The sequence below is a fragment of the Muribaculum gordoncarteri genome, assembly GCF_004803695.1.
In the GTDB taxonomy this organism is placed as follows: domain Bacteria; phylum Bacteroidota; class Bacteroidia; order Bacteroidales; family Muribaculaceae; genus Muribaculum; species Muribaculum gordoncarteri.
Map to the genome: position 1 here is coordinate 2,191,515 of NZ_CP039393.1, position 57,671 is coordinate 2,249,185.

Below are 57,671 nucleotides of genomic sequence, written 5' to 3' on the forward strand. Positions count from 1 at the left end.
GCAGCGACAGTCTTACGATAGACCTCTAACGCGCCATCGTAGTCGATATATTTCAGTTCCTCACACATCGTCATCGGCTTGTTTTAGGCGTTTGAGGACTTCACGGTTGGCTTCAAGTATATTATCAAAGTCGATTGAAGCATCGCCTATAAACTTATCGAACTCGTCGGGAGTAACAGCGCGAAGATATTCGGCGAGATTTTCATGCCACGCATCGCGGAATGCCACATCACGGGATGCCATCTTTGATCTTGCGTCATTGATAAACGGTTCCATCATTGGAGCTGCAGCCAATTCGTCAATGATTACCTTTACCTCATCGATAGTAAGCTGCTTATTGCCGTTCTCGGAATATCGCTTCTCTATCTGATGAGCCACGCCATTCTCAAATGAGGATATGCACAACAGCACCTCGGCATATAGCGTGTGGCGCACATTCTCCTCGTTCTGCAGACGAAGGACAACTCGATATTCCTTTGCGTTCTCCCGGAATACAGCTTTATATATCAGGTCGGTTATCTGCTCGTACTTGTAGGTCGGAATTCCGTCCACATACTTGCCTACCGCCTGAGTAAAGTTCTTGCGGTAGTTCTCGCTCTTTATTGCAGTAGGAAGATTGTTGCGGTCGCGCCAATTGATATATTTGGTGCCTCCTCCAGCGCGTCCATTGATTGTGGCAATGACAATATCAAGTATGCGTGTGCGAAGCTGCTTGGCTCTCTCACTTTCCGTGAGAAGCATCCCTATGTTCAGAAATGCCCGGAATGTGAATACACCTAACTTTCGGACTTTGTTAGGGACATTAATGTCCCCATCAAAATGCAATCTTATTTCTTTCAGTGAGTTACCCTGACTTAAAAAAATAGCCGTTAGCCCGAAGTTCATCCCCATGTTCCTGAACGTAACGCTTAATGGTTCTCTCATCCACCCCATAGAAATCCGCTACCATTTTAGTGGTGAAAAGCAGTTGGTCGTGGAAGCGCAGGCCGTTGACATCCAAGTTCTCCTGAATGGCTTGAAGGGCATAATTGTTGTTCAACACGTTCTGCCGCTCGATATTTGATACAGTCAAGTCGTTCATATTACAAATATAACACTTTTATTTTGATTATCAGATATGTGCATTCCGTTTTGCCGGCAAGATTCTTCAGTTACTCGCTGCGACCGATCACTCATGCTCACGCATAACCATCGATTCACAATGTTGTTACAATTTCATTTATACCTACACGCAATTAAACAAATAGTGACTTCAAGCGTCTATATAATATAACGTAATACACTAACATTAACCCATTAAACCAAATTATTGAAATGAAAATCATCAATCGTGCTGTTCCGGCCCTGTTGATTGCGCTCGGAATCTTCTTCTTGGGAATTTTCATCAAAGCAGGTATCGATAACTTCGCCAATCGCGACAGAGTAATAGCCGTGCGCGGCCTTGCCGAAAAAGAAGTGATGGCCAACAAGGTGACCTGGCCCATCGTGTGCAAGGAAGTAGGCAACGATCTTCCCGCCATCTACGACAAAATCACCAAAACCAACGACGCTCTTACCCGCTTCCTCACATCCAACGGAATTTCCCAGGATGAAATCTCAATCAATCCGCCCGAAATCATAGACCTGCAGGCCGAACGCTATGGAAGCCGTGACTTCGCCTATCGCTACAACGTGACATCGGTAGTTGTCGTGACATCAAAGAATGTAGAGAAAGTCAATGAACTCATAAAGCGTCAAACCGAACTGCTCAAGCAAGGAATCGCCATAACCGCAGGCGACTACAACTACCAGACGCTCTACGAATACACCGACCTCAACTCGATCAAGCCCGAAATGATTGCCGAGGCCACACACAACGCACGTGAGGCCGCCAACAAATTCGCTGCCGACTCCCACAGCAACATCGGCAAAATAAAGACCGCCAACCAAGGCCAATTCTCAATCGAGAACCGCGACCCCTACACTCCCTATATAAAGAATGTACGTGTCGTTTCGACCATAGTGTTTTACATAGAAGACTAAAACGTAAAGGAAACATGCACTCCCGGCAGGATTTACTCCTCCCCGGGAGTGTTTCATTTAAGCGGAACCGCAAACTCGCCACGCCATCGGCATTTCAGCCATGCACTATAGTCACCGTCGACAATCGACATCCTCCGACACAGTTTCGTGAACGTAGATTTCCATTTTACACAGTTAATGCGTATCTTTACGGAAAATTTTAGTATCACGACTAAAAACAACATTTTCAGCAAGAACTATGTATAGGACTAACACCTGCGGAGAGCTTCGTCTTGCCGATGCCGGTAAAAAAGTGACACTGGCCGGATGGGTACAGCGTGTCCGCAAAATGGGCGGTATGACATTCGTTGATGTACGCGACCGCTACGGAATAACTCAAGTTGTGTTCAACAACGACACCGACGCATCGCTATGCGAAGCAGCCAATCATCTGGGACGAGAGTACGTTGTGCAGATAACGGGCACCGTTGCCGAACGTTCAAGCAAGAACCCCAACATTCCCACCGGCGACATCGAAATCATCGCCGAAAATCTTAACATACTCAATAAGTCGGAAGTGCCTCCGTTCACAATCGAGGACGACACCGACGGCGGCGACGACCTGCGCATGAAGTTCCGTTATCTCGACCTTCGTCGCAACTGCGTTCGCAAAAACCTCGAGCTGCGTCACAAAATGACGATGGAAGTGCGCCGTTATCTCGACGGCAAGGGATTCCTCGAAATCGAAACACCGATGCTCGTAGGCTCCACTCCCGAAGGTGCGCGTGACTTCGTAGTGCCCTCGCGCATGAATCAGGGACAGTTCTATGCCCTGCCCCAGTCGCCGCAAACCCTGAAGCAGCTTCTCATGGTTTCGGGCATGGATCGATACTTCCAGATTGTAAAATGCTTCCGCGACGAAGACCTGCGAGCCGACCGCCAGCCCGAGTTCACTCAGATCGACTGCGAGATGAGCTACGTTGAGCAGGACGACATCATCAACCTCTTCGAGGGCATGGCCAAGCACCTCTTCAAGGAGTTGCGCGGCGTAGAGCTCACCGAGCCCTTCCCGAGAATGCCCTGGGCCGATGCAATGAAATATTATGGCAGCGACAAGCCCGACACCCGCTTCGGCATGAAGTTTGTCGAGTTGATGGACATCATGAAAGGCCACGGATTCGGCGTGTTTGACAATGCCGAATACATCGGCGGCATCTGTGCCGAAGGCGCAGCCCATTATACCCGCAAGCAGCTCGACCAGCTCACCGAATACGTAAAGCGTCCGCAAATCGGCGCAAAGGGCATGGTCTATGCACGCGTGGAGGCCGACGGCAATGTCAAGTCAAGCGTCGACAAGTTCTATTCGCAGGAAGTACTTCAGCAGATGAAAGCCGCATTCAACGCCAAGCCCGGCGACCTCATCCTCATCCTCAGCGGCGATGACGCAATGAAGACCCGCAAGCAGCTGTCGGAACTGCGCCTCGAAATGGGACGCCAGCTCGGCCTGCGCGACAAGAATAAATTCTCATGCCTCTGGGTAGTCGACTTCCCCATGTTTGAGTGGAGCGACGAGGAGCAGCGTCTTATGGCCATGCACCACCCGTTCACCCACCCCAAGGACGAGGACATACCCCTTCTCGACACCGATCCCGCAGCCGTGCGCGCCGATGCCTACGACATGGTAATCAACGGTGTAGAGGTGGGCGGAGGCTCAATCCGTATCCACGACAGCCAGCTGCAAGCCAAGATGTTTGAGATACTCGGCTTCACACCCGAGCGCGCACAGGAGCAATTCGGCTTCCTCATGAACGCCTTCAAGTACGGCGCACCCCCTCACGGAGGTCTTGCCTACGGTCTTGACCGCTGGGTATCGCTGTTTGCCGGCCTTGACAGCATCCGCGACTGCATCGCATTCCCCAAGAACAATTCAGGACGCGATGTCATGCTCGACGCTCCGGCTCCTCTCGACCAGAAGCAGCTTGACGAGCTCGCGCTGTCAATCGACATTCCCGAGAAAAATTAATCGGCCATGCTCATAAGCGACATAATCGCAGCAATAGAGCAGGAAGCACCTCTGTCATTACAAGAGAGCTACGACAATGCCGGTATGCAGGTTGGCGACAAGTCAGCCCTGTGTACCGGCGTGTTGCTTTGCGTCGATGTCACCCCCTCGGTAATCGACGAGGCCATCGAGCGCGACTGCAACCTCGTAGTGTCACACCACCCTCTCATATTCCGCGGGCTTAAGCACATAACCGGCGCAACGCCGCAGGAGCTGGCCATAATAAAGGCCATAACCGCAGGCGTAGCCGTCTACTCGGCCCACACCAACCTCGACAGCGCCTCACGAGGCGTAAACTACACCCTCGCACGACGGTTGGGAATCGCCAAGCCGTCGCCGCTGGAGTGTCCCGACCCTGCAAATCCCGGAATCGGCCTCGGCGCAGTCGGCGATCTCGAGCTGCCGCTCACCCCGATGAAGCTGATTGAGCGCGTAAAATTAGTGTGCCAATCGCCAATCACGCGCTGCAGCGCCCTGCCCTGCAGCATGATAACACGAATAGCCCTGTGCGGCGGTTCGGGCGCGTCGCTCATAAACGCCGCCATAGCCCATAAAGCGCAGGCATTTGTCACCTCCGATGTCAAATATCACGACTTTGTGGACTATTCCGACCGCCTGCTGATAATCGACATCGGCCACTACGAGAGCGAAATGTGCACAAAACACATTTTTTATCATATACTTAGCGGAAAATTTCCTAACTTTGCAGTTAATTATTCTGAAACAGAAAAAAATCCGATAAATTACTTGTAAGCTATGGCTACTGACAAGAACAAAAATGAAGTACTCTCAGTGGAGCAGCGTCTGAAATCATTGTATGAGCTGCAGACAATCCTCTCCGAAATCGACCGCATCAAGACAATTCGCGGAGAATTACCTCTTGAGGTAAAGGATCTCGAGGATAACATCGAAGGACTTCGCACCCGCATCGAAAACTTCCACAAGGATGTGGAGGATTTCCGTAAAAAGACCCTTGTTGAGAAAGAGAAAATCAACGAGGCTCAAGGCAAAATCGCCCGTTACAAGGAGCAGCTCGATAATGTGCGCAACAACCGAGAATTTGACCTCCTGTCAAAAGAGGTGGAATTCCAGACACTCGAAATCGAGTTGTGTGAAAAGCACCTGAACGAGTATGCACGTGCAATCGACGCCAAGACCAACGAAATCGCTTCAACCGAGGAGAAGCTCCGTGACAGCGAGCACATCCTGAAAGAGAAGAAAGCCGAACTCGACGAAATCGTATCGGAAACCCGCCAGGACGAAGAGCGCCTGCGCATCCAGGCCAAGGAGATAGAGCCTCGCATCGACGAGCGCACCCTTAAGGCATTCAAGCGCATTCGCGACAATGCACGCAACGGACTCGGCATCGTCTACATCCAGCGTAACGCCTGCGGAGGATGCTTCAACCGCATTCCGCCGCAAAAGCAAATGGAAATCAAGATGCACAAGAAAGTCATAGTGTGTGAATACTGCGGCCGCATCATGATCGACCCCGAACTCGCAGGAGTTGCCGAGCACGAAGTCGCTGACAAATAGTCGATTCCCCTCAATCACATAACACAACCTCACAGCTCAATGTTTTTCCGTTGACTGTGAGGTTGATTTATGTTGCGACGGCATCTTTTTTCACAAAATTCACGCGTTTTTATATGACTAAAATTTTGCCATATCGAAAAGTATGCGTAATTTTGTCGCGCAAATGCAAAAACAGTAAAATAATCAAAAACTAAATATCAAAAAATGATCATCGTACAAGTAAAAGAAGGCGAAAACATCGAAAAAGCTTTAAAGAAGTTTAAGAGAAAATTTGAAAAGACCGGCATAGTCAAGGAACTTCGTAGCCGTCAGGCATTTGAAAAGCCCAGCATCACCAACCGCAAGAAGATGATGAAGGCTGTTTACGTGCAGAAACTCCGCATGGTCGAGGAATAATTTATATTTTCCCTCACTTTTATTTGGTAGAATCACAAGAAAAAGCTAAATTCGTAAAAAGACCTCCCGATAAGAGGCAAACTTTTTAACGAATCGTCATGTTAGCTTCTTTCTTGACATATATACGGTGTGAGCTGAATTTTTCAGCCCACACCGTTTCTGCATATACACATGACCTTCAGCAATGGGCCGACTTCGCCACCGGAGGAGCCCCCGACAATCTCCGCCCCCACGATGTGACAGCCAACGACCTCAGGCTGTGGATTGCATCACTCGCAAAGTCGGGCGACGCGCCCCGCACCATCAGGCGAAAGATTCAGGCCCTGAGAGCATTCTTCCGCTACATGATGCGCTACCATGGAATGTCCTACAATCCTGCGGCCGAGCTTACCCTCGCCAAGACCGACAAGCCCCTGCCCGTCTATGTAAGGCCCAACGAAACCGACGCCATACTCAATGCGCCGCTCGACACCGGCGACTTCAACGAAATGCGTAACAGGCTCATCGTCGACATGATATACTCCACAGGGCTCCGATGCTCCGAAATCCAAGGACTGATGGACAAAGATGTCGACACCGCACGTGGTGAACTAAAAGTGCTCGGAAAGCGTAATAAAGAAAGAATTATACCATTTGGAAAAGAACTTTCCGACATGATTACGACATACCGCAAATTACGTGACGGCACTGTTGGCTCAACCTGCCAAAACGAGTTCTTTGTCAGAGAATCAGGCGAACCGCTATACCGCAAGCTGATCTACAATGTCGTGCACAAGGCACTCGCCGGAAACACAGTGGCTTCACGGCAAAGCCCCCACGTATTGCGACACTCATTTGCAACCGACATGCTCAACAACGGAGCCGACCTCTATGCGGTGCAACAACTGCTCGGACACCAGTCACTTGCCACAACGCAAGTGTACACTCACATAACTTATCGAGAACTTAAACAAAATTATCAACAAGCACACCCACGTGCACTAAAAAAAGGAGGAGATTATGGACGTTAACATTAAGTCAATCCACTTTGACGCTACCGAAAAACTGCAGGATTTCATCATTAAGAAAATCAACCGTCTTGCACGCCACAACGAGTCCATCAGCAATGCAGAAGTGACCCTTAAGGTTGTTAAGCCGGAAACATCGATGAATAAGGAAGCGGGCATCAAGATCTCAGTGCCTCAGCAGGATGACATCTTCGCATCAAAAGTCGCCAACTCATTTGAGGAAGCAGTTGACCTATCCATCGAAGCTCTTGAAAGGCAACTTGAAAAAATAAAAGGTCGCAAATAATACAACACTAAAACAATAACATTAAAACAGGGGCTGCTAAATGCGGCCCCTGTTCATTTTATCTTAGCACCCGTTCCCCAATATTCGTTAACGATGTGGGGCACAAGGTCTAAATTACAGCCGTAAGCAGCTTGGCATTGCCCTCTATCGAAATCGAGTGCGTCGACGCAGGCACAAGCAGCGTTTCACCACGGCCGGCTGTCGTAACGCAACCGCCGTCGGTAATCACCTTCGCCTCTCCTTCGACACACATTATTATAATAAACGACTCCCCGTCGCAGGGAAGCTCAAGCCTGTCATCGACAACCACGAGATTTATGTCGAAATATTCGCAATCAATCAGCGGCGTAACGCCTGTCGCATCCTTGTCGTAGTCCCGTCGGTAGTCGTTGTACACGTTGTAATCGATGGCATCCTTGGCCAACTCGGTGTGCAGGTCACGGGTATTGCCCTCCGAATCCCTTCGGTCAAAGTCATAGACACGGTAGGTGATGTCGCTCGTTTCCTGAATCTCGGCAAACAGATTGCCGGCACCGATGGAGTGAATGCGACCTGCCGGCAAATAGAACACATCGCCCTTGTGGGAATCGTGTGCGGCCACCACATCCATTATCCTTTTCTCCTCGACAAGCCTCGTGTAGTCATCGGGGGTTATCGACTCCGACAGTCCGGCATATATCTTGGCTCCGGGCTGGGCATCGATTATATACCACATCTCGGTCTTGCCGAAACTGCCGTGACGCTTCATCGCAAGCTCGTCGTCGGGATGCACCTGCACCGACAGGTCCCTGCGGGCGTCTATTATCTTTATCAATAGCGGAAACTTATCGCCAAATCTCTTATATACCGATTCGCCGACAAGCTCTCCTTTATATTTGTCAATAAGTTCCTTCAGATTCATCCCCTTGTCAGGCCCCTCGGCCACGACCGACTCATGACCCGGAACGCCTGAAACTTCCCAGCTCTCTCCAATGCAGTTCTTATCGGTCACAATTCCTTTATAAGAGGCTATTTTATGTCCTCCCCAAAGCACCGTTTTAAAATACGGAACAAACTTGAATGGTCGTAATATCATATTTGATTCAGTTTCACGCAGCGAAAATAATAAATATTCGTCACTTGGCAAACGATTAGTACCGAACGAAAGCACTATAAACGGTGTTGAATATTATATATCGGCTTAAAACAATTAAAAATTTAACAATATGAACTCAAAAAGTAATCTGATAACCTACCTGTTCGTTCTGGCAGCCGGTGTATTGCTCATCATAATGCACCAGAAGGCCGACCTTCTCAAATGGATGGTTATAATAATGGGCGCAATGTTTGCCCTGCCCGCCATTATCGGCATATTCATGAACATGTCACGCAGCAGCAAACGCAACGAAAACAACACCGCCCAGAACATATCGTCGATAGGCGCGCTCATTCTCGGCGCCATAATGATAATATGGCCTCAACCCTTCGTGGGATTCTTCGTGTACGTGCTCGCCGCCATACTCGTAATCACCGGATTGTGCCAGATTTACTTCCTTGCCGCCTGCTGCCGTCCGCTCATAATGCCGTGGTGGCTATATCTGCTTCCGGCATTGATCATCATTGCGGGAATCGTGATAATATGCAGCCCGTTACGCACAATCGAAACCACATTCACGCTGATAACAGGCATTGCACTCGTTTGCGCAGCAGTAAACGCACTGCTCATATACCTCGGCTCCAACGGCCCGAAGGAGAAGGTCGAGCGCGTGACAATAGAGAATGAATAGCCTCTTTCGGCTATTTCACATCATCAAAGCGACGACGCACATAGTCCATTATAACCTCGGCGATATTGTCCATCGACATTGACGAAGAATCGATCGTAAGATCGTAAGTCTTCGCATCGCCCCAGGTCTTATCGGTATAGAAGTTATAGAAATTGGCACGCAGCTTATTGGTCTTTTCGGCCATGGCGCGTGCCTGTTCCTTTGTAGGCTTGTCGCCTCGGGTCATTATGCGCTTCACGCACTCATCCATGGGAGCATGCACGAATACGTTGACACATCTCGGATGGTCACGCAGTATATAGTCGGCGCTACGCCCTACAATCACGCAAGAGTGCTGCTCGGCAATCTTGTGAATGAAGTCGCTTTGCGCCCTGTAGAGATTGTCATCGCTTATAGATGTTGAACCCGAATAGAAGTTATAGGGCTGATACCCCATGGCAAACGAGAACATGCCGCTCAGGAACCGCGGAAACTTCTCATCGGATTTCTCAAAGAATTCAGGACTTACCCCGGCGCTCTTGGCTGCTTCCCAAAGGAGCTCCTTGTCATAATAGGCAATCCCGAGTTTCGAGGCAAGCAGTTTTCCGAGTTCCCTACCGCCACTGCCGAATTGTCGGCCTATGGTTATTACAAAATTCTTCTCATCCATAATCTATAGGTTTGAACGATGCAAATATACGGAATATTCATTGAAAAAGAATGGCCGACAGGACAAAAGCCCCACATTCGCTATTTTTTTCATCGAATATTCTTCGTATCTTTGTCGCACAACTTTATTTGCCAAGTTATGAATGAAGACGACAAAAAGCTCCTGAGCAAGGATTCCGACGGTCTTTTGACCTATGAATACATAGCCAATCACATATCATCGATTGATGACGACCTTGACTACCTTATCGACAACATGATGCGCGTCGACCTTAGCGGACAGTTCATTGTAAGCGCGGCACGATACCTCTTCGCTATCGACGCCGAGCACTACAACAACGCAATATCACGACTTATAACGGCCGCTATCGAAAAAGACCGTGAACACCGTTACATTGCCGACCTGCTGCCGCTGTGGGGCGCCGACTACGAAGACCATGTCGAGGAGCTCAACAAGAGCGACAACAATTTCCGCCGCATATACAAGCGGCTCTATCCAACCGGAATATAAAAACGCAATCAAAATTCTTGTATGTCTAAACTAAAATCAATCTGGCTGATGGCTCTTTTAGCCATAACCTTTACTCAGTGCGCCAATACCCGCTCCGAGTCAAAAAATGAAACCGAAAACGAAAACGAAACAACCAAAACCGATAGCATCATGACCGATTCAACCGACATAATCGTCGACATCGCCACTTCGATGGGCGACATAAAGGTGCGCCTCTATGGTGACACTCCCAAGCATCGCGACAATTTTGTGAAACTCGCCAACGAAGGCTTCTATGACGGAGTCCTGTTTCACCGCGTAATAAATGAATTCATGGTACAAACCGGCGACCCCGACTCCAAGAATGCCGCCAAAGGCGCCCAGCTCGGATCAGGCGGTCCCGAGTACACTATCGATGCCGAATTTGTATATCCCAAGCACTTCCACAAATACGGCGCTCTTGCCGCCGCCCGTCTTGGCGACGACATAAACCCCGAACAGAAATCATCGGGCTCGCAATTCTACATTGTCACCGGAAAAGCCTATAACCAGTCGCAGCTCAAGCAGATGGAGCAGCAGCTCGGAATGATGCAGAAGCAGCGCATATTCGACAACCTCGCATCGATGAATCGTGACAAAATAATGGAACTCCGCCGCAACCGCGACAGCGTGGCCCTGCAGAACCTGCAGCAGGAGCTGTTGGCAATCACCGAAACCGAGGCAGCCAAGAATCCCGCCAAACTCACCGACGAGCAGATAAAAGCCTACTCTACCGTGGGCGGAACTCCCCATCTCGACGGTACCTACACCGTATTCGGCGAAGTAATCAGCGGCATGGATGTAGTCGAAAAGATACAGAAAGCTGAAACCGACCGCAACGACCGTCCTGTCGACGATATAAAAATCATCAAGATGACAGTCGAAAAATGATAACGGTAAACCGTTTTACGCTATCTAACGGATTGCGTGTCGTACACAATCATGACAGTGCCACCGCAATGGTGGCACTTGACATATTATATAATGTAGGAAGTCGTGACGAACGCCCCGAGCGCACCGGTATGGCCCACCTTTTCGAGCACCTGATGTTTGGAGGCTCGGAAAACGTGGCCGAGTTTGACAAAGCGCTTGAAAACGCAGGCGGCACCAACAACGCCTGGACCAACAGCGACTACACCAACTTCTACGACATAGTGCCCGCACATAACGCCGAAACCGCTTTCTGGCTCGAAAGCGACCGCATGAAGGGGCTCGCATTCAGCGACAAAGCCCTCGAAGTGCAGCGTCAGGTGGTGTGTGAGGAGTTCAAGCAGGTGTGCCTCAACCAGCCTTACGGCGACTTGCAGCACTACCTCAACGGCCTCGCCTACAAGGAGCATCCCTATCGCATACCCGTGATAGGCAAAGAGCTGTCACACATCGAGAACGTGACGCAGGATGAAGTGCGCCGATTCTTTTACGACCACTATGCCCCCAACAATGCCGTAATTTCAGTGACAGGCAACATAACGGTCGAGCGCACACGCGAATTTGTCGAGAAATGGTTCTCCGACATCCCCATGCGCAAGATTGCGCCACGACTCTACAACCCGGAACCCGAGCAGACCGAGGCACGCCGACTTACCGTAACAGGCCGTGCGCCCCAAACCGTTATCGTGAAAGCCTATCACATGCCCGGCTACAACCACCCCGACTATCCGGCATGTGACATAATAACCGACCTTCTCGCTCTCGGACGCGCGTCACGCTTCCATCGCAAGCTGATGCTCGGCACCGAGATGTTCACCAAGGCCGATGCATCGATTACCGGAAGCGACGAGCCGGGACTGCTGATGCTCTACGGATATCTGCGCGACGGTGTAAGCGTGGACGAAGCCGAAAAGGCTCTCACCGACGAAGCCATGTCGCTAATCGACAACCCGCCGTCGGACTATGAGTTGCAGCGCACGCTCAACCGCTTCGAGTCCAATTTCACTTTCGGCTCAATGAACTATGTAGCACTTGCATCGACCTTGACCTTAAGCGAAATGCGTGGTGAAGATGTAAATTCAATCATTCCTCGTTACCGTCGGCTCACATCGCCCGACATAGCGCGTGTGGCATCAATGATTTTACGTCCCGAAAACTCGTCAACACTCATTTACAAGCCGGCTTAATCGGCAATTTCCCGTTTTTTTAATCTTTTTCCGCCGGAAATAACTTTAATTTTCAAAATTTTATCTATATTTGAATCGTAGAATAAAATCTTGCATGGTAAAGTGCAACTATACTTATTAATAAATCAACATTATGGAATTGCGTGACCAGTCCATGTCGGTTGAAAACACCGATAAGGATCTAACCTTGAATGAAGAGGCCGTAACAGCCTCAAACGGAAATGAAGAAACTACAGTAATTGACATCAACGACACCGATGTTTCTGATACCGACGAAACTTCCGAACCTTCAAAGCATTTGTCGAAGGAGGAGATAATCGCAGAATTGGACAACATCAGCCGGAAAGAGGGTGCCGAAATAGCTCGGGATGAAGTGACTCATCTCAAGCAACTGTTCTACGCAATTCGCAAAGTCGAGCTGGCCGAAGAGAAGAAAGCTTTTATCGAGCGCGGAAACGAAGAGAGCGCATTTGCTCCTATGCCCGACTCTCTCGAAGCCAAGTTGCATGAACTCCTCAACACCATAAAAGAGAAAAAAGCTCAATACACCGCTCAAATAGAGGCTCAACGCCGTGAGAATCTTGAGAAGAAACAGGCCATAATCGCCGAACTCGAAAAGATGGCCGAGGACACCGACAATGTCAACCGCCATTATCCGCGTTTCCGCGAGCTGTCGCAGGAGTTCAAGAGCCTCGGCGAAGTCCCCGCGACCGACATAACCGACATCTGGCGCAGCTATCAGGCAGCCGTTGAGCGTTTCTACGACCAGTTGAAAGTAAACAAAGATCTCCGCGACTACGACTTCAAGAAGAATCTTGAGCAGAAGCAGCTGCTTATCGACGAGGCCGAGAAGCTCGTTGCCGAGCACGATGTCATCACCGCATTCCGCCGCCTTCAGGAACTACATGAAAAGTGGCGTGAGATAGGCCCGGTGGCAAAGGAGATACGCGAGGAAATATGGAACAAGTTCAAGGATGCATCGGCCGCAATCAACAAGCGTTACCAGGCATTCTTTGAAGAGCGCAAAGCACGTGAACGCGAAAACGAAACCGCCAAGACAGCTATATGCGAGCGAATCGAGGCTCTCGACTTCAGTTCGCTGAAATCACATGCCGCATGGGAGCAGATGACACGCGAAATCCTTGCCGCCCAGGAAGACTGGAAGAAACTCGGATTTGCATCAAAGAAGGTCAACAACTCACTCTTCGCCCGCTTCCGTGAAACTTGCGACCGCTTCTTCGCCAAGAAGGCCGAATACTTCAAGTCGATACGCGATGTACACGCCACCAACCTTGAGAAGAAGACCGCTCTCTGCGAACGCGCCGAAGCACTTAAGGACAGCACCGACTGGAAGAAAACAGGCGATGAGTTCATCGCCCTCCAGAAAGAGTGGAAGTCAGTAGGTCCGGTCGACAAGAAGCACAGTGACGCCATCTGGCACCGCTTCCTTGAAGCATGCGACTACTTCTTCGACAACCGCAAGAAAGCCACTTCGGGTGTTCGCAAAACCGAGCATGCCAACCTTAAGCAGAAACAGGAAATCATCGAAAGCCTTAAGGCTATAGGCGACGACATGGAGCGCGAAGAGGCCATCAAGCGAGTACGCGAGCTCATGAACCAGTGGCAGCAGGTAGGCCATGTCCCCTACAAGGATAAGGACAAAGTCTACGACACTTATCGCGCAATCGTAAACGAACTCTACGACAAGCTCGACATAAAGGAGGTACGCGCAGGCATGGACAAGTTTGCCAACTCCATCAACGACATCAGCAATGACGAGAACAAGCTCTATCGCGAACGCGAACGCCTCGTAAGGGCATTCGAGCAGAAGCGCAACGAGTTGAAGACCTACGAAAACAACCTCGGTTTCTTCAATGTCAAGTCAAAGTCGGGCAATTCGTTGCTGCGTGACATGGAGCGCAAAGTGCAGCGCATAAAGGACGAGCTGTCATCGCTTGAAGAGAAAATCAAGCTCATCGACAGCAAGCTTTAATAACGACACATTCATTTCATAACACAATTTCCGGCTGTGAGTACCGTGCTTAATTGCCGGTGCTCACAGTTTGATAATACACCTAACATTAGTGAGCCGAAGAGCCCGATACACTCTCGCCGTCAAGCAGGGAAAGACATTTACCGAACTTGAATACATCGACGCATCACACCCCGACTTCCAGCGGGCAATGCGTCACAACAGGCGCGCTCACCGATTCACGCCCCCCAAGGGCATCGACACCTCAGGCAACACCGTCACGCACTTCGACGACAACACTCCGCGCCGAAGTCCTCTCGCCAGGCCATTCAACCGAGGCTTAAAACGACTGTTCGACATCACGTTTTCGTCCATAGTGCTGATTGCGTTATTTCCTATCATACTCCTGCCTGTCGCCATTGCCATAAAGACGACATCGAAAGGCCCGATATTCTTCCGCCAGCGCCGCACAGGACATAACGGCAAGGAGTTCTATTGCTGGAAATTCAGGACAATGACCGTCACGCCCGATTGCGACCGCCGCCAAGCCCGCCGTGACGATCCCCGCGTGACAAGTGTCGGCCGATTCCTGAGGCACACCAACATCGACGAGTTGCCACAATTCTATAATGTGTTACGCGGCGACATGTCGGTGGTGGGCCCGCGCCCTCACATGGTGAAACAGACCATGCAGTACTCCCGCCTCATCGACCGTTACATGATGCGTCACTTCATAAAGCCCGGCATAACGGGATGGGCGCAGATAAGCGGCTACCGAGGCTCGACTTCGGAGCTGGAGGCAATGAAAAACAGGGTGGAGCATGATGTATGGTATATCGACAACTGGAGTTTCTCGCTCGACCTGAAGATAATAACAGCTACAGTGCTGAACACAATACGAGGTGAAATAAACGCCTATTGACCCCTGCAACGATGAAGCCCGACAATAACGACATAGACCTCAAAGCCGGTGCGCTGCTGCGCCGATTCTACGGTTACAGCTCATTTCGCGACGGACAGCTCGACATAATACGCAATGCCATGTCACGCCGCGACACACTGGTGCTCATGCCCACGGGCGGCGGAAAATCGATATGCTATCAGATTCCGGCTCTGTTGAACGACGGATGTTGCATCGTCATCTCCCCGTTGATATCATTGATGAAGGATCAGGTCACGGCGCTTAACGCCAACGGCATCCCGGCAGCGGCAATCAACAGCTCCAATGTCGAACAGGTCAACGCCGACACCATGCTGCAGGCATCGCGCGGAAGGATAAAGCTGCTCTACATGTCGCCCGAGCGACTGATTCTTGAAATGGAACATCGCAATTTCTGCAACTGGGTAAGCCTGTTTGCAATCGACGAGGCACACTGCATATCGCAATGGGGTCATGACTTCCGTCCCGAGTACACGGCACTGAACCGCATAAAGGCGTCATATCCCGGCATACCAGTGATGGCGCTCACCGCGACGGCCGACAAAATAACGCGTGACGACATAGCCACTCAATTGTGTCTGAAAAATCCCTATATTCACCTCGCGTCATTTGACCGTCCAAACATTTCGCTCAAAGTGCTCGCCAATCCCGGCAAAGCCAAGCGAATAAACACCATAACGCGCATGATCGACCGCTACCCCGACGACTCAGGCATAGTCTACTGCCTAAGCCGAAAGGGAGCCGAAACCATCAATGCCGAACTTGCGATAAGAGGCTACCGGTCGACGGTGTACCACGCGGGGCTTTCATCCAAGGAGCGTGACGAAGCCCAGGAACGATTCATAAACGGCGATGTGCAGGTGGTGTGTGCCACCGTTGCATTCGGAATGGGAATCGACAAAAGCAACATTCGATGGGTAGTGCACAACAACATGCCGCGTAACATGGAGAGTTACTATCAGGAGATAGGTCGAGCCGGACGTGACGGCATGAAAGCGGAAACGCTCCTGTTCTACTCATTCGCCGACATAGCCACGCTGCAGAGCTTCATCGAAAAATCGGGACAACCGGCACTGAACACCGAAAAGCTGACACGCATGAAGGAGTATTGCGAGGCCACCGTGTGCCGACGCCGGGTACTTCTCAGCTACTTCAACGAAGAGTATGACCACGATTGCGGCAACTGCGATGTGTGCCTCGACCCGCCCGTAAGATTTGACGGAACAAGAATCGTACAGATGGCTTTAAGTGCGATGAGCCGCACCAACGAGATGATAGGTCTGACCATGCTCATTGACATACTGCGCGGTTCGGCTCGAGCCGAGCTGATCGAGCGAGGTTACGACCGCATAAAGACCTACGGCGTGGGGCGTGACCTGTCGTTTTCGGAGTGGAACGCCTATCTTTCGCAGATGCTTCAGCTCGGCATCATCGAAATCGCCTATACCGAATCCAACCACCTTAAGATAACGCCTTACGGGCGCAGCATCCTGAAAGGCGAGCGCACGGTCATGCTTGCAAAATTCTTCTTCGACAAGGCGTCGTCATCAAAGAAGCGCAAGTCTACGGCTCAAAGCGCGGTCAATCCCGCCGAGCTGCTGTTCAGCGAACTCAAGCGCCTGCGACTCTCCATCGCCCGCAACGAAGGCGTGGCACCCTATATCGTGTTCAGCGACAAAACGCTCATGGAGATGGTGCGTCACCGTCCCGTAAACATGCGCGAATTCATAGCCATCGAAGGTGTCGGCGAACGCAAGGCCGTAAAATACTGGACACCCTTCACCTCCCTCATCAAGAACTTCCGAAAAAGCAGTTAGCCCATGCCACATCCCATAGACATACTGCGACGAGTACACAATCTGTCGCCCGAGCGCATCGACAAGATAAAATCGGTGATGCAGGAAGCCCACATGCACCGAGGTGACATAATCGACGGACAAAAGCAGATAATAGCCAACTCATACTACATCAAGAAGGGGGCGGCAAGGGTGTTTTACATCCGAAACGGAAAAGAGCACACCGTTTCATTCGCCTTTGACGACGAGTACCTCATGACCCACTCTTTCTTAGTAAAGAACATCAACACAACGTTCACGATAATGTTTCTCGAAGACAGTGACATCGTCTACGTGCCCCACATCAGGCTGCACGATGTGCTCAACGACATTGAGGAGATAAACCAGGAGGAAACCGCACTGTTTCTTAACGCATCGCTGCTGCACTACACCGCCTACCTTGAAGAACGCATATATGCATTCCAGAACGCCAATGCCGTGGATCGTTACAATTGGGCCATATCACGCTATCCGCGACTACTGGAATGCGCCACAATTACACAAATAGCATCTTTTCTCGGACTGACAAAAGAAACACTCTACCGAATCCGCTCCGGCAAGTATTAAACCGCACAAAATCTTTATTAAAAAACATTAAATATCGTGATGAATATGACATTTATCATATTACATCCCGTTTTGTTTTGCGAACTTTGCACCATAATTTGATAAATAGAAAATTTTTAAGGGTAAAAAGATTTTAACATTAACGTTATGAAATTCAATGTAGCTAACACTACCGGAGTTGCCCTTTCATCTGTATTAATGCTTTGCCTTACCGCGTGTGGCGGTGGACAGCAGCAACAGACACAAGCCTCGGCTCCGGAAATCGCGACACTAACAGTAAACTACGGTAATTCGGAACTTGAAAGTGCTTTCCCTGCAACAATAAAAGGACGCACCGACATTGACATTCGACCCCAGGTCACAGGATTCATAACCAAAGTCCATGTAGATGAAGGTCAGCAAGTACACAAGGGACAAGCCTTGTTCACTCTCGACCAGGTACAATTTCAGGCTGCTGTTGACGCAGCACAGGCAGCGGTAAAGGTAGCTGAAAGCGCAGTGCAGACAGCTCAGCTCACCGCCAACAACAAGCGCAAACTGTTTGACAAAAACATAATCAGTGAATATGAGTGGCAGATGGCCGACAACGCCCTCACTCAGGCAAAGGCTCAGCTTTCATCGGCCAAGGCCAATCTTGTCACAGCACAGAAGAACCTCGCCTACACCGTGGTGACCTCACCCAGCGACGGCGTAATCGGCTCAATCCCCAATCGTGAAGGTTCACTCGCGTCGCCCTCGTCGGCTACTCCGTTGACCACCGTCAGCGACAACTCGGAAGTGTATGCCTACTTCTCACTCAACGAGAAGGACATCCTCGACCTCACAAAGGGCGGCACAATATCGCTCAACAAGAGCGTGAGCGAAATGCCCGAAGTGTCACTGCGCCTTGCCAACGGCGAGGTATATCCTCTCAAAGGCAAAGTGGCTACAGTGTCGGGGGTAATCGACAACACCACCGGAGCAGCAACAGTGCGCGCACTGTTCAAGAACGGCCAGGGAATGCTTCGCAGCGGAAGCACCGGCTCGATTCTCATCCCCCACGTTGCCGACAGCGTGATCATAATACCCCAGAAAGCCACCTATGAGCTTCAGGACCGCCGATTCGTATATGTCGTAAACGACTCCAACAAAGTAGCTTCGACTCCCATCACAGTAAGCCCGGTAAATGACGGACAAAACTACATTGTAACTTCAGGTCTTAAGGCCGGCGACCGCATTGCGGTGGAAGGAGTGGGAACAATCGTACGCGAAGGCATTACCATCTCTCCCAAAGCCGCAGGCGAAGCCAATCAGCCCCAGGCTCCACAACAGTAATTGACTGATGTCAATCATCACAGTGTTTTTAATAATTGTCTGACAACAAGAAATGAAACTTGATACATTTATTAACCGTCCGGTGCTTTCGACGGTTATATCAATCTTTATTGTGTTGCTGGGTCTGATTGGACTGTTTGCACTGCCGGTCACCCAGTTTCCCGATATTGCACCGCCCACCATTTCGGTGACCACCTCCTATCAGGGAGCCAACGCCCAGGCTGTGCTTAACTCAGTAATCGCACCTCTTGAGGAATCGATCAATGGTGCCGAAGGCATGACCTACATCGAATCAACAGCCACCAACAACGGTAGCGCCACCATCAACGTGTACTTTGAACAGGGTTTCGACCCCAACATGGCCGCCGTCGATGTACAGAACCGTGTGTCAAAAGCTCAGGGTCTGCTTCCCGCCGAAGTAACGCGCGTGGGCGTCATCACCCAGAAGCGCCAGACCTCAATGCTTCTCGGCCTTACCATATACGACGAGGACGGCACCTATCCCGAAAACTTCATCGAGAACTACGTAAAAATCAATATCATTCCGCAGATCCAGCGTATACAAGGAGTTGGTGACGCAATGGTAATGGGTGCCGACTACTCGATGCGTATATGGCTCAAGCCCGATGTAATGGCACAATATCACCTGATGCCTACCGATATATCGGCCGCACTTGCCGAGCAGAATATCGAAGCCGCTCCCGGTGCATTCGGCGAGCAGGGTAATCAGAGCTTCCAGTACATCATGCGTTACAAGGGCCGCCTCGTAACACCTGAGGAATTTGATAACATCGTAATCCGCGCCAACGAAAACGGCGACGTGCTTTACCTTAAGGATGTAGCCGATGTCGAACTCGGCCGCGTAAGCTACGGATTCCACAACAAGATGAACGGCAAAGCCGCCGTTACGGCAATCATATTCCAGACTCCGGGTTCAAATGCAACCCAGATCATCAACGAGTGTCTTGCCTATCTCGACGATGTAAAGAAAGAACTTCCCAAGGGACTCGGTCTTGAAATCCCCTTGAACAACAACGAGTTCCTCGATGCTTCGATCCATGAGGTTATCAAGACCCTCATCGAGGCATTCATCCTCGTGTTCTTTGTGGTTTACGTGTTCCTCCAGGACTTCCGTTCAACCATCATCCCCGCAATCGCCATCCCGGTTGCATTGGTGGGTACATTCTTCGTCATGAACCTCATCGGGTTCTCGATCAACCTCATCACCCTCTCGGCTCTCGTCCTTGCGATTGCGATTGTGGTCGACGACGCCATAGTGGTGGTCGAGGCGGTCCACGCCAAACTCGATGTGGGCTACAAGAGCGCACGCAAGGCATCAATCGATGCCATGGGTGAAATTGCAGGAGCACTCGTGTCGATCACCCTTGTAATGATGCTCGTGTTCATCCCCGTGTCATTCATGCCCGGCACCTCAGGCGTGTTCTACAAGCAGTTCGGTCTTACCATGGCCATAGCCATCGGTTTCTCGGCTGTCAACGCGCTCACCCTGTCGCCTGCACTTTGTGCCGTGTTTCTGAAAGCCCACGACGACAAGTCGTCGCTTAAGGAGCGAATGGGTACAGCCTACGGCGAAGCGGCCGAAACGATGAAGAAGCGCTACAGCAGCGCATTCAAGCTCAACCTTCCCCCGTTGGTTACAGCACTGTTCCTCATTGCCACAATCACATTCATGGTACTTGGCTGGTACAGCACCGAGTCGATATGGAAACTCGTTGTAGCCTCCATCTGCGCCATCGTCACCATAATGGGTATATTCAGCTCACGCTTCCATGCAGGATTTGAAATCGGTTACAACCGTCTGCTCAAGCTCTACAACTCGGTAACCAAGTTCTTCGTTTCCCACAAGATTACTTCATTCGCCATCGTAGGCGGTTCGATCGCCATCCTTGTGTGGTTGATGAACTCCACCCCGAGCGCCCTCGTGCCCAATGAAGATACCGGAACAATATTCTGTATGGTCGACATGCCCCCGGGCACATCACAGGAGCGCACCGGTGAGGTTCTCGACCAGGTCGACGGCATTATCGGCTCGATACCCGCCGTTCAGTCACGTACAATGATCGACGGTTACAGCTTCATCGCCGGACAGGGTGCAACCTACGGTACATTCATCATCAAGCTGAAGAACTGGAGCCAGCGTTCAAAGGCCGAAAGCTCTGATGCCATAATACAGCAGCTCTATGCTCTTACCGGACAACAGGTGAAGGACGGTCGTGTGATGATATTCGCACCGCCTATGATTACCGGTTACTCGGCAACCAACGGTTTTGAAATCAAGATGCAGGACAAGACCGGAGGCGACATTAACACATTCTTCCAGGTTGTACAAGGATTCCTTGGCGCATTGAACCAGTGCCCCGAAATCCAGATGGCCTACACCACATTCAACCCCACATTCCCCCAGTACCTTGTCGATGTGGATGCAGCAAAGGCAAAGCAGGCCGGCATCAGTCCGTCGACAATCCTCTCCACCCTGCAGGGATACTACGGAGGTATGTACGTGTCCAACTTCAACCGCTTCGGAAAGCTTTACCGCGTTATGATGCAGGCCTCACCTGAAGCACGTGTATCGCCCGAAACATTGAACAACATCAAGATACGCAACGGAAACGAAATGGCATCATTGAGCAACTTCGTGACCCTCAAGCGCATATACGGCCCTGACTTGCTCAACCGATTCAACATGTTCCAGTCGATATCGGTAACCGGACAGCCTACTCCCGGCTATTCGTCGGGTGACGCCATCGCGGCCATCGAGCGCACAGCCGCCGAATACCTGCCCCAGGGCTACGGATATGAATACGCCGGTATGACCCGTGAGGAGGCCAATTCGTCAAGCGGTAGCGCAACAGCTATCATATTCGGACTCTGTCTGCTCTTCGTATACTTGCTTCTATCGGCACAGTACGAAAGCTACATCATTCCCTGGGCCGTTATCCTTTCGATTCCCTTCGGACTTATGGGCTCATTCATCTTTGCCCAGATATTCGGCATATCCAATAACATCTATCTGCAAATCGCGCTAATCATGCTTATCGGACTTTTGGCCAAGAACGCAATCCTCATCGTAGAGTTTGCTCTTGAGCGCCGACGCACGGGCATGTCGATTGTCAATTCGGCCATTGCCGGAGCATCAGCCCGTCTTCGCCCGATTCTCATGACATCGCTGGCCTTGATTATCGGTCTGTTGCCTATGATGTTTGCCGACGGAGCAGGTGCCAACGGTAACAACGCCCTCGGTACCGGTTCAATCGGAGGTATGCTTATCGGTATGATTCTGCAGGTACTCATCGTTCCGGCGCTCTTCGTCACCTTCCAGATAATCCAGGAGAAGATCTCGCCGCTGAAGTGGGAAGACACCGACAACACCGGTATCGAATCGGAAATCGAGCAATACTCTCGCTCTTAACTTAATGCACAAAGGAAAAATCATGAACAATATATCACGTATCGCAATAATGGTTGTAAGTGTGGGAGCTCTTTCGAGCTGCCACATCTACAACAAGTTTGAGATGCCCACCGAGGACAATGCACTGACATCGGAGTATGTGCAGGCCAAGGAAACCGAGGAAAACGCCGAGGCTTTCGGAAACCTTCGCTGGGAAGAGGTGTTCACCGACCCGATGCTTGTCGACCTCATCAATCAGGCTCTTGCCAACAACACCAATCTCAGCAACGCCAAGCTTAACATCGACATAGCTCACGCTCAGCTCAAGGGAGCGCGATTGAGCTACCTTCCCTCGGTGACACTCGCCCCCAACGGTGCAGGTTCGTCATTCGACCACTCCAAGATGTCATGGTCCTATCAGCTTCCTCTCGCAGTGAGCTGGGAGGTCGACCTCTTTGGAAAATTGCTCAACAGCAACCGTCGCGCCAAGCAGGCCCTTCTTCAGAGCGAAGCCTACCAGCAGGCCGTGCGCTCGCAGCTCATCGCCGGTGTGGCCAACTGCTACTATGCAATATCCATGCTTGAAACTCAGCTGAAAATCAGCCGACAGACAGCTGAATACTGGAAGGAGAGCGTACAGATCATGAAGAACTTCAAGCTCGCCGGCCGTGTAAACGAAAGCGCCGTAGTACAAAGCACCGCCAACTACTACAGTCTTCTCGCCTCAATTACCGACCTTGAAGTGTCGTTGAACGAAGCCAACAACACCATGTCGCTGCTCCTCAACGTTATGCCTCAGACATGGAACATCCAGGCCGATGCCCGATTTGAGGCACCCGCCATCATGCGCGAAGGAGTGCCCATGCGCGAACTCGCTTCACGCCCCGATGTAAGAGCGTCGGAACACTCGCTGGCTATGGCCTACTATGCCACCAACCAGGCTCGCTCGGCATTCTATCCCGGCCTCAACATATCGGCCAACGGAGGCTTCACCAACCTCATGGGCTCGATGGTGTCAAATCCCGCCAAGTTCTTCGTTCAGCTCGCCGGACAGCTTACCGCACCGCTATTTGCACGCGGACAGCTCATCTCCAACCTTGAGGCTGCACGAGCACAGCAGGAGCAGGCTATGAACAACTTCGAGTACACGCTGCTCAGTGCAAGTGCCGAGGTGAGCAACGCCCTGATGCTCTACACCAAAAGCAACGAAAAAGCCGACTATCTGAAAAATCAGGTAGAAAATCTTGAAAAATCGGTCGAATATACTCAGGAATTGCTATCTTTGGACGGACGCACCACCTATCTGGAAGTGCTCACCGCCCAGCAGAGCCTCCTCGCAGCCCAGCTGTCGCAGGCAAGCTGCGAAAACGCAAGAGCGCGTGCAGCCATCAACCTGTATCAGTCGCTCGGCGGAGGTCGATAATTTAACTTAAACACTTACAACCATGATTAGTCCATTAGCTCATGTCGACCCGTCGGCAAAGATTGGCAACAATGTCACCATCCATCCATTCGCTTACATCGATGCAAATGTCGAGATAGGCGACGATTGCGAGATAATGCCCTACGCAAGCATAATGAACGGCACGCGCATGGGAAAGCACAACAAAGTCTACCAAGGCGCAATAATCGGTGCCGACCCGCAGGATTTCCGATGGAAAGGTGAGAAGACCTACTGCACCATCGGCGACAACAACGTGATAAGAGAGCATGTGATCATAAACCGAGGCATACGCTCTACAGGATCCACCGTAATAGGCGACGACTGCTTCATTATGGCCGACGCACACATAGGCCACGACAGCCTCATAAAGGGACGCTCGGTGATAGGCAACGGCGTTACGCTCGCAGGCGACTGCACGGTAGGCCAGTGCACCATCCTCTCGTCCAACGCCATCATGCACGAGCGCAGCGAAGTTGGCGACTGGGTGCTCATCAAGGGTGGCTGCCGCATCGTTGGCAACGTGCCCCCTTATGTCATCATAGCCCACAACCCTGCGGTATATTACGGAATCAACGCCGTAATAATGCGCAAGCACGGATTCACCGACGACCAGATCGACGATGTTGCCAAGAGCTACCGTCACATCTACCAGTCGGGAACCTCGGTGTTCAACGCCGTTAAGCGCGTCGAAGCCGATGTGGCTCCGAGCGACATACGCTCCAACATCATCGACTTCATCCGCAACCACGACCTCAAAATCGTTGCAATACCGCTCGATTACGAATAATTCACGATTTTATAACATTTTTTTAGCAGCCTGCCGAAATCACATTCGGCAGGCTGTTTGTTTAATTTCTACAGAAATCGTATCTTTGCACATATTGATTACACATAAACACAATGAACACTTCGCGCCAACTGCTGCTTATAATAAACCCCGTTTCAGGTATTGGAAGCAAAGACACTATTGAGCCTCTCGTGCGCAGTCGACTTGAGCCTCTCGGATTTGAAATCTCCACAGCCTATACCTGTGCCCACGGCGATGCCACTCGCCTTGCCGGGAACGCCGTTGACGCAGGCTTCTACGGAGTAATCGCCGCCGGTGGCGACGGAACGGTCAACGAAACGGCAGCGGCATTGTGTCACAGCAACACGGCACTGGGCATCATCCCCTGCGGGTCGGGCAACGGTCTTGCACGACACCTCGGAATACCCCTCGACCCGTTGAGCGCGGTCAAGATCATAGCCGAAAATCACATCGTGAAGAGCGACTACGGCGCAGTTAATGACATGCCTTTCTTCTGCACTTTCGGCGTGGGATTCGATGCCGCCGTAAGCAGCAATTTCGCCCGACAGCATCGTCGAGGAAAACTCGCCTACATAAAAAGCGCAATCTCGGAATACATCAAATTCCATCCTCAGGTATATACAATAAGTGCCAACGGGCACATTCTTACCGAAAAAGCATTCCTGATAGCGTGCTGCAACGCATCGCAGTATGGCAACAACGCATATATAGCTCCCACTGCGAGCATAACCGACGGACTGCTCGACATCACGATCATCCACGCAGGCACGCCGTTTGACACCGCCCTCGTGGGTATGGATCTATTCACCGGATACATTAACTCAAATACCATGATACACACTTTCAGAGCACCGTCGGCAGTAATATACCGACAAAGCGAAGGACCCGCGCATCTCGACGGAGAACCGGTGACCATCGACGACACCATGGCAATAAAATGCCATGCCAACGCACTGCCTATATTCACCCCCTCGCGTGAAATTGAATTCCGACCCATCATAACACCGATTGAAAACGCACTCAAGGACTTGGCCAGCTCATTTAACCGTCTAATAGCCCGAAAAGTGTGACATTCCAACCAATATCAAACCAATAAAACCTACTTTTTCATCTAATACCGGTACTTTTTTTTAAATAATTTTGCTTAATCCCGAAAAATTCAGTAACATTGTGCATCGATACCTTAAAACCGAATTATATCCTAACAATTTTATATAATGAGTTATCTTAAATTTGATAAAAACCTCATGATTAACCTCGAGCAATCTCTTCCAAAGGAGATGCTGCGCACTAATCAAGCCGGAGCTTATCATTGCTCATCTATCGTAGGATGCAACACCCGCAAGCAACACGGCCTGCTGGTAATTCCTATAAAAGAGATGGACAATAAATCATTCGTCATGCTGTCATCGCTTGACGAAACGGTAATTCAGCATGGTGCCCCGTTTAATCTTGGGTTACACCGGTATTCCGGTGGAGTATACAGTCCCAAAGGACACAAGTACATTCGTGAATATGACTGCGAAAGCGTTCCGCGCACTACCTATCGTGTAGGAGGAGTTATCCTTACCAAGGAGATGATATTCATCTCTCAGGAAAACCGAATACTGATCCGTTACACGCTCGTCGACGCACATTCGGCCACCACACTGCAGTTCCGTCCGTTCCTCGCTTTCCGCGAGTCCAACGAGCTCGTAGTCCAGAACGGTAATCTCAACCAGAATTACAACGAAGTCAACAACGGCGTGTCGTTCTGCCTCTACGACGGGTTCCCCACACTATACATGCAGTTCAACCATAAGCCCACTTGGGTATCACAGCCCAACTGGTACAACGGCATCGAATATGTCAAGGACCTTGAGCGCGGAGTTCCCTATACCGAGGACCTTTGGGTGCCCGGATATTTTGAAATCCCCATCAATAAGGGTGAATCAATCATATTCTCGGCCGGAACTACCGAAGCATCGCCTCGCTCGCTCAACAAGATGTATGAAGTCGAGCTCGCAAGCCGCACATGCCGCACCAGCTTCTACAACTGCCTGAAGAACGCAGCCAAGCAGTTCTACATCAAGGACGAAGACGGCGAGTTCATCAAGTCGGGCTATCCCTGGGGACCCATCCGCGCACGCGACACATTCATCGCCCTGCCCGGAACCACTCTGGCCATCAATCATGAAAATGACTTCCATGACATCATGGCAACAGCCTCAAAGGCGCTGAACAACTTCATCGACAACGAAACACTCGACTCGCGCATACACGGAATCGACCTCCCCGATGTGCCGCTGTGGGCCATCTGGAGCATCCAGCAGTATGCCAAGAACGCAGGCGTTGACAAGGCTCGTGAAAAGTACCTGCCGCTGGCAGCCCGAATCCTCGACTGGATAATCGCCGGCGGACATCCCAACCTTGAAGTGCAGACGAGCGGACTCGTAGCCACCGCCGGTACATCGGTTCCCGTGTCATGGATGAACGCCACCTCCAACGGATGGCCTCTCATACCCCGCTCGGGACTCCTCGTTGAGTTCAATGCTCTGTGGTACAACGCGCTAATGTTCACCTACAACATTTCGGAAGGCATCAAGGCTTACGAAGAGCGCCGCGAGCATTGGGGAACTATAGCCGAGCAGGCCAAGACGGCATTCGTTGACACATTCCTCAACGACCACGGCTACCTCTACGACTACGTAAACGGACACTATGCCGACCTGTCGGTGCGTCCCAACATGGCAATCGCAATCGGACTTGACTACTCGCCGCTCGATCGCCGTCAGCGCAAGGGCGTGCTCGATGTAGTGACCCGTGAGCTGCTGACCCCCAAGGGACTACGCACATTGTCGCCCAAGAGCTACGGTTACCAGCCGTTCTACCTCGGCTCGCCCGAAGAGCGCGAACGCGCCTACCACAACGGCCCGGCACGCCCATGGCTGATGGGCTCCTACGCCGACGCCTACATCAAAGTGTTCGGCATGAGCGGTGTAAGCTATATCGACCGAATGCTCATCGGCTTCGAGGAAGAGATAAGCAACGGCTGCATAGGCACCATTTCACAGCTCTACGACGGCAACCCGCCCTTTACCGGACGAGGAGCAATTTCACAAGCGACCAATGTCGCCGAAGTTCTCCGCACACTCCGCAACCTTAAAAAGTTAAACATGTAATCATCCTTCCATGAAAGCATTAATGTTTGGATGGGAATTCCCACCTCATATCCTCGGCGGTCTTGGCACTGCCAGCTACGGTCTCACCAAGGGAATGTGGGAGTGTGGCAATATGGACATCACATTTGTAATTCCCAAACCGTTTGGCGACGAGGACAAGAGCTTCGCTAAAATAATAGGCGCGTCACAGACTCCCATAGCTTGGCGCGATGTAAGCCGCGAATATGTCGAGAGCCGCATCGGTAACGTTATGAACCCCGATGAGTACTTCCGTCTTCGCGACCACATTTACGCCGATTTCAACTATATGCGCACCAACGATTTGGGCTGCATTGAGTTCTCAGGCCGTTATCCCGACAACCTGCTGGAGGAAATCAACAACTACTCCATCTGCGCAGGCGTAATCGCCCGCACCGAGGAGTTTGATGTAATCCACTCCCACGACTGGCTCACCTACCCTGCCGGCATACACGCAAAGCAGGTAACCGGAAAGCCTCTCGTGATTCACGTGCATGCAACCGACTTCGACCGCTCGCGCGGCAATGTAAACCCCACGGTCTACAACATCGAACGCGACGGAATGCTTCATGCCGACCACATCATCACAGTGAGCAACCTCACCCGCAACACAGTCATCGACAAATATGGCATCGACCCCGCAAAGGTGACCACCGTACACAATGCCGTGACTCCCCTTAGCGAAGAGCTGCTCAATGTAAATCCGCCCCGCTCCAAGGAAAAAGTAGTTACATTCCTCGGCCGTATAACCATGCAGAAAGGCCCCGAGTACTTCGTGGAAGCTGCCGCCCGCGTGTTGAAGAACAATCACAACGTGCGATTTGTGATGGCCGGAAGCGGCGACATGATGGACAAAATGATAACCCTCGCGGCTGAACGCGGAATTGCCGACCGGTTCCACTTCCCCGGATTCCAGAAAGGCAAGCAGGTTTACGAAATGCTGAAGGCAAGCGATGTGTACGTGATGCCCTCCGTATCTGAGCCCTTCGGTATATCGCCTCTCGAAGCCATGCAGATGGGTGTTCCGTCAATCATCTCAAAGCAGTCGGGTTGCGCCGAAATCCTCACCAATGTCATCAAGACCGACTACTGGGACATCGACGCCATGGCCAATGCCATATATTCGATTGTCACCTATCCCGCAATGCACGCGCAGCTGCAGGAGGACGGCTTGAACGAAGTGAACCAGATAACCTGGGACAAAGCCGGAGCAAAGGTGATCGACATATACAACCGTGTGCTTCACCGCAATTAACCATAACGCCAATAAACACAACAAAAACTTATAATAAACCACAAGCTCATGAAAGCTATTTGTTTTTATTTCCAGATTCATCAGCCGTTCAGGCTCAAAAGATATCGTTTCTTCGACATAGGCAACGACCACTACTACTATGATGACTTCGCCAACGACGACATCATCACCCGCATAGCTCATCGCAGCTACATCCCCGCAGCCGAGGCCCTGCTTAGAATGATCGAGCAGACAGGAGGAAAATTCCGCTGCGCACTATCCATCACCGGAACTGCCCTTGAGCAGTGCGAGCAGTACGTGCCCGAATTCATCGACCTGCTCAAGAAGCTTGCCGATACCGGAAAGGTTGAATTCCTTGCCGAAACCTACGCTCACTCTCTGTCATCGCTAATCGATCCCGAAGAGTTTACAATGCAGGTACGCGCTCACGACGACAAGATCTACGAGCTGTTTGGCCAGCGCCCCAAGGTGCTTCGCAACACCGAGTTGATCTACTGCGACGAAATGGCACCCATGATCTACGAAATGGGCTACAAGGGCTGCATAACCGAAGGCGCAAAGCACATCCTCGGATGGAAGTCGCCCAACTATGTCTACTCGGCCGCCTCATGCCCCAAGCTGAAGCTGCTTCTGAAGAACGACAAGCTCAGCGACGACATCTCGTTCCGTTTCAGCAACCCCGAGTGGGACGCTTACCCCCTGACCGCCGACAAGTATATCGACTGGATTGCATCGACTCCCGCCGAGGAGCAGGTAATCAACCTGTTCATGAGCCTCGAAACATTTGGCGAGCTTCAGCCGAGAGAAAGCGGCATCTTCCAGTTCCTTGAAGCACTTCCCCGCTTCGCCGCCGAACGCGGAATCGACTTCTGGACTCCCTCGGAAGTTGTGTCAAAGTGCAAGGCTATCGATTCGCTCAGCGTACTCTACCCCATTTCATGGGCCGACGAAGCTCGCGACACTTCGGCTTGGCTTGGCAACAAGCTCCAGAACGAAGCCTTCAACAAGCTCTATTCGGTAGCTGAACGCGTACGACTCTGCTCCGACCGCCGACTCAAGCAGGACTGGCAGTATCTCCAGGGAAGCGACCACTTCTTCTATATGTCGACCAAGCACATGAACGATGGAGCCGTACATGCAATGTTCAGCCCCTATGAAACTCCGTTCCAGGCGTTCACCAACTACATGAACGTGCTTGCCGACTTCATCGTGCGCGTCGAAGAGCAATATCCCCTCTCGATCGAGAACGAAGAGCTCAACTCGCTGCTCACAACAATCCGCAACCAGGCTACCGAAATCGAGGTGCTGAACAAGGAAGTGGCATCAATGCGCAACAACCTCGAGCACTACGACGAGGAGCACGCCAAGCGTGAAGCTCTCGCAGCCGAGGAAGAGAAGAAAAAAACTGCCAAGAAAAAAGCCGCTCCCAAAAAGGAGGCCGACAAAAAGGAAACTCCTAAAAAGGCAGCTACCAAGAAAACGGCTAAAAAAGAGGAATAAATACTAACGCAATAGCCTCCGGGCTCGGAACCAAAATTCCGGGCTCGGTTTTTTAACAGCGCCTCTACTCAACTCATCACGCATGATGAATGTTAATATTAAGATATAGCGTAACGATTAACCAATTTATTCAATTATAACAATGCTTAGCAACAAAGTACAAAGCGCTCTCAACGCGCAAATCAATGCCGAGTTCTGGTCGGCCTATCTCTACCTCTCAATGGCTTGCCACTTCGATGCCGAAGGAAAGCCCGGAATCGCCAACTGGTTCCGCATCCAGTTTCAGGAAGAGCAGGCTCACGCACAGATATTCATGAACTATGTCAACGCCCGTGCAGGTCGCGTTGAATTGAAGCCCATCGACGCAGTGCCCACCCAGTGGGAATCACCCATCGCAGCTTTTGAGAACACTCTCGAGCACGAGCGCAAGGTGACTTCACTTATCAACGACCTATATGCACTCGCCGAAGCAGAGCATGACTACGCTACACGCGACCAGCTCAACTGGTTTGTTAAGGAGCAGGTTGAGGAAGAGGACACCGCCCGTCAGCTCATCGACAAGTTCAAATTAATCGGCAACGACGGCATGGGACAGTACATGCTCGACCAGGAGCTCGCCTCAAGAGTTTACAACGTTCCCTCTCCCCTCGCACAGGCTTGATACAAAGTAAATATTACAACAAAGGCTGCCCGCCAATCGCGGACAGCCTTTGATTTTTTCAAGATTTCAATAAGGCGCTGACACCTTAATCTTCATTCTTATTCCTTTCCTTGGCTTTAGTCTTTGACTTTGTCGAAGAGGAATCCATGTCCTTTTCCTCGGCAAGGTCTATCTCATTTTTCTTTGAGTCTATGACTCTGTACTGCAAATAGGCCAACGATTGATCGGGCAATATCTTGAAGCGGCTGCCAAACTCCATCTTCCACTTTCGATAGAGCGACAATAAGCCCTTTTTAAGATATGCATCAACGTAGGGATGCACATACATCGTAAATCCGCTTTCATGCAGATTATTAATCAGGTAGTCAAGCTTCTCCTTCAATACATCGGTAAACAGCAACGACGGCTGCACCTCGCCTTTTCCGTAACACGACGGGCATTTCTCTGAGGTGACGATGTCGAGAGCCGGCCGCACGCGCTGGCGGGTTATCTGCATCAACCCGAATTTACTCAACGGCAGGATATTGTGCCGGGCGCGGTCATTGGCCATAACCTCCCTCATGTGTTCGTAAAGAGCCTGTCGATGTTCCGACTTGTTCATGTCGATAAAGTCTATCACGATAATGCCGCCCATGTCACGCAGCCTCAACTGGCGCGCTATCTCGTCGGCCGCCCTCAGATTGACCTCAAGGGCATTGCTCTCCTGGTCATTGGAGGCCTTCGAGCGGTTACCTGAATTTACATCGATTACGTGAAGCGCTTCAGTGTGCTCTATAATGATATATGCGCCCGATTTGAACGACACCGTCTTACCAAACGACGACTTTATCTGCTTGGTGATGTTGAAGTGGTCGAATATCGGTTCATCCTTGGCATAGAGCTTTACGATGTCGGCACGATCGGGAGCTATGAGGTCGACATATTTCTTTATCTGACCGTAAGTTTCCGCATCGTTGACATAAATGCTTTCAAACGATGGACTGAACACATCACGCAACATGCTCACAATACGACTTTCCTCCTCAAATATTAGCGACGGAACGGTCGACGACTGGGCCTTGGCCACTGTATCTTCCCAACATTTCAACAATGTCTTCAATTCATGATTCAGTTCGGCCACTCTTTTTCCCTCGGCTGAGGTGCGCACTATCACGCCGAAATTCTTGGGGCGGATGCTCTCTACGAGCTGGCGCAGACGAAGTTTCTCTTCGGTCGTCTTAATCTTTTGCGATACCGATATCTTATCGCCGAAGGGGATGAGTACAAGGAAGCGTCCGGTAAACGTTATCTCGGTAGTCAGTCGCGGACCTTTGGAGGATATGGGCTCTTTTGCTATCTGAACCATCAACTGCATGTCCTTTTCAAGGACATCGGTCACCGAACCGTGCTTGTCGATGTCAGGGAGGAGCTTCATTTTTGACACTTGTGGCAAGTGTTTCTTGTCGTCAAGCGCTTGCTTGACAAACTGGTAGTAGGATGAGAACTGGGAGCCTAAGTCTAAGTAATGAAGAAACGCGTCTTTTTCGTAGCCTACATCAACGAATGCGGCATTCAATCCCGGCATGAGCTTCTTGACTCGTGCCAGATAAATGTCGCCCACTGCGTAGGAAATGTTTCTCGACTCTTTCTGGAGCGATACGAGCCGGGAATCCTCAGTCAAGGCGATTGACACCTCGGTGGATTGTACATCTACTATGAGTTCACTTCTCATTTCTTAACTGCCACCCTCTAATGAGTGCCGAGCCACGGTGGCGATGACTCTTTATTATATACGCTGAGAACAAACGTGACTGGGTCAATTACGTTGGGCGACTTGATCAAGTTTGTTCTCGAGTATATACGTTTTTTTAATTGTCAATCGAAGAATATTGAATTATTTCTTCTTATGACGATTCTTTCTAAGGCGTTTTTTGCGCTTGTGAGTTGCCATCTTGTGGCCTTTTCTTTTCTTTCCGCTTGGCATTTTTACGCTGTTTAAAGTTAATAATATGGGTTATATAAAATCTCTAAAGTTGATCATTACTTCACCTCTTCCATGAAGACCTTGGCAGGCTTGAAAGCGGGAATCTTATGTTCCGGGATAATGATGGTGGTGTTCTTTGAAATGTTGCGGGCGGTCTTCTCCGAACGAGTCTTTACGATGAAGCTGCCAAATCCGCGGAGATATACATTCTCTCCATGTGCCAAAGAATCTTTTACAATCTCCATGAACTTTTCGATAGTCTCAAGTACATTAGCTTTTTCGATACCGGTTGTCTTAGAGATTTCGTTTACGATGTCGGCTTTAGTCATTTTTTCTACTAAATTTTATGATTATAATAATTACAATATTATTGACTGGCAAAACTCTTTGCGTCCAAACATTAGACTCCGTGATTTTTGCAACTGCAAATATCGCACTTTTTTTTCAATTAGACGCAATATGCTCGGCAATTTTTAAATAAAATTCTCAAATTCATACTCTTAGACAATGTTTTCACAATGTCACTTCTCCACATAACGAGCATTCAAGGTACTTTCGCACATCGGCGGCTTCAAGTCCGAGTCCGAAAAGATACATCATCTTCGTTATGGCCGCTTCAGCTGTCATGTCGTGACCCGATATTACGCCGGCAGCAGCAAGACGGTCGCCGGCCACATAACGCTTGGTGTGTACTCCGCCGTTGACACACTGCGTTATGTTCAATATCACGATGTCACGATTCACTGCGTCACGTATGGCATCGGAAAACCATTGCGAAGTGGGCGCGTTACCGGCTCCGAATGTCTTAAGCACGATGCCCTTTATGCCGGGAGTGTTGAGCTGGTGGCGAAGTATCTCCTCGGTTATGCCCGGATGTAGGTCGAGAAACATCACGTTTGAGTCCATTGCGTAACGCACCTTCAGCGGACGCTTGACAATGGCGCGCATCAACGACTCCTCGTTGAAGTGTATGCCAAGGCCTATCTTCGCAAGCGATGGATAGTTGTTGCTCTTGAACGCATTGAAGTTATCGGCGCTCATTTTGGTTGAGCGGTTGCCACGCCAAAGATAGTTCTCAAAGAGTATCGCAACCTCCTGCACCATGGGGGCGCCGCTTATGTCGGTAGCCGCAGCTATTTGCAATGCCGTTATGAGGTTCTCCTCGCCGTCGGTTCTCACTTCGCCTATAGGCAGTTGCGAGCCGGTTATAATTACAGGCTTGTGAAGATTCTCGAGCATGAACGACAACGCCGAGGCCGTATAGGCCATGGTGTCGGTTCCATGAAGCACCACAAAACCGTCAAAGCGGTCAAAGTTGTCCTCAATCGCCTTGGCTATCTCCATCCAGCATTGCGGATTCATGTCCGACGAGTCGATAGGCGATTGAAACTGTATGTTCTCGATTCTATAATCGAGCATCTTTATCTTGGGCACATTGTCGATCAGGTGCCTGAAGTCAAAGGGTTGCAACGCATGAGTCTGCGGATTCTCAATCATTCCGATTGTTCCTCCGGTGTAGACTATCAGTATATTGGGTTTGCGTTCACTGTTCATTGTTAGAGGTCGGGGAGTTAGAGGATTATATTGCATCGTAACCCTTATTTAACCTGTGCTCCGGGCACCACGGGAGCAGTCGGGCCCATGACTACAAGGCGGCCGTCGGGATTCTCGGCCGACAGGATCATGCCCTGCGACACGATGCCGCGCAGCTTGCGGGGTGGCAGATTGGCGATGAAGCACACCTGCTTGCCCACAAGGTCTTCAGGCTCGTAGTACTTTGCGATTCCCGACACGATGGTGCGCTTCGACATTCCGTCGTCGATAAGGAACTGCAGCAGCTTGTCGGCCTTGGGCACCTTCTTGCACTCAAGCACGGTGCCTACTCGCAGGTCGGCCTTCATGAATGTGTCAAAGTCAACATCCTCGGCCTGAGGAGCCACTGTCCACGCATCGATCATGTTCTGGCGCTTGTTGTCCTCAAGACGCTTTATCTGTGCTTCGATTGCGGCATCCTCGATTTTGTCAAAGAGCAATTCGGCCTCGCCCAAGTGGCGCCCTGCGGGAATAAGGTCGTTACGGCCCAGCTCGTCCCAATTTATCTCGTTCATTCCGAGCATTCCGCGAAGCTTCTTCGACATGAAAGGCATGAACGGCTCAAAGGCCACGGCGATGTTGGCACACATCTGAGCTGCTACATTGAGTATTGTAGCCGTGCGCGCCATGTCACTCTTGGCCACCTTCCAAGGCTCGGTTTCCTGAAGATATTTGTTTCCGAGGCGGGCTATGTTCATCGCATCCTTCAATGCCTCTCTGAAATGGAAGTTGTCGAGATTGTCGCTCAACGAGCTCTTTATCGACTTGAGTTCGGCAAATGCGTCATTGTCTATCGGCTGATATTCTCCGGCGGCGGGAACCTCTCCGTTGAAGTATTTGTGAGTGAGCACCACGGCGCGGTTCACGAAGTTTCCGAGAATGGCCACAAGCTCGCTGTTGTTGCGGGCCTGGAAGTCACGCCATGTGAAGTCGTTGTCCTTTGTTTCGGGAGCGTTGGCTGTGAGCACGTAACGCAGCACATCCTGCTTTCCGGGGAAGTCCACGAGATACTCGTGAAGCCACACCGCCCAGTTGCGCGAAGTCGAAATCTTGTCACCTTCGAGGTTCAGGAACTCATTGGCAGGAACGTTGTCGGGCAGCTGGAAGCCGTCGCCGTAGGCCATGAGCATTGCGGGAAACACAATGCAGTGGAACACAATGTTGTCCTTGCCTATGAAATTGATTATGCGGGTTTCGGGATCTTTCCAGTAAGTGGCCCATGTGTCGGGGAGCAGCTCCTTGGTGTTGGAGATGTAGCCTATCGGCGCATCAAACCACACATAGAGCACCTTTCCCTCGGCACCCTCCACGGGCACGGGGATTCCCCAGTCGAGGTCACGGCTCACCGCACGGGGCTGCAAGCCCATGTCGAGCCATGATTTGCACTGGCCGTACACATTGGTCTTCCACTCCTTGTGACCTTCAAGAATCCACTCGCGCAGAGCGGGTTCCCACTTGTCGAGGGGCAGATACCAGTGCTTGGTTTCACGCATCACGGGCACACTGCCGGTTATCGCGCTCTTGGGCTCGATAAGGTCGGTGGCGTTGAGCGATGTACCGCAGGCTTCGCACTGGTCACCGTAGGCGCGTTCATTTCCGCAATGAGGGCACTTGCCCACAACGTAACGGTCGGCAAGGAACTGCCCGGCCTCTTCGTCGTAAAGCTGCATCGATGTGTTTTCGATAAACTCGCCCTTGTCATACAGACGGCGGAAAAACTCGCTTGCCGTAGCCGAATGCGTGTCGGAAGTGGTACGTGAATATACATCAAATGAAATTCCCAGCTCTTCAAACGAATCCTTGATTATCTTATGGTACCTGTCGACAATGTCCTGAGGGGTCACGCCTTCGCGACGGGCCTTTATTGTGATGGGCACTCCGTGTTCATCGCTTCCGCCTACGAGCACTACATCTTTGCCGCAAAGCCTGAGGTAACGCGCATAGATGTCGGCCGGAACATATACACCGGCAAGATGACCTATGTGAACGGGACCGTTGGCATAGGGTAATGCGGTGGTTATCAAGGTACGTTTGAATTTCTTTTCCATTGTATGATTACATTTTTTATTTCAGAGTACAAAATTAGCTTTTCTCCGTGAAATAATAAAATAGCCGAGGTTACAAATTATCTCAATTTCATGCGTTTAATTGCCGCAAAGGCTCTCATTAGCAACGCGTTTGTCGCATCCGAGAGCCTTTTGCTATACATTTTTCATCAACAGCTGCTGTTTTGCGTCACAATTGCAACCATTTGATGCGATTTAATTGCAAGATTATTTTTTTGTAACTTTGCCGCAAATTATATCTGCAATATCGTTCTTAATCATGGATAATCTGCCTCAGGACCCGGCTATGCTGTTCAGTTTCATAAACATGAAACTGCGTGACGAATATCCCTCGCTCGACGAGCTGTGTGCATCGCTCGACATCGACCGCAAGCTTCTCGAAGAAAAGCTCAACGCGGCCGGATGGGAGTATAACCCCGAAGCCAACAAGTTTTGGTAATGGCCGCCGTCAATCGGTGAGCAAGAGCTCAACGGGACAATGGTCGGCGCCATGGATTTCGCTGTGTATGGCGGCGCCTTCGAGCCTCGGCAACAACCGCTCCGATATCAGGAAATAGTCGATGCGCCATCCGGCGTTACGTTGTCGCGCCTTATAGAAATAGCTCCACCATGTGTAAGCCCCCGTGGCATCGGGATGCAGGTAACGGAACGTGTCGACAAATCCGGCCTGAAGAAGCAGCTCAAGCTCGCGGCGCTCCTCATCGGAATATCCGGCCGACCCCCTGTTTCTGTCAGGGTTGACCAAATCGATGTCACTGCGGGCCACGTTCAAGTCACCGCACACTATTACAGGCTTCTCCTTGTCGAGCGACATGACATATTCGCGGAAACTGCGTTCCCATGCCACACGATAGTCAATGCGCTTCAGTCCCTCCTGTGAATTTGGAGTGTACACGTTGACCAGGTAGAAGCCGGCCATTTCAAGCGTGACAACACGCCCTTCGTGATTGTGTTCCTCGACACCTATGCCGTAACGCACCGACACAGGCTCGATGCGGGTGAATATGGCCGTTCCCGAATACCCCTTCTTATCGGCATAGTTCCAATAGGAATCATATCCGTCAAACGACAAATCAATCTGCCCTTCCTGCAGCTTGGTTTCCTGAATGCAGAAAAAATCGGCATCCAACTCCTTGAATACATCCTTGAATCCCTTGCCGCAACAGGCCCTGAGCCCGTTGACATTCCATGATATGAATTTCATAACCGTAACGCTTATTCTATTTATTATAATAACGGATAATCCACGCCTTTGATTCGCGCAGTTACTTAAAATCGAAGCGGCCGCCCACAATGGAGCGGCCGCAATTATGAGTTGTCAAAATATCGACACTATACTTCAGCAAGAATCGTCTGAGCCGATGCCGGAGGAGGAGTGGGTCGTGCTTCCCAGCCCAATGCACTTGCGCCGAGCACGGCTGCGTCACTCTCCTTAAGTTCCGAAAGCAAGAGCTTGGTCTTTCCCTTGAACATGTTGAGCATATTGCGGTCCATCGACTCCTTTATAGGCTTCATCAGCAGCTCGCCTGCGCGGGCAAGTCCGCCAAAGAGTATGATTGCCTCAGGGCTCGAGAATGCTACGAAGTTGGCAAATGCGCGGCCCATGATTTCGCCCGTGTACTGGAATATCTCGCGGGCAAGCTTGTCGCCGGCAATGGCTGCGTCATATACATCCTTCGATGTGATCTCCTCGATGGGAAGGTCGCGAAGACGCGACGGATCGGTGCGTATCTCAAGGAACTCACGCGCTGTGCGTGCAACCCCTGTTGCCGAGCAGTAGGTTTCAAGACATCCGGTGCGTCCGCATCCACACATGCGTCCGTTGGATGGCTTCACAATCACGTGGCCCAGCTCGCCGGCAAATCCGTCGTGGCCGTAGACAAGCTGACCGTTGACAACGATGCCGCTTCCTACTCCGGTTCCCAAGGTTATCATGATGAAATCCTTCATGCCGCGTGCCGCGCCGTAAGTCATTTCACCGATAGCTGCCGCGTTGGCATCATTTGTAACGGCGACAGGCACACCGAAAGCTTCGGTGAGCAGCTTGGCAAGAGGCACAACACCCTTCCAGGGCAGATTGGTGGCGTACTCGATGGTTCCGGTGAAATAGTTGCTGTTGGGAGCTCCTACACCTATTCCGTGAATTTTATCTTTAGCATCGTGAGCCTCGATAAGCTTGTTTAGGGCTGTCTTGAGCTCTTCGATATAATCCTCGATATTGGCATGCTTGCCTGTCTTTATCGAGTTACTTGCTATTACGTTTCCTCGTGCGTCAACTATACCGAATACGGTATTTGTACCGCCTATGTCGATTCCTACAACATAAGGTTTGCTCATAATTGTACTTGTGTATAAGTGGTTAATATTTGTAAGTCCTATGACAAAGACATAGTCAAAGATACAAAATAATTTGGACTATCGTTAAAAATTAACCAAAATAAAAAGGAAACAACCGTTTATAACGATTGTTTCCTCTATTTTAGTGGCGGGAGCAGGACTCGAACCTGCGACCTTTGGGTTATGAGCCCAACGAGCTACCACTGCTCCATCCCGCGATGTCGTTTTGTGAGTGCAAAGGTAGGCATTTTGGCCGTTACCACCAAATATACTCGCCTGTTTTTGTGTTAAAAGTTACAAAATAGGGCTGCCCACATAGAGCAGCCCTCATGTTATCAAGGAATTAGAGTTTTCTACTTATTCACTTGGAATTTATTGATTCCGTCACGCAGATAGGCCACAACCTGATGTGCGGCGGCGATTCCTGCGTTTATGTTGGCTTCCGAGGTCTGGGCTCCCATCTTCTTGGGAGTAAAGAACACGCGGTCGCCAAATTCAGCCTTCAGCGCTTCGGCATTGTCGGGCTTCACATCGGCTACATACTTCATGTCGGCACGATCGGCGAGAGCCTTCTGCAATCCCTCCTCGTCAATCACCTCCTTGCGGGCTGTGTTGATGAGCACGCCGCCCTTGGGCATCTTGGTGATGAGCTCGTAATTAACGCTCTTCTTGGTGTCGGGAGTTGCGGGAATGTGAATCGACACATAATTGTTGTCGGCGTAGAGCTCCTCAACCGAATGAACGGGAGTGACACCGGCCTCAACCATAGCCTCATCGGGGCAGAAGGGGTCGAATGCCGACACCTCCATGCCAAATCCCTTGGCTATGCGGGCAACGTTACGGCCTACCTGACCAAAAGCCTGTATGCCAAGACGCTTGCCCTTCAGCTCGGTTCCCGATGTTCCGTTATACATGTTGCGCACTGCCATCACTGCCATACCGAATACGAGTTCGGCAACAGCGTTGGAGTTCTGTCCGGGAGTATTCTCCACAACAACATTGTGGGCTGTAGCGGCTGCGAGGTCCACATTGTCATATCCGGCACCGGCACGCACCACAATCTTAAGCTGCTTTGCGGCGTCGAGCACTTCGGCGTCGATTATGTCGCTGCGTATGATTATGGCGTCGGCATTGGAAGCGGCATTGAGCAGATCCTGCTTGCTGCCGTACTTTTCAAGAAGCTCGAGTTCATAACCGGCCTCTTCTATCACTTTGCGTATACCGTCCACAGCAACGGCTGCAAACGGCTTTTCGGTGGCTACCAATACTTTCATAGTCCTAATGCTCTGATTAATGTTTTGCCTCAAATTCCTTCATTGCGTCAACAAGCACCTTCACGCTCTCGATGGGAAGAGCATTGTAAAGCGATGCACGGAAACCGCCAACCGAACGGTGACCCTTGATGCCCACGATACCCTTGGTCGATGCAAAGTCGATGAACTCCTTGTCGAGTCCGTCATATTCGGGCTTCATTACGAAGCACACATTCATTATTGAACGATCCTCGGGAGCAACGGTGCCTACAAACATCTTGCTTGAATCGATGGCCTCATAGAGAAGCTCGGCCTTGGCAAGGTCGCGACGCTCCATCTCCTTTACGCCTCCGAGTTCCTTATAGTACTTGAGGGTCTGCAGTGCCGAGTAGATGGGCAGCACGGGAGGAGTGTTGAACATCGAGCCCTTCTTTACGTGGGTGCGATAGTCAAGCATGGTGGGGATTGCGCGGTCTACGTGGCCGAGGGCATCCTCCTTGACAATCACGATGGTCACGCCGGCGGGAGCAAGATTCTTCTGAGCTCCGGCATATATTACATCATACTTTGACACATCAACGGGACGGGAGAAGATGTCGCTCGACATGTCGGCTACCAAAGGCACCTTTACATCGGGATCGTAACGCATCTCGGTTCCGTAGATGGTGTTATTTGAGGTGAAGTGGAAATAGTCCACATCATCGGGTACTACATAATTCTTGGGGATGTTGGTAAAGTTGGCTTCCTTGCTTGACGCAACAACATCCACCTCTCCAAAAAGACGAGCCTCTTTGATGGCATTTGTCGCCCATGTTCCTGTTTCAAGATAGGCGGCTTTTTTCTTCAACAAGTTATAAGGAACCATGCAGAATTGCATTGAAGCGCCTCCACCGAGGAAGAGGACATGATAGCCCTCGGGAACCTCAAGCAGCTCCTTGACGAGGGCTTGGGCCTCATCCATAACTGCAACAAATTCCTTACTGCGGTGCGACACTTCAAGAATCGACAAACCTGTTCCCGCAAAGTCCTTGATGGCCTCGGCGGTGTTTTTGATAGTGTACTCACTCAGAATCGATGGTCCGGCATAAAAGTTATGCTTCTTCATAATTTCTACGATATTTTAGGGGTTGTTTGCGCAAATTTAATGATTTTAAATGGAGCGCATAACTAATTTGGAAAAAAAAACGCCTTAATTACTGAAATTTTTCCGTAAATGGCGAAAATAACTCACAATCCATCCCTAAATGACCATTTATCGCACATTTTTTAATTTCTTTCAGTAATTTTGCAATACATTCTGTATTCTCAAAACAACCCCACCATGACCAATCAGGAAATCGTATATGACAACTGGGACCGCGAACACCTGTGGCACCCCTACACTTCAACCATAAATCCATTGCCCACCTACAAGGTCGACTCGGCCCACGGAACTACAATCAAGCTCGTCGACGGCACCGAACTCATCGACGGAATGTCATCGTGGTGGGCCGTGATACACGGCTACAACAATCCACGCATAAACGAAGCCATAACCCGACAGTGTGAAAAGATGTCACACGTGATGTTTGGCGGTTTGACCCATGAACCGGCAATCGAGCTGGGGAAGCTGCTGCTCGAAATTGTGCCGCCGTCGATGAACAACATCTTCTACGCCGACTCGGGCTCGGTGGCCGTCGAAGTGGCCATGAAGATGGCGATACAGGCTGCGGTGTCACGCAGCGGCAACCACGAGAAGAGCAACTTCGTCACCATCCGTTCGGGTTATCACGGCGACACTTGGAATGCAATGAGCGTCTGCGACCCCGTGACGGGAATGCACGGAGCATTCGGCCCGGCTCTTCCCATTCGTTACTTCGTTCCCGCGCCTGAAATCGGGTTCTACGACGAGTGGCGTCCCGAAACGATGGCTCCGCTTGAAAAGACCCTCGCCGAGCACCACGACTCCATTGCCGCACTGATTCTCGAGCCTGTAGTGCAGGGTGCGGGAGGAATGCGATTCTACCATCCGCAATATCTCGTCGAGGCTCGCCGCCTCTGCGACCGTTACGGCGTATACCTGATATTTGACGAAATAGCCACCGGATTCTGGCGCACAGGCCGCCGCTTTGCCTGGGAATGGGCAGGAGTGGAGCCCGACATAATGTGCATAGGCAAGGGCTTGACCGCCGGCTACCTCACCATGAGCGCAGTGCTCACGTCCAAGGATGTGGCCGACACCATTTCACGCGGCGAGGCCGGAGTGCTCATGCACGGCCCCACATTCATGGGCAATCCGCTGGCATGCGCCATAGCCATTGAGTCGATCAAGATGCTCAACGAGCAGGACATGGCATCGCGCATCAGCCACATCGAAAGCCTGCTGAAGCAGGAGCTGGCTCCCGCCGCGTCCAACGAGCGAGTGAAGGATGTGCGCGTACTCGGTGCTATCGGAGTCGTGGAGATGAACGACCCCGTCAATGTAGGCGAATTTCAGAAACGGTGCGTCGAAAAGGGAATATGGGTGCGCCCCTTCGGCCGTAATGTCTACATCATGCCTCCTTATATAATAAAGGACGACGACCTGAGGACACTATGCCGCAGAATGATCGAGATTCTGCCCTGAAGAAAATCACTCAACAATTGACCGTCCTGCCGTTAACATTTATTGTCGAACCGGCTCTAAAGCGAGTGTGGCGTGAACTCTCCGGGCTTCATGCCAAACTGCCGCTGGAAACACTTTGAGAAATATGACGAACTGTTGAAGCCGACCATGTAGCATATTTCGTTGATGCGGTACTTGTTTTCGGCAAGAAGCTTTGCCGCCTTCTTAAGGCGCGTCAGCTGTATCAGTTCATTGGGCGTGACATTGGCAAGAGTCTTTATTTTGGCATATAGACCCGATCGGCTTATGCCCATGCGGTTGGCAAGGAAATCGACCGACAGCTCCGGATTGGAGAAGTTCTCCTCTATTATATTGGTGAGCTGCGTCAGGAACTGGTCGTCGACCGGGTTGGGCGCAATCGTGTTTATAGGCTCAAGAGGTGTCTGCGAGAATTTCTCACGCAGAAGCTTACGCATCTCTACAAGGTTGTGTATGCGCGCCTCAAGATAGTTGACCGAGAAGGGTTTCTCCACATAAGCGTCAGCTCCGCAGTTCAATCCCTCTATCTTTGAGAAGTTATCGGTCTTTGCCGTAAGCAGGATAAACGGAATGTGACTGTAATTGCAGTCGCTTCTCACCGCACGGCACAATTCGACTCCGTTCATCACCGGCATCATCCAGTCGCTCACAATGAGCGCCACTTCGTGACGCGACAGCTTGTCAATCGCCTCCTTGCCGTTGACAGCCGTCACCACCTCGTAGTCGGAGTTGAAGTTGCTCGTGATGAACTGAAGCATCTCCTCGTTATCGTCGACAATCAGCATCACGGGACGCGACACATCGTTGACGCTCCCGTCGATTGCACGCGAATATCCCTTATCCTCGGCGGGCGACATGATGTCGTTGCCGGCCGATGCCGTCACGCCCTCCTGCCTGAGCGGCAAGGTGACGATGAATGTCGCGCCGTTACCGAGCGACGACTCAACCTTTATTTCACCCTTGTGGGCCTCGACCACACTCTGCACTATGCTCAATCCAAGTCCCGTGCCACCCTTCGACTCACGTGTATCGTCCATTACCTGGAAGAAGGGCTTGAATATCTTCTCCTGATTGTCACGGCTGATTCCCACACCGTTGTCCGACACCGATATGGTGAACCTCCCCTGCCCCTCGTCGGCATGACAGGCGATGACAATGCGGTCTTTCATGTATTTGCGCGCGTTGTTGAGCAGATTGCTCACAAGCTTGGTCAACGCCTCGGCGTCGACATCGGCCTCGATGTCACGCTCCCCGCACTCCACCACAAGCTTGCCGCCCATCTGCTCTATCGACGGAGCGAAACGCTCGGCCACAGCCGTGACAAGATTGGTCACGTTCTGCCTGCTGAACGTAACGGTGAATCCGTTTTGCTCAACCTTCTTGAAGTCGAGCAACTGGTTTACGAGAAAGAGCAGTCGCTGACTGTTGCGATTGATTATATTCAGGTCATCGCGAACAGTCGGCGACAACTCGCCGGGCGAACGCATTATTTTCTCCAGCGGCCCGATTATCAGTGACACAGGCGTCCTGATTTCGTGCGCTATCATAGTGAAGAATGACAGTTTGGCCTGATACACCTCTTTCTCCTTGTTGGCGCTGACACGGCTCAGCTCCACCTTGTGCTGCTTGTCGTAGTAACGCAGCAACAGGCGAATCAACAGGAATATCAATCCCAATGCAATAAGCACATAGAGAATCTTCATCGGAATCGAGGCATACCATGGAGGCAATATCTTGATGTGGAGCGTGATGCCCTCCTCATTCCACAGGTTGTCATTGTTGGAGGCCTGCACAATCATCTTGTAGTTGCCCGGAGGCAGGTTGGTATAGGTGGCACGGTTGTCGCTGCCGGCATTTATCCATGTCTTGTCGAAGCCGTCGAGCTTGTAACGCAGATGATTCTTGGACGGATTAACGTAACTCAGCGCCGAGAAGCTCAGACTGAACAGATAGTCCTCATGCGACAGCTCGATGCGCTCGACACTGTTGAGCGACTTGGGAAGTCGCGAATCGCCCACCTCAACCACCGAGTTGACAACATCAAGCTCGGTAAACGCCACAGGTGGCATTGTCTGGTTAGGGCGTATCTGATAGGGATAGAACATGTTAAGGCCCTTGATCGTACCGAGATAGATGCACCCGCTCGAAGTCTTGAGTCCGGCATTCAGCATGAACTGATTGTTGGACAGTCCATCAAATGTCGTAAACAGTTCGGAACTGCCGTCGACCAGCGAATACCTCACAAGCCCGTTGCTTGTCGTGAGCCACAATGAATTCTGGTCCTCGATGACCGAGAACACTATTTTACTCGGCACATCGCCTATATTGATAATCTCAAAACTGTCGCGCTCGGGCACGTAACGGCACAGGCCGTTGGCCGTAGCCACCCACATCCGGCCTCGCGAGTCAATCGTAGTGCAGTTGACATGGTTGTGAGGCAGCGCACCCTCGTCACTGGAGAAGCGATAGTTTTTCCACACCCGGTGACGCGTGTCGTAGCGGAACAACCCCTTGCCCTGAGTCGAGAACCACAGGTTGCCCAAAGCATCCTGGTCGATGTCGATAGTCATAGCCCCAAGACTGCGCACACGCTTGAAATTGTCGGCTTCGCGGTCATAGAGGTTTATCATGTCCATCGTCGCCACCCATATATTGCGGTCACGGTCACGGTATATGGCATAGCTGCTCCAGCCGTCGAGCGAACTGTCGTCGCCCTCACGGGGATAGTAGTGACGCATCAGGTGGGTCTTGATGTTGTAGACACCCACACCGGTTGTATAAGTGCCTATCCACAGGTCGTCGTCGTCGAGGCACAGCGCATGCACGTTGTTGTTAAACGGCACGGCACCGGTCGAGGGCAGCGCAACGTGACTGTAGCGTCCCGTCGAAGGTGTGTAGTAACACAATCCGCCGTCATCCGACGCTATCCACACATTACCCATGCCGTCCTCGCAAAATCCCGATATGATGTCACCGCTCACCGAGTTGACAAATCGCGAGTGACGATGAGCGTTAAACTGCTTCAGATCGGGTGCCAGATAATTGACACCGCCGTAGAAAGTGCCTATCCACATTCCGTCCTCGCGGTCACGCAGTATGGGATAGACAAACTGGTCAGACAACGACCGGCCGTCGAGCTCGTCATTCTTATATAGATTGTATTCGCCGCTCTTGGGATTGAACACCGTCAATCCGGCATCGGAGCCTATGTAGAGCACATCGTTGCTCCCTGCGGTTATCGAGTGGATGTGAACCAGCCCCCTGTCGGCACCGGAATGCAGCGCGGCATCGGCCTCGCCCGTAAAAGGATCGAAACGGAAAAGTCCCGAGTCCCACATTCCTATCCACATGTTGTGGGCCTCATCCTCGGCCATGGCCACTGCAATTACGTGAAGCGGCCGGCCGTCGAGAGTGAGCTGCAACGGCTTGAACGTGTCGTCGCTCTTGTTCAGCTTAAAGAGTATTCCCCGTCCCTGGTTGCCCATGACCCACACATCGTTACGTGAGTCGACATAGACCTTGCCCACCATATTGGAGAGCTGCGGAAACTCGTAGTTAACCACATCGCCGGTGACGCTGTTCACCTTAAACACGCCGTTGCCGGCCACGGCAAGCCACAGGTTGCCGTCCTTGTCCGATGTCATGTCACGCACGTAGGAGTCTATGCGGCTTCTGCACGCAGGAGCATAGTTCAACACGGGAGTAAGAATCTTTTCGGTTTCAGGATCGTAATAAAATAGCTGTGTGTCAACGCCTATCCATATCTTGCCGTCAAGCTCATGCATCTGCGACACAAAATCGTCCTGAGAATGCTTGCCCTCCAACTTGCTTAACGAGAATACCTTGAAACGCTGACCGTCAAAGCGCACAAGGCCGCCGTCGGTGGCAAACCAGATGAAGCCGCGGCTGTCCTGCATGATGTCACGCACGCAGTTTGACGGCAATCCGTTGTCGGTCGTGTAGTGACGGAACGCAAGATTACTCCCCGAAGCAAGAGCCGCAAGCGACATCAAGCCGGCAATGAATAGTAGGCACAATTTTTTCATCAGTCAATGTTAAGGCTAAAACCAAAGATAGGAATATTTACACAGATATTAAGGTCACACTCACTTCAACCACGCGTCACTTCCTCAATGCCGTGCCCGAAAGCTTGATGCTGTAGGGCCACTGCGCGTCAACCTCATTGTTGTCGCGACCGTGAGGATTCATCCAGTGTTCGGCAGGCGCACCCATGACCACGAGCCACAGATGGGCGAGCTGCTTGTCAGCGGGCGCGGTGTACTCGATGCGTCCGTGACGGTCACGCTTCATCTCGCCGTAGGTGGCATTGCCGTCAACATCCACGGCCACAAGTCCGTAACGCCAGCCCGCCTTTGCCACATTGACGCTGTTGTAGCCCTTGCGGCCGGCCTCGCCCTTGAAGTCGACAGTCACCTTCTTGCCCGGAGCCGGCACCTCAAGCGCAATGGCGTTGAAGCCGTAGTTCTCGGGACAGTTTGACGGAGCCACACGGTAACGCCCTCCGGCATCCACCATATCGGTATGCCATAGGTTGGCGTAGGGGCGCATATTGTCACGCACGCGGTCGATGTCCCAGTTTATCAGTCGGCGCTGCATCATAAACATCTCGTCGTTAAACTCATCCTGCGTCATGCCGTTGATGCGCTTGTAGGTGATTACAGGGTCCTCGCCGCGCTTTCCCTGGCGGAACAGTTCGGCGATTATGGGTCGGCCGTGCTTCTCGCCCCACAGTTCAAGCACGTAGGGTGAGCGGTATATGTTGTCGAGGTGAAGAAATGCCTTGTGAGTGCCGTCACGGTAGGCGTTCAGGTGATAGTTCTCGTCGGTGGGCCAGTCGGGGTTGACCTGCCACAGCATCCACTGCGACGCCATCTCGAAGAATCCGCTTCCGCCCCAGCCTTCGCCCTCGCCGTCACACGACACCTGCGACTGGAACGAGTGGCCCAGCTCATGGGCTATGCAGTTGAGCTTTTTGTCCTGCACACGGTTGGGAGCTATCCACAACGCGCCTATCTCGCCGTCATAGTCGCCGCCGTAGGCCGTGCCCTCAAGCGAGTAGTCGAGCATCACCATCATGCGATACTTGTCGGCCTTGGTGCCCGGCTTGACGAAAGCGAGGTCATTGTAGAAAAACTTGTAGAACGACTCCAGCCGGTCGAGCAGATTGGCAAGGTCCACCTTCATGTCATGTCCCTCAAGGTCGGGAGCGGTGGCGATGTTGCCGCCAAATCCGGGAGCCCAGAAAAGCACGATGTTGTCGGTGCAGGCCATGCGGTCGTAGCTCCACTTCGACGCAGGGTCGGTGAAGTCATTGGCACGCAGCTCCTTGGGTAGATATATGCTCTTGCCTTTATATTCGGTCACCTCGGCCGTGAGCTGAAGCGACGACAGCAAAACAGCTGCCAAAACAAATTGCTTGATCATGAATTTTCGTGTTACACAATTCAAAGATAATGTAATTTTCATTAATTAGAAAATGAAAAAAGGAGGTATTGCAAGGTTGCCCCGCAATACCTCCTCAACCTTAGAAATAAATACCGACATTAAATATGCCTAATTAAAAAAGCTTCATACGTGAATAGGACACCCGTTTACCCAATTCCGTAGTGGCGCCACGGAATTTATAGGTGACTGTAACGTTGATAGTCTTTTCAGAGGATCCTTTCTTGTACACATAAACGGGATGCATTACCATGGTGTCGCCGGGAGCACCTACAGCTCCCTTTTTGCCGAGTATCAGGTTGGCACCGTTCAACTCGTAATATATCGTACCTTCAGCATACTCGATGGCGGTTCCGTCAACCGTAAGCCAGTAACCTACATTAGCTGTAGGCATATTGGATATCGAACCGTCAGCATTCTTATTGAACACCACGATCTTACCGTCTATTTTCTCCACAGCCTTGCCTACTTCGGGCGATACGACCGACTTGGATAAGGTTGCGGCATCCATTCCGAGGAATTCGGTGACATCGGGCACCGTCATGTTAAGGCCACCGGCAATCCAGTCGCTGTTTTCAGGATCGATGCTTAAGTCATAGGTGACATTAAGAGTGTTGTCGTCAACTTTCTCAAACACCGCTACCGACGGCTCTACATAATTGTAAACATCGGTGCCGGTGAGAGTTATCGTATAAGGCCACTGCTCGTCATTGGACTCCTTGTCATCCCAGCCCGCGCGATTATAAGTGTCAGGCGAACCCATTATTACGAAATAGAGTTCCGACGCTCCGGCAGGCACGTTGTAAGATGCGGTTCCTGTGGCGCCTTTGCTCATTTCGGAGTACTGAGGCACTCCGTCGACGATTGCCACATAGCCGTAACGGAAATTGGACGATGTGTTGCGCTGTGTATTGTAGCGTTTAACCGAACCCACAATGCCTCCGTCGCCGTTAACCTGTGTTCCGGGGTCCTTTTCGGCGAGAGCACTGCCTGTTTCAAGGGCATCCACCTTAACCGATACCGACTTGCCGGCCGAAGTCATAAGTCTTATGACATTGAATCCGGTAGTTCCGGGTGTCGACTGATAACCTACCTGATACTTGGAATCGTCAACTCGGAACAATACGGTCGAATAGTTGCCCTTCACTTCGGGAGTAGCATATTCGCGTATGCCGGGTATGTCGTAGTAAACCATGTGAGCCGCATAGTCATAAAGCTCGTCGTAGGTCTTCTGCATATCCGATCCGTTGTAGAGGCGGGTATAGGTTTCAATGGGGTCTTCAGGGAATTCCGACTCCCGCCAGATGCGTCCGTAAGCCTCAACTCCGTGACGGTTTACCCAGTCATGCTGCAGCCAGTAGCTTGCATAGCGCATCCATTCATGATAGAATATGCGATGACAATTGGCTGTCCATGTAGGCACATGATAGCCAAACATCTCCTCGGGATAGTCAACCTGGGCCTGCCACTGCGCACACTGCTCCCAGTAAGAGCAACCGCCTGCACCGTTATCGCCGAAACCATAGCGGAAACCATGCCTGTAGTTGTGGTCGTAGCCCTGTTTCTGAACCTTGTCGGCATATACCTGATACTGGAACGAATGTCCTATCTCGTGAGCGATTGTCGAGCCGACGGGCTGACAGGTAGCCGGAGTAACCCAAAGCGCGCCTATCATGTCGTCATAACCCGAACCTGTTGCCACCCATGATTCAGGTGTAGGATCGAGAAGATATATCTGCATCTTGTAGTCGTCGAGTGTCGACTGCCCCTGACCAATTACGGCCATGCCGAGAGTCATGATATTGGTCTGGAAGAAATGCTCGGCCTTGGCGAGAAGATCGTCAACATCGACGCGGTCACCGGGAGCTACATGCGAGCCGTTGGGGTCGTCGCCGAAATATTTGTCCCAGAACACAAAGAAGTGCTCGCTCGATTTATAACGCGCAAACGAGAATTTTGAATTGCTCTTCAACATTCCCGATCCATGCTCTGAATTAGCCCAGAATTTATCATAATCGGGGATGGTCGACGGGTCGATTTCTTCAGTAGGAGGCTTGGGTGCTTCGCCACTCTTTCCGGGCTGATTCACTGTAAAATCCTCGCTCATGTCACCGGCCGAGATTCTGAATTTACCGGTGCGGCCGTCGGTGGAAGTGTTGGCACCTACGGTAACGGTCAATTCCACATCGCCGGTGCTGACACCGTTATTGGAAAAGAAAAGCCAGGTGGCTCCTTCAAGAGCTTGAGCCGACCAGCGCTTGTTGGCCTTGAACTTTATTGTAATCTCGTTCTGTTCGGCCGATGCGACACTGAATGTACGGTCATTGCTTGAAAAGACCAATGCCGGCGACATGTCCGCTTCATCAGCGTCGGAATCAGAACAACCTACCGATGCAAATGCCAACGAAAATATCGCAAAGTACAATAATAAATAGTTTTTCATCATAATGATTCTCCTCCTTATATTAATGCAAGGAGATGGCCGTAGACGGCCATCCCCTGCATATAATAGAGCTTATTAGAAGCAATCGATATTAGCTTCAATTTCAACGTACTTAGTCACATTGGTTCGCAAAGCATAGACGAACTTCAATGTGTAAGGACCTGAAGGAACATCATTGCTGCGGCCGATATAGATGCCGTCCTCCGATGTTTCGATAGAGAACGTATTGCTGGGATAGCTGCCTGTCCAACCTGTGGGCAGATACTTATCGTCGAGCCAGTAACCGATGCCGTTAGCGGTATAGTTGCTGTCCATATCCCAGTTGCCGGTAGCCTGATCGATCATGTACATGACTACGGGAGCGGTGTCGCGGTCAGAAGTCACTGCCGAAACAAATCCCTCTACATCAAGGCTTATGCCTGCCTGCAATGCATCGGCAAGAGCGTCAAATTTAATGAGAGTGGGAGCGTAAGCGGCATCCACGATTTCCATGTTAACGACTGCCTTGTTGCCGTCACACACTACATCCACAACAGGCTCGTAGGTAGGACAGAGAATGTTGACTTTGAAGATGATGTAACGCGACTTGTCGGCGTTGGCGTAAGCAAACTCAACATCAAACTCAGCATTATCAGGAATGTCAACACCTCGGCCTATAGCGACTTCGCCATCCTCGGCCCATGTTTCCACATATATGGCATTATCGGGATATGTACCATCCTTCCATCCCACATTTTCCATGTCGGCGTTGAGCCATGCGCTGCAACGTGTTCCCGCGCTGCTTGCAAGATTCCATTCTCCGTCATTGATTATGTAGAAATCGATGTCACCGTCATTGCCTATGCCCTGAATGAATTCATCATAGGTCATGCCCATGTTGCCTTCAATCTCCTTGGTGTAAGAAGAGAGCGACAATGAGCCGGCCGAGAAATCGGTAGTACCGGTTTCAACCGAAGCCGATACGCTCAACACGCTTGCAGCATCGGCGCAGCCGCCCTGGGTCACAAGGATATTCTGCACACCTTCGCCGCACTTAACCGTCACTGTAGCCTGACGCGGCGACAAATAATCGTTGTGTTCAAAGGTCATGAAGAGTCGATGTTTGCCAAACTCACCCTTTTCGGGAGTAAGTTGCACCCATGAAGCATCGGTAGTCGCGCTCCAGTTTTCACTTGCTGAGAAATTTACCACGGCCTCGCTCTCATTCCACACTACACTCACTGCGGTAGCGTCAAGATTAAAGGGAGGCACTTCGACCACTATTTCATCATCGTCGTCACATGCCGTAAACATCGGAGCTGAGGCCAGCAGACACGCGGCAACGAACCATCTTGAATATTTAGCTATATCTTTCATTATTATTGCTTTTTTATCGGAATCGCATCCGGGAGGACAAGCCTCCCGGGGCGATTACATGATTTTGTTTATTCAAATGACAAGTTAACCATGAATTTGATGTGCTTGTCAAGATCGGCAGTCAGCGCGAAGTCAACGATTATCGTAGCACTCTCTCCCGACGGAACATTGGGATGTCGACCGAAGTTGTAAACGCCTTCGGCTCCTTCAAGGAATATATAGCTTGTATCGCCGTAACCTACAATGTTTTGATCCTTGTCAAGCCACCAGCCCATCCAGTTGGTTGTCGACTTGGGACGCAGACCGCCTTCACCTGTCACGCGCTCGCCATTCTTTACAAGGAACACCTGAATCGGGTCGTCTTCAAAGTTGGTCCACTGATATTCAGGCTCGCACTGGCCATAGAGCTTTATGAATTCCTTGGCCGACAGTCCGAGAGCGGCTTGCAATTCAGCATCATACTTCGAGAAGTCAAGCGACCATGAAGCCCAGTCGCCGGCAGGCACGCTACCCGAACATTCAACAATCGAAGGATCGGTTACCACCAGGCTTATCGCGAAACGCACATAGTCGTCAAAGTCCCTGCCATTCTTGATTGCAAAGCCCATGTCGAGCGTTGTCAAAGTTCCGGCTGCAGGATTGTTGACAGCATGAATCTCTATAGCCTTCTCGGTTTTGTTGAGCGATGCCGTGAACACAGGATTCTGATCGGATGAAGCCACACGGCCGTTGGAAGTGTAGTACCATCCCGATTCGCCATTGTTGGGAGGAGTTACATCCCAGCACTGACGGCCGGTATTGATGTTGTAGAACACCACTTCGCCACGCTCGATAGCGGCAACGGTTTCATCAACGGTCATATTGAGGAACTTATGGAACTGTGTCGCATAGTCCTTAAGATAGACATATTGGGGTGCGTCGATATCAACCACCGAGAATACCCGTGATGCAGTTACGGTTGCCTCGTTATTTGTGCGCAGATAGGGTGCTTCACCCTCAGCATAAACTTTCTTTTCTGTGGCATCAGACGGGTCGTCACTGTTACAGCCTACACCCGCAAAAGCCAATGCCGCAATGAATGAATATAGATATGTTTTTTTCATCTTGTTTTTCCTTTTAATGGTTTAAGGTAAGTACATTAGCCTGCATAGCCGGGGTTCTGAACCAATTTGGGGTTACCGTCCATAGCATCCTTGGGGATGGGGAACACATCGTAATGACGGTCGTTGGGATCGCTCATGCCATCCTTACAGAACCATGACTTACCGTTCCACACGTTGCAGCCGTTGGTCATCATGAAACGCACAAGGTCCTGACGACGGTGTCCCTCAGCCACAAATTCCCATGCAAGCTCATCGAGCAAGCCGCCGAGGATGATGTCGTCGCCGCCCTCATGAGTGATAATCCAGTTGTCGGGCTGGTCGATTTCGGCGCGGTTCTCACGATGTCCGTAATCGTAGCAGCTTCCGCCACGGAGCTGAGCCACAGTGCGAAGTGCCTTGCCGGGAGCCGTTGAGAAATTGCGCTGACGCACCTGTGTCACCAGTTCGGCAGCAAGAGCCTCTCCCTCACCGTTATATGCACCCGAAATGCGGAGAAGACACTCGGCTTTCATCAACAGCACATCGGCATAGCGGAATATCACCTGGTCGTCATAGCTTGAACCCTTGTCGCCTCCGAGAATCTCATATTTTACAAGACGCTCTCCCTCCTGCTCGTAACAGCCGGGGTTGTCAATTGAGCGAAGTTCATGAGTATAATTCAGCTGAATTCCTTCAATATAGATGGGAAGACCGTCCTTGTCATACTGCGGACCCGAAATCCAGCAGTCGGCATAGCGCTGGTCATCAGCGTCGTAGGTTTCGATAAACTGCGGGTGAGCGCCACCACCTGAAGTTGCCCAGCCGTTGAATCCCCATGTTGCGCGACCGGCGTTGCACATCCACAGGTTGGCATAGTAATTACCTGCCGCATACTTTTCCTCGTAGGGTATTCCGAAAATCACCTCGGGCGAAGCGGCAATGCTCTCACGGAAGTTGTCCTTGTAGTTGGGCGAAAGCTGATAGCCCATGGCAATTATCTTGTTGAGCTCATCGATACAAAGCTTATAGTAGGACTCGTCATCGCCGCCAAGCCATGCATTGTGATTGAGATACATCTTGGCAAGAAGCATGTTGACGGTAGCATTGTTCATTCGTCCAAGCTCCTTCTGGTCGCCAAACGCACCTTCAATGGCCTTTAGCTCCGACACGATATAATCGAACGTTTCCTGAGGTGTAGCCTGCTCAGGAAGCCAGCCTGCCTCATGAAGCTCACCCTTGTCAAGAGGAATGTTGCGGAAAAGGTCAAAGAGGAAATAGTAGTAAAGCGCACGGTATCCGCGCAACTCGGCAACCGCCGATTCCGATGAAGTTATACTTTCATCTCTCAGAAGCTCGTTACATGAGTTGACACCTGCATAGGCGCGGCTCCATGCTGTGGAGAAGAAACCTATCTGGCTGTGAAACGTATGCTTGTGAGTGGGCACATAGAGGTCGCCCCAACCGATACCTATGCGATAAGGCACACACCAGAGGTCGGATGCCATGTCGGCGAGGTCGGTAAATCCGAACCATCCCCATATAAAGTCACGTAGTGAATTGTAAACAGGATAGAACATGGCGGCACGGTCGGCATCGGTAAATTCATAATCCTCAGCCGCTATCACGTCGTAGGTGGTTTCATCGAGGTCGGTACATGCGCTGATTCCGAGCATTGAGGCACCGACTGCTGACGCTATGATGGTTTTAAACGTTGTTTTCATTTAAGTCAAAAGATTTAGAAGTTGATGTTAAGTCCCAGGGTGAATGAACGTATTGTGGGATAATTGTCACGGCGCTCGATACCGGCCGATGTTGCATCCCCATTGGAAAGCTCGGGATCAAGGCCCTTGTACTTGGTGATGGTGAAGAGATTCTCGGCCGAGAAGTAAGCACGTATGTTGTTGACAAACTTGTTTTTCTTCAAAGGCACTGTATAGCCGAATGTAAGATTGGTCAGCTTAAGGAAGTCACCATTCTCAAGATAGTAGCTTACAAATGTCTGCTTCTGGTTGCCGGCAAGTGTGCGGTCGCCATAAGGAGCTTCAAGAACCGACTGGAGGCGGTTGTAGTTGATCGAGTTGTTCTCATAGTAGGCGCGTGCCTCATTGAGAATCTTAAAGCCGAACTGACCGGTGAACTGCATCGAGAGGTCAAAGTTCTTATAGCGGAAAGTATTGCTCCATCCCAGATATACCTTGGGAAGACCGTTGCCGAGATCCTGCTTCATGTCGTCATCGGGAAGCATATCATCGGTGATCTCAACAGCTTCGCCTGTACTGGGATCCTCAACCATCCACAATCCGTTTTCGCTCACGCCAACCGACTTGATACCGAAGTAGTGGTCAACAGGTTTTCCCACCTCAAGACGGTGAGTCGACTGGCTGATAGGCTCGCCAAGTCCTCCTGAGGGATGCTGGTTGGCTGTTTCATACATTCCGTTGGAAAGTGAGATAAGCTTATTGCTGTTATGTGACAATGTCAAAGTAGTAGTCCACTCAAAGTCACGCACCTGGACGGGTATGCCGCGTAAAAGCAGCTCGACACCCGTGTTACGCATCTTACCTACATTGGCAAGTGTCTGCGGATACAAGTTCGGAGGAACGGGTACATCATACCACCAAAGCATATCCTTGGTAGTCTTGTTATAGACATCGACGCTACCGCCGAAACGGCCGTTAAACATATCCCAGTCGATACCCACATTGATTTCATGAGAGGTTTCCCACTTCAGGTCGGGGTTAGGATTTGATGCTACAACCATACCGGGAACCCACTTGCCATTGTTGTAGAAGTAGCGGCCGCCGCCGAAGTCATAGCGGGTAAGAGCCTGATAGGACGATGACGGGATAACACCTGTAACACCGTAACCTGCACGGAGTTTCAGCTCATTCCACCAGTTGCTTATTGAAAGGCCCTTCCAGAACTCTTCATTCATTACATTCCATCCGGCTGATGCCGAGGGGAAATTACCCCACTTGTGATTCTTACCGAATTTGGAAGAACCCTCGCGGCGCATCGAGAGAAGCAGGTTGTAGCGGTTGTCGTAGCCATAGCTTACACGACCGAAGAAACCGATCAGCTTGTCATCGTTTTTATAGCTTCCCATCGAAGCCTTACCATCTTTAAGTTCCTGACCAAGACCGAGATTGTTATAGGAGAAGAAGTCATTGTTGAAGTCGGCGTTCCATGCATTGAAACCCTCATACATGTTCTTCTGATAGCTATAACCTACAAGAGCGTCAAAGCGATGCTTGTTGTCGAATGTCTGACGATAATTGGAGGTCACCTCAAGGTTATTGCTCTGGCTGTAAGAATAGGAGTGGCCTGCATCACCTGTCTTTCCGTCGGTGCGGTGGCTATAGTAGTCCGATGTGCGGAAATAGGCATTGTGACCATTTGAGCGGTCGGTCGACAGCATCAATTTGGTCTGCCATCCCTTGATAGGCTCGAGGGTGATGTCGCCTGTCAGGCGGCTCCATTCGCTCTTATATTCTCCTTCAAGCTCCTCAATGAGTCCAATGGGATTGTAGTAGTAGGTAATGCCCAAATTTTCATACGGGCGTCCGTCGGTATCATATATAGGCTCGGTGGGGTTACGCATGATTGCATGACGATAGACCTCGGTAGCTGCATTAAGAGCTCCATTCTTGTGGATACCCTTCACGAGATTCAAGTGTACCTTGATCATGTCGTTGAAGAACCAGTGCGATATGTCGAAGTTCATCTTCAACTCCTCATTGAAAGTGGTTAAGATGACACCCTCGGCATTACGATAGGACACATTACCTGAATAAGTGGTGGTGGAATTTCCTCCGCTTATCTGGAAGTCATGGTTGTGAGTGAATGCTGTGCGTGACACTGCGTCAAGCCAATCAGTTTCATAACCGCGGTCCGAGAAGTTGGTAAGACCCTGACGAACCTGCTCGGCAGTCATGAATTTGTGCTTCTTGGCAAGGCTTGCCCATGACACATAGCCCGAGTAAGTGGCCGTGGTGTTAGCCTCGCCTCTTGAACCCGACTTTGTCGTGATGAGTATCACACCGTTGGCACCACGGGTACCATAGATGGCAGCGGCCGATGCATCCTTGAGCACATCGATTGAAGCTATGTTTTCAGGAGGAACAGTTCCGAGGCCTCCCTCTACACCGTCGATGAGCACGAGCGGTGTCGAACCTCCTTGTAAAGAAATCACACCACGCAATCTTATGGTTGACTCTGCGTTGGGGTCACCGGTACCTTTTGAAATAGTAAGACCGGCAA

Annotated in this window: 43 protein-coding genes, 1 tRNA gene and 2 pseudogenes (2 of these 46 cut by a window edge); 26 read left to right on the forward strand and 20 right to left on the reverse strand. The window is 51.0% G+C overall.

What is annotated here, in order from left to right; all coding sequences use genetic code 11:
- Both E7746_RS09740 and E7746_RS09745 read right to left on the reverse strand, forming a co-directional pair.
- On the reverse strand, nt 1-68 hold the start of the coding sequence (locus E7746_RS09740; RefSeq protein WP_136410678.1) for a hypothetical protein. The gene continues 199 nt to the left of window position 1, outside the view; only the first 68 of its 267 coding nucleotides appear in the window; the start codon lies at nt 66-68; its stop codon lies off the left edge, out of view.
- Nucleotides 61-1,081 (reverse strand): annotated as a pseudogene (locus tag E7746_RS09745) (DNA-binding protein). The gene E7746_RS09740 and the pseudogene E7746_RS09745 overlap by 8 nt, the downstream one beginning before the upstream one ends.
- A 233-nt stretch (nt 1,082-1,314) precedes the next feature.
- Between E7746_RS09745 and E7746_RS09750 the strand changes: the two are divergent.
- From E7746_RS09750 to hpf, 7 genes are all read left to right on the forward strand, one after another.
- Nucleotides 1,315-2,022, forward strand: a complete 708-nt coding sequence (locus tag E7746_RS09750) for an SIMPL domain-containing protein (protein WP_369698984.1) — start codon at nt 1,315-1,317, stop codon at nt 2,020-2,022.
- Between the two features lie 238 nt (nt 2,023-2,260).
- Nucleotides 2,261-4,024 (forward strand): aspartate--tRNA ligase, encoded by a 1,764-nt coding sequence (aspS, locus tag E7746_RS09755; protein ID WP_136410679.1) that lies wholly within the window; start codon nt 2,261-2,263, stop codon nt 4,022-4,024.
- Nucleotides 4,025-4,030: 6 nt separating this feature from the next.
- The gene (locus tag E7746_RS09760) at nt 4,031-4,816 is read left to right on the forward strand and encodes a Nif3-like dinuclear metal center hexameric protein (RefSeq protein ID WP_123396246.1); all 786 of its coding nucleotides are present in this window, start codon (nt 4,031-4,033) and stop codon (nt 4,814-4,816) included.
- Nucleotides 4,817-4,819: 3 nt separating this feature from the next.
- Nucleotides 4,820-5,599 carry a zinc ribbon domain-containing protein gene (locus tag E7746_RS09765; protein ID WP_136410680.1) on the forward strand — a complete coding sequence of 260 codons (780 nt, stop codon included), beginning with the start codon at nt 4,820-4,822 and terminating at the stop codon, nt 5,597-5,599.
- Between the two features lie 204 nt (nt 5,600-5,803).
- Nucleotides 5,804-5,995: a 30S ribosomal protein S21 gene (gene rpsU, locus E7746_RS09770; RefSeq protein WP_121700190.1), complete on the forward strand. Its 192-nt coding sequence runs from the start codon at nt 5,804-5,806 to the stop codon at nt 5,993-5,995.
- A gap of 98 nt (nt 5,996-6,093) precedes the next feature.
- The gene (locus E7746_RS09775) at nt 6,094-7,005 is read left to right on the forward strand and encodes a tyrosine-type recombinase/integrase (RefSeq protein WP_136410681.1); all 912 of its coding nucleotides are present in this window, start codon (nt 6,094-6,096) and stop codon (nt 7,003-7,005) included.
- Nucleotides 6,995-7,288, forward strand: coding sequence for a ribosome hibernation-promoting factor, HPF/YfiA family (gene hpf / locus E7746_RS09780; protein WP_123396243.1), 294 nt, complete (start codon nt 6,995-6,997; stop codon nt 7,286-7,288). The genes E7746_RS09775 and hpf overlap by 11 nt, the downstream gene beginning before the upstream one ends.
- 109 nt (nt 7,289-7,397) lie before the next feature.
- Here hpf and E7746_RS09785 read toward each other — a convergent pair whose 3' ends face one another.
- Entirely contained in the window at nt 7,398-8,363 is a 966-nt protein-coding gene (locus tag E7746_RS09785) for a type I phosphomannose isomerase catalytic subunit (protein ID WP_136410682.1), read from the reverse strand.
- 130 nt (nt 8,364-8,493) lie between these two features.
- Between E7746_RS09785 and E7746_RS09790 the strand changes: the two genes are divergently transcribed.
- The gene (locus E7746_RS09790) at nt 8,494-9,054 is read left to right on the forward strand and encodes a DUF308 domain-containing protein (protein WP_136410683.1); all 561 of its coding nucleotides are present in this window, start codon (nt 8,494-8,496) and stop codon (nt 9,052-9,054) included.
- Nucleotides 9,055-9,064: 10 nt separating this feature from the next.
- On the opposite strand, the gene E7746_RS09795 is transcribed toward E7746_RS09790, so the two are convergent.
- On the reverse strand, nt 9,065-9,703 hold the full coding sequence (locus E7746_RS09795) for a cytidylate kinase-like family protein (protein ID WP_136410684.1): 639 nt from the start codon (nt 9,701-9,703) through the stop codon (nt 9,065-9,067).
- 138 nt (nt 9,704-9,841) lie between these two features.
- On the opposite strand from E7746_RS09795, the gene E7746_RS09800 reads away from it, so the two are divergent.
- The 16 genes and pseudogenes from E7746_RS09800 (at nt 9,842) to E7746_RS09875 (ending at nt 31,232) form a co-directional block, all read left to right on the forward strand.
- Nucleotides 9,842-10,213: a hypothetical protein gene (locus tag E7746_RS09800; RefSeq protein WP_136410685.1), complete on the forward strand. Its 372-nt coding sequence runs from the start codon at nt 9,842-9,844 to the stop codon at nt 10,211-10,213.
- Nucleotides 10,214-10,234: 21 nt separating this feature from the next.
- Nucleotides 10,235-11,122: a peptidylprolyl isomerase gene (locus E7746_RS09805; protein ID WP_168184358.1), complete on the forward strand. Its 888-nt coding sequence runs from the start codon at nt 10,235-10,237 to the stop codon at nt 11,120-11,122.
- Complete coding sequence (locus E7746_RS09810; protein WP_238337171.1) at nt 11,119-12,348, forward strand: M16 family metallopeptidase; 1,230 nt, start codon at nt 11,119-11,121, stop codon at nt 12,346-12,348. Before E7746_RS09805 ends, E7746_RS09810 begins: the two co-directional genes overlap by 4 nt.
- Before the next feature lie 133 nt (nt 12,349-12,481).
- Nucleotides 12,482-14,341 (forward strand): DUF349 domain-containing protein, encoded by a 1,860-nt coding sequence (locus E7746_RS09815; RefSeq protein ID WP_136410686.1) that lies wholly within the window; start codon nt 12,482-12,484, stop codon nt 14,339-14,341.
- Between the two features lie 277 nt (nt 14,342-14,618).
- Nucleotides 14,619-15,242, forward strand: a pseudogene (locus E7746_RS09820) (exopolysaccharide biosynthesis polyprenyl glycosylphosphotransferase); the annotation flags it as partial.
- A gap of 11 nt (nt 15,243-15,253) precedes the next feature.
- Entirely contained in the window at nt 15,254-17,077 is a 1,824-nt protein-coding gene (gene recQ, locus E7746_RS09825; protein ID WP_136410687.1) for a DNA helicase RecQ, read from the forward strand.
- A 3-nt stretch (nt 17,078-17,080) separates the two neighbouring features.
- Nucleotides 17,081-17,662 carry a Crp/Fnr family transcriptional regulator gene (locus E7746_RS09830; RefSeq protein WP_136410688.1) on the forward strand — a complete coding sequence of 194 codons (582 nt, stop codon included), beginning with the start codon at nt 17,081-17,083 and terminating at the stop codon, nt 17,660-17,662.
- Nucleotides 17,663-17,809: 147 nt separating this feature from the next.
- Nucleotides 17,810-18,976, forward strand: a complete 1,167-nt coding sequence (locus tag E7746_RS09835) for an efflux RND transporter periplasmic adaptor subunit (protein ID WP_123396235.1) — start codon at nt 17,810-17,812, stop codon at nt 18,974-18,976.
- 52 nt (nt 18,977-19,028) lie between these two features.
- A complete protein-coding gene (locus E7746_RS09840; RefSeq protein WP_136410689.1) occupies nt 19,029-22,406 on the forward strand; it encodes an efflux RND transporter permease subunit in 3,378 nt (1,125 codons plus the stop codon).
- 22 nt (nt 22,407-22,428) lie between these two features.
- Complete coding sequence (locus tag E7746_RS09845) at nt 22,429-23,808, forward strand: TolC family protein (protein WP_168184359.1); 1,380 nt, start codon at nt 22,429-22,431, stop codon at nt 23,806-23,808.
- Between the two features lie 22 nt (nt 23,809-23,830).
- Nucleotides 23,831-24,616, forward strand: coding sequence for an acyl-ACP--UDP-N-acetylglucosamine O-acyltransferase (gene lpxA / locus E7746_RS09850; protein ID WP_123396232.1), 786 nt, complete (start codon nt 23,831-23,833; stop codon nt 24,614-24,616).
- A 113-nt stretch (nt 24,617-24,729) separates the two neighbouring features.
- Nucleotides 24,730-25,707: a diacylglycerol/lipid kinase family protein gene (locus E7746_RS09855; RefSeq protein WP_123396231.1), complete on the forward strand. Its 978-nt coding sequence runs from the start codon at nt 24,730-24,732 to the stop codon at nt 25,705-25,707.
- A 147-nt stretch (nt 25,708-25,854) separates the two neighbouring features.
- Nucleotides 25,855-27,798, forward strand: coding sequence for a glycogen debranching enzyme N-terminal domain-containing protein (locus E7746_RS09860; RefSeq protein ID WP_136410690.1), 1,944 nt, complete (start codon nt 25,855-25,857; stop codon nt 27,796-27,798).
- 10 nt (nt 27,799-27,808) lie between these two features.
- The gene (locus E7746_RS09865; RefSeq protein ID WP_135947205.1) at nt 27,809-29,071 is read left to right on the forward strand and encodes a glycosyltransferase family 4 protein; all 1,263 of its coding nucleotides are present in this window, start codon (nt 27,809-27,811) and stop codon (nt 29,069-29,071) included.
- Nucleotides 29,072-29,119: 48 nt separating this feature from the next.
- Entirely contained in the window at nt 29,120-30,571 is a 1,452-nt protein-coding gene (locus tag E7746_RS09870; RefSeq protein WP_135947204.1) for a glycoside hydrolase family 57 protein, read from the forward strand.
- 142 nt (nt 30,572-30,713) lie between these two features.
- Entirely contained in the window at nt 30,714-31,232 is a 519-nt protein-coding gene (locus tag E7746_RS09875) for a ferritin (protein WP_135947203.1), read from the forward strand.
- Between the two features lie 85 nt (nt 31,233-31,317).
- Here E7746_RS09875 and E7746_RS09880 read toward each other — a convergent pair whose 3' ends face one another.
- The 4 genes from E7746_RS09880 to metG all read right to left on the reverse strand — a co-directional run bounded on the left by E7746_RS09880 (nt 31,318) and on the right by metG (nt 36,836).
- Entirely contained in the window at nt 31,318-32,943 is a 1,626-nt protein-coding gene (locus tag E7746_RS09880) for an Rne/Rng family ribonuclease (protein ID WP_123396226.1), read from the reverse strand.
- Between the two features lie 308 nt (nt 32,944-33,251).
- Nucleotides 33,252-33,524 carry an HU family DNA-binding protein gene (locus E7746_RS09885; protein ID WP_123396225.1) on the reverse strand — a complete coding sequence of 91 codons (273 nt, stop codon included), beginning with the start codon at nt 33,522-33,524 and terminating at the stop codon, nt 33,252-33,254.
- Nucleotides 33,525-33,708: 184 nt separating this feature from the next.
- Nucleotides 33,709-34,749 (reverse strand): asparaginase, encoded by a 1,041-nt coding sequence (locus E7746_RS09890; protein WP_135947202.1) that lies wholly within the window; start codon nt 34,747-34,749, stop codon nt 33,709-33,711.
- 44 nt (nt 34,750-34,793) lie between these two features.
- Nucleotides 34,794-36,836, reverse strand: coding sequence for a methionine--tRNA ligase (gene metG / locus E7746_RS09895; protein ID WP_123396223.1), 2,043 nt, complete (start codon nt 36,834-36,836; stop codon nt 34,794-34,796).
- A 277-nt stretch (nt 36,837-37,113) separates the two neighbouring features.
- On the opposite strand from metG, the gene E7746_RS09900 reads away from it, so the two are divergent.
- The gene (locus tag E7746_RS09900) at nt 37,114-37,293 is read left to right on the forward strand and encodes a DUF4250 domain-containing protein (RefSeq protein WP_123396222.1); all 180 of its coding nucleotides are present in this window, start codon (nt 37,114-37,116) and stop codon (nt 37,291-37,293) included.
- A gap of 9 nt (nt 37,294-37,302) precedes the next feature.
- On the opposite strand, the gene E7746_RS09905 is transcribed toward E7746_RS09900, so the two are convergent.
- The 5 genes from E7746_RS09905 to serC form a co-directional block, all read right to left on the reverse strand.
- Nucleotides 37,303-38,058: an exodeoxyribonuclease III gene (locus E7746_RS09905; RefSeq protein WP_136410691.1), complete on the reverse strand. Its 756-nt coding sequence runs from the start codon at nt 38,056-38,058 to the stop codon at nt 37,303-37,305.
- A 128-nt stretch (nt 38,059-38,186) separates the two neighbouring features.
- Nucleotides 38,187-39,191, reverse strand: coding sequence for an ROK family protein (locus E7746_RS09910; RefSeq protein ID WP_136410692.1), 1,005 nt, complete (start codon nt 39,189-39,191; stop codon nt 38,187-38,189).
- A gap of 146 nt (nt 39,192-39,337) precedes the next feature.
- Nucleotides 39,338-39,409: transfer RNA gene (locus E7746_RS09915), tRNA-Met, on the reverse strand.
- A 135-nt stretch (nt 39,410-39,544) separates the two neighbouring features.
- Complete coding sequence (locus E7746_RS09920) at nt 39,545-40,465, reverse strand: NAD(P)-dependent oxidoreductase (protein ID WP_123396219.1); 921 nt, start codon at nt 40,463-40,465, stop codon at nt 39,545-39,547.
- 16 nt (nt 40,466-40,481) lie between these two features.
- Nucleotides 40,482-41,549 carry a 3-phosphoserine/phosphohydroxythreonine transaminase gene (serC, locus tag E7746_RS09925; protein ID WP_123396218.1) on the reverse strand — a complete coding sequence of 356 codons (1,068 nt, stop codon included), beginning with the start codon at nt 41,547-41,549 and terminating at the stop codon, nt 40,482-40,484.
- 180 nt (nt 41,550-41,729) lie between these two features.
- Between serC and bioA the strand changes: the two genes are divergently transcribed.
- Nucleotides 41,730-43,049: an adenosylmethionine--8-amino-7-oxononanoate transaminase gene (gene bioA, locus E7746_RS09930; RefSeq protein ID WP_317130894.1), complete on the forward strand. Its 1,320-nt coding sequence runs from the start codon at nt 41,730-41,732 to the stop codon at nt 43,047-43,049.
- 56 nt (nt 43,050-43,105) lie between these two features.
- Here the strand turns inward: bioA and E7746_RS09935 are convergent, their stop codons facing one another.
- The 7 genes from E7746_RS09935 to E7746_RS09965 form a co-directional block, all read right to left on the reverse strand.
- On the reverse strand, nt 43,106-47,113 hold the full coding sequence (locus tag E7746_RS09935) for a hybrid sensor histidine kinase/response regulator transcription factor (RefSeq protein WP_136410694.1): 4,008 nt from the start codon (nt 47,111-47,113) through the stop codon (nt 43,106-43,108).
- 76 nt (nt 47,114-47,189) lie between these two features.
- A complete protein-coding gene (locus tag E7746_RS09940) occupies nt 47,190-48,512 on the reverse strand; it encodes a DUF6055 domain-containing protein (RefSeq protein WP_136410695.1) in 1,323 nt (440 codons plus the stop codon).
- 133 nt (nt 48,513-48,645) lie between these two features.
- A complete protein-coding gene (locus E7746_RS09945; RefSeq protein WP_136410696.1) occupies nt 48,646-50,976 on the reverse strand; it encodes a DUF6055 domain-containing protein in 2,331 nt (776 codons plus the stop codon).
- A gap of 72 nt (nt 50,977-51,048) precedes the next feature.
- Nucleotides 51,049-52,329 (reverse strand): DUF4859 domain-containing protein, encoded by a 1,281-nt coding sequence (locus E7746_RS09950; protein WP_136410697.1) that lies wholly within the window; start codon nt 52,327-52,329, stop codon nt 51,049-51,051.
- Nucleotides 52,330-52,397: 68 nt separating this feature from the next.
- A complete protein-coding gene (locus E7746_RS09955) occupies nt 52,398-53,432 on the reverse strand; it encodes a DUF4859 domain-containing protein (protein WP_123396212.1) in 1,035 nt (344 codons plus the stop codon).
- 35 nt (nt 53,433-53,467) lie between these two features.
- Entirely contained in the window at nt 53,468-55,132 is a 1,665-nt protein-coding gene (locus tag E7746_RS09960; protein ID WP_123396211.1) for a RagB/SusD family nutrient uptake outer membrane protein, read from the reverse strand.
- A 14-nt stretch (nt 55,133-55,146) separates the two neighbouring features.
- Nucleotides 55,147-57,671, reverse strand: partial view of a SusC/RagA family TonB-linked outer membrane protein gene (locus E7746_RS09965; RefSeq protein ID WP_136410698.1) — the 3' portion only. Its footprint extends 496 nt past the window's final position; the window shows 2,525 of its 3,021 coding nt (coding positions 497-3,021); its start codon lies beyond the right edge, outside the window — the gene reads right to left on this strand; the stop codon is at nt 55,147-55,149.

Bases quoted from the DNA above. Each gene is read 5' to 3' on its own strand.
- E7746_RS09855 (WP_123396231.1), top strand. From the start codon at position 24,730: ATGAACACTTCGCGCCAACTGCTGCTTATAATAAACCCCGTTTCAGGT.
- E7746_RS09760 (WP_123396246.1), top strand. From the start codon at position 4,031: ATGCTCATAAGCGACATAATCGCAGCAATAGAGCAGGAAGCACCTCTG.
- E7746_RS09860 (WP_136410690.1), top strand. From the start codon at position 25,855: ATGAGTTATCTTAAATTTGATAAAAACCTCATGATTAACCTCGAGCAA.
- E7746_RS09805 (WP_168184358.1), top strand. From the start codon at position 10,235: ATGTCTAAACTAAAATCAATCTGGCTGATGGCTCTTTTAGCCATAACC.
- E7746_RS09910 (WP_136410692.1), bottom strand. From the start codon at position 39,191: ATGAGCAAACCTTATGTTGTAGGAATCGACATAGGCGGTACAAATACC.
- E7746_RS09880 (WP_123396226.1), bottom strand. From the start codon at position 32,943: ATGAGAAGTGAACTCATAGTAGATGTACAATCCACCGAGGTGTCAATC.
- E7746_RS09785 (WP_136410682.1), bottom strand. From the start codon at position 8,363: ATGATATTACGACCATTCAAGTTTGTTCCGTATTTTAAAACGGTGCTT.
- E7746_RS09815 (WP_136410686.1), top strand. From the start codon at position 12,482: ATGGAATTGCGTGACCAGTCCATGTCGGTTGAAAACACCGATAAGGAT.
- serC (WP_123396218.1), bottom strand. From the start codon at position 41,549: ATGAAGAAGCATAACTTTTATGCCGGACCATCGATTCTGAGTGAGTAC.
- recQ (WP_136410687.1), top strand. From the start codon at position 15,254: ATGAAGCCCGACAATAACGACATAGACCTCAAAGCCGGTGCGCTGCTG.
- E7746_RS09920 (WP_123396219.1), bottom strand. From the start codon at position 40,465: ATGAAAGTATTGGTAGCCACCGAAAAGCCGTTTGCAGCCGTTGCTGTG.
- E7746_RS09885 (WP_123396225.1), bottom strand. From the start codon at position 33,524: ATGACTAAAGCCGACATCGTAAACGAAATCTCTAAGACAACCGGTATC.
- E7746_RS09810 (WP_238337171.1), top strand. From the start codon at position 11,119: ATGATAACGGTAAACCGTTTTACGCTATCTAACGGATTGCGTGTCGTA.
- E7746_RS09890 (WP_135947202.1), bottom strand. From the start codon at position 34,749: ATGAACAGTGAACGCAAACCCAATATACTGATAGTCTACACCGGAGGA.
- metG (WP_123396223.1), bottom strand. From the start codon at position 36,836: ATGGAAAAGAAATTCAAACGTACCTTGATAACCACCGCATTACCCTAT.
- lpxA (WP_123396232.1), top strand. From the start codon at position 23,831: ATGATTAGTCCATTAGCTCATGTCGACCCGTCGGCAAAGATTGGCAAC.
- E7746_RS09935 (WP_136410694.1), bottom strand. From the start codon at position 47,113: ATGAAAAAATTGTGCCTACTATTCATTGCCGGCTTGATGTCGCTTGCG.
- aspS (WP_136410679.1), top strand. From the start codon at position 2,261: ATGTATAGGACTAACACCTGCGGAGAGCTTCGTCTTGCCGATGCCGGT.
- E7746_RS09960 (WP_123396211.1), bottom strand. From the start codon at position 55,132: ATGAAAACAACGTTTAAAACCATCATAGCGTCAGCAGTCGGTGCCTCA.
- E7746_RS09905 (WP_136410691.1), bottom strand. From the start codon at position 38,058: ATGAAATTCATATCATGGAATGTCAACGGGCTCAGGGCCTGTTGCGGC.
- E7746_RS09955 (WP_123396212.1), bottom strand. From the start codon at position 53,432: ATGAAAAAAACATATCTATATTCATTCATTGCGGCATTGGCTTTTGCG.
- E7746_RS09875 (WP_135947203.1), top strand. From the start codon at position 30,714: ATGCTTAGCAACAAAGTACAAAGCGCTCTCAACGCGCAAATCAATGCC.
- E7746_RS09835 (WP_123396235.1), top strand. From the start codon at position 17,810: ATGAAATTCAATGTAGCTAACACTACCGGAGTTGCCCTTTCATCTGTA.
- E7746_RS09870 (WP_135947204.1), top strand. From the start codon at position 29,120: ATGAAAGCTATTTGTTTTTATTTCCAGATTCATCAGCCGTTCAGGCTC.
- E7746_RS09795 (WP_136410684.1), bottom strand. From the start codon at position 9,703: ATGGATGAGAAGAATTTTGTAATAACCATAGGCCGACAATTCGGCAGT.
- E7746_RS09945 (WP_136410696.1), bottom strand. From the start codon at position 50,976: ATGATGAAAAACTATTTATTATTGTACTTTGCGATATTTTCGTTGGCA.
- E7746_RS09790 (WP_136410683.1), top strand. From the start codon at position 8,494: ATGAACTCAAAAAGTAATCTGATAACCTACCTGTTCGTTCTGGCAGCC.
- E7746_RS09765 (WP_136410680.1), top strand. From the start codon at position 4,820: ATGGCTACTGACAAGAACAAAAATGAAGTACTCTCAGTGGAGCAGCGT.
- E7746_RS09940 (WP_136410695.1), bottom strand. From the start codon at position 48,512: ATGATCAAGCAATTTGTTTTGGCAGCTGTTTTGCTGTCGTCGCTTCAG.
- E7746_RS09775 (WP_136410681.1), top strand. From the start codon at position 6,094: ATGTTAGCTTCTTTCTTGACATATATACGGTGTGAGCTGAATTTTTCA.
- E7746_RS09950 (WP_136410697.1), bottom strand. From the start codon at position 52,329: ATGAAAGATATAGCTAAATATTCAAGATGGTTCGTTGCCGCGTGTCTG.
- E7746_RS09845 (WP_168184359.1), top strand. From the start codon at position 22,429: ATGAACAATATATCACGTATCGCAATAATGGTTGTAAGTGTGGGAGCT.
- E7746_RS09830 (WP_136410688.1), top strand. From the start codon at position 17,081: ATGCCACATCCCATAGACATACTGCGACGAGTACACAATCTGTCGCCC.
- E7746_RS09900 (WP_123396222.1), top strand. From the start codon at position 37,114: ATGGATAATCTGCCTCAGGACCCGGCTATGCTGTTCAGTTTCATAAAC.
- rpsU (WP_121700190.1), top strand. From the start codon at position 5,804: ATGATCATCGTACAAGTAAAAGAAGGCGAAAACATCGAAAAAGCTTTA.
- E7746_RS09865 (WP_135947205.1), top strand. From the start codon at position 27,809: ATGAAAGCATTAATGTTTGGATGGGAATTCCCACCTCATATCCTCGGC.
- hpf (WP_123396243.1), top strand. From the start codon at position 6,995: ATGGACGTTAACATTAAGTCAATCCACTTTGACGCTACCGAAAAACTG.
- E7746_RS09750 (WP_369698984.1), top strand. From the start codon at position 1,315: ATGAAAATCATCAATCGTGCTGTTCCGGCCCTGTTGATTGCGCTCGGA.
- E7746_RS09840 (WP_136410689.1), top strand. From the start codon at position 19,029: ATGAAACTTGATACATTTATTAACCGTCCGGTGCTTTCGACGGTTATA.
- E7746_RS09800 (WP_136410685.1), top strand. From the start codon at position 9,842: ATGAATGAAGACGACAAAAAGCTCCTGAGCAAGGATTCCGACGGTCTT.